56 protein-coding genes and 1 pseudogene (1 of these 57 only partly in view) are annotated in these 56,328 nt (G+C 58.9%); 20 read left to right on the top strand and 37 right to left on the bottom strand.

Annotated features, from left to right (window positions below; translation table 11 throughout):
- The 5 genes from FHT76_RS35925 to FHT76_RS35905 all read right to left on the bottom strand — a co-directional run.
- Positions 1 to 799 carry the 5' portion of a zinc-binding dehydrogenase gene (locus FHT76_RS35925; protein WP_259131994.1) on the bottom strand. The gene continues 224 nt to the left of window position 1, outside the view, so the window shows 799 of its 1,023 coding nt (coding positions 1–799); it begins with the start codon at positions 797 to 799; its stop codon lies off the left edge, out of view.
- 19 nt (positions 800 to 818) lie between these two features.
- Positions 819 to 1,754: an ABC transporter permease gene (locus FHT76_RS35920; RefSeq protein WP_246712807.1), complete on the bottom strand. Its 936-nt coding sequence runs from the start codon at positions 1,752 to 1,754 to the stop codon at positions 819 to 821.
- Between the two features lie 15 nt (positions 1,755 to 1,769).
- Positions 1,770 to 3,275 carry a sugar ABC transporter ATP-binding protein gene (locus tag FHT76_RS35915; RefSeq protein ID WP_183864801.1) on the bottom strand — a complete coding sequence of 502 codons (1,506 nt, stop codon included), beginning with the start codon at positions 3,273 to 3,275 and terminating at the stop codon, positions 1,770 to 1,772.
- Positions 3,276 to 3,282: 7 nt separating this feature from the next.
- Complete coding sequence (locus FHT76_RS35910) at positions 3,283 to 4,245, bottom strand: ABC transporter permease (RefSeq protein WP_259186432.1); 963 nt, start codon at positions 4,243 to 4,245, stop codon at positions 3,283 to 3,285.
- 71 nt (positions 4,246 to 4,316) lie between these two features.
- Complete coding sequence (locus FHT76_RS35905; protein ID WP_183864799.1) at positions 4,317 to 5,426, bottom strand: sugar ABC transporter substrate-binding protein; 1,110 nt, start codon at positions 5,424 to 5,426, stop codon at positions 4,317 to 4,319.
- 233 nt (positions 5,427 to 5,659) lie between these two features.
- Here FHT76_RS35905 and FHT76_RS35900 point away from each other — a divergent pair, with 233 nt between their 5' ends.
- The gene (locus FHT76_RS35900) at positions 5,660 to 6,298 is read left to right on the top strand and encodes a TetR/AcrR family transcriptional regulator (RefSeq protein ID WP_259131987.1); all 639 of its coding nucleotides are present in this window, start codon (positions 5,660 to 5,662) and stop codon (positions 6,296 to 6,298) included.
- A 286-nt stretch (positions 6,299 to 6,584) separates the two neighbouring features.
- Here the strand turns inward: FHT76_RS35900 and FHT76_RS35895 are convergent, their stop codons facing one another.
- The 7 genes from FHT76_RS35895 to FHT76_RS35865 form a co-directional block, all read right to left on the bottom strand.
- Positions 6,585 to 7,085: a helix-turn-helix domain-containing protein gene (locus tag FHT76_RS35895; protein WP_183758941.1), complete on the bottom strand. Its 501-nt coding sequence runs from the start codon at positions 7,083 to 7,085 to the stop codon at positions 6,585 to 6,587.
- A 380-nt stretch (positions 7,086 to 7,465) separates the two neighbouring features.
- Positions 7,466 to 9,400: a beta-galactosidase gene (locus FHT76_RS35890; RefSeq protein ID WP_259186428.1), complete on the bottom strand. Its 1,935-nt coding sequence runs from the start codon at positions 9,398 to 9,400 to the stop codon at positions 7,466 to 7,468.
- On the bottom strand, positions 9,400 to 10,494 hold the full coding sequence (locus tag FHT76_RS35885) for an ABC transporter ATP-binding protein (protein WP_259186426.1): 1,095 nt from the start codon (positions 10,492 to 10,494) through the stop codon (positions 9,400 to 9,402). The genes FHT76_RS35890 and FHT76_RS35885 overlap by 1 nt, the downstream gene beginning before the upstream one ends.
- 3 nt (positions 10,495 to 10,497) lie before the next feature.
- Positions 10,498 to 12,588, bottom strand: coding sequence for an alpha-galactosidase (locus tag FHT76_RS35880; RefSeq protein WP_259186424.1), 2,091 nt, complete (start codon positions 12,586 to 12,588; stop codon positions 10,498 to 10,500).
- Entirely contained in the window at positions 12,585 to 13,436 is an 852-nt protein-coding gene (locus FHT76_RS35875; protein ID WP_259186423.1) for a carbohydrate ABC transporter permease, read from the bottom strand. Before FHT76_RS35875 ends, FHT76_RS35880 begins: the two co-directional genes overlap by 4 nt.
- The gene (locus FHT76_RS35870) at positions 13,436 to 14,344 is read right to left on the bottom strand and encodes a carbohydrate ABC transporter permease (protein ID WP_259186422.1); all 909 of its coding nucleotides are present in this window, start codon (positions 14,342 to 14,344) and stop codon (positions 13,436 to 13,438) included. Before FHT76_RS35870 ends, FHT76_RS35875 begins: the two co-directional genes overlap by 1 nt.
- A gap of 59 nt (positions 14,345 to 14,403) precedes the next feature.
- Positions 14,404 to 15,636, bottom strand: coding sequence for an ABC transporter substrate-binding protein (locus FHT76_RS35865; protein WP_183758929.1), 1,233 nt, complete (start codon positions 15,634 to 15,636; stop codon positions 14,404 to 14,406).
- 131 nt (positions 15,637 to 15,767) lie between these two features.
- Here FHT76_RS35865 and FHT76_RS35860 point away from each other — a divergent pair, with 131 nt between their 5' ends.
- On the top strand, positions 15,768 to 16,685 hold the full coding sequence (locus FHT76_RS35860) for a helix-turn-helix domain-containing protein (protein WP_183758927.1): 918 nt from the start codon (positions 15,768 to 15,770) through the stop codon (positions 16,683 to 16,685).
- A gap of 55 nt (positions 16,686 to 16,740) precedes the next feature.
- On the opposite strand, the gene FHT76_RS35855 is transcribed toward FHT76_RS35860, so the two are convergent.
- Positions 16,741 to 17,730, bottom strand: a complete 990-nt coding sequence (locus FHT76_RS35855; protein WP_259186421.1) for an alpha/beta fold hydrolase — start codon at positions 17,728 to 17,730, stop codon at positions 16,741 to 16,743.
- A 357-nt stretch (positions 17,731 to 18,087) separates the two neighbouring features.
- Positions 18,088 to 18,777 (bottom strand): helix-turn-helix transcriptional regulator, encoded by a 690-nt coding sequence (locus FHT76_RS41325; RefSeq protein WP_310503303.1) that lies wholly within the window; start codon positions 18,775 to 18,777, stop codon positions 18,088 to 18,090.
- 401 nt (positions 18,778 to 19,178) lie between these two features.
- On the opposite strand from FHT76_RS41325, the gene FHT76_RS35845 reads away from it, so the two are divergent.
- Both FHT76_RS35845 and FHT76_RS35840 read left to right on the top strand, forming a co-directional pair.
- Positions 19,179 to 19,934, top strand: a complete 756-nt coding sequence (locus FHT76_RS35845) for an SDR family NAD(P)-dependent oxidoreductase (protein ID WP_183758921.1) — start codon at positions 19,179 to 19,181, stop codon at positions 19,932 to 19,934.
- 121 nt (positions 19,935 to 20,055) lie between these two features.
- Entirely contained in the window at positions 20,056 to 21,567 is a 1,512-nt protein-coding gene (locus tag FHT76_RS35840) for a cyclic nucleotide-binding domain-containing protein (protein ID WP_259186420.1), read from the top strand.
- A 22-nt stretch (positions 21,568 to 21,589) separates the two neighbouring features.
- Here the strand turns inward: FHT76_RS35840 and tehA are convergent, their stop codons facing one another.
- Complete coding sequence (tehA, locus tag FHT76_RS35835) at positions 21,590 to 22,573, bottom strand: dicarboxylate transporter/tellurite-resistance protein TehA (protein WP_259186419.1); 984 nt, start codon at positions 22,571 to 22,573, stop codon at positions 21,590 to 21,592.
- 5 nt (positions 22,574 to 22,578) lie between these two features.
- Positions 22,579 to 23,457 (bottom strand): MBL fold metallo-hydrolase, encoded by an 879-nt coding sequence (locus FHT76_RS35830; RefSeq protein WP_259186418.1) that lies wholly within the window; start codon positions 23,455 to 23,457, stop codon positions 22,579 to 22,581.
- Positions 23,458 to 23,848: 391 nt separating this feature from the next.
- Here FHT76_RS35830 and FHT76_RS35825 point away from each other — a divergent pair, with 391 nt between their 5' ends.
- On the top strand, positions 23,849 to 24,232 hold the full coding sequence (locus tag FHT76_RS35825) for a PAS domain-containing protein (protein WP_183758915.1): 384 nt from the start codon (positions 23,849 to 23,851) through the stop codon (positions 24,230 to 24,232).
- A 3-nt stretch (positions 24,233 to 24,235) separates the two neighbouring features.
- Here FHT76_RS35825 and FHT76_RS35820 read toward each other — a convergent pair whose 3' ends face one another.
- The 8 genes from FHT76_RS35820 to FHT76_RS35785 all read right to left on the bottom strand — a co-directional run bounded on the left by FHT76_RS35820 (position 24,236) and on the right by FHT76_RS35785 (position 34,520).
- Positions 24,236 to 29,701 (bottom strand): AAA family ATPase, encoded by a 5,466-nt coding sequence (locus tag FHT76_RS35820; RefSeq protein ID WP_259186412.1) that lies wholly within the window; start codon positions 29,699 to 29,701, stop codon positions 24,236 to 24,238.
- A 131-nt stretch (positions 29,702 to 29,832) separates the two neighbouring features.
- A complete protein-coding gene (locus FHT76_RS35815; RefSeq protein ID WP_183758951.1) occupies positions 29,833 to 30,663 on the bottom strand; it encodes an alpha/beta fold hydrolase in 831 nt (276 codons plus the stop codon).
- A 178-nt stretch (positions 30,664 to 30,841) separates the two neighbouring features.
- Positions 30,842 to 31,459 (bottom strand): glutathione S-transferase family protein, encoded by a 618-nt coding sequence (locus tag FHT76_RS35810; protein ID WP_259131124.1) that lies wholly within the window; start codon positions 31,457 to 31,459, stop codon positions 30,842 to 30,844.
- Positions 31,460 to 31,551: 92 nt separating this feature from the next.
- Complete coding sequence (locus FHT76_RS35805; RefSeq protein WP_183758909.1) at positions 31,552 to 31,944, bottom strand: DUF302 domain-containing protein; 393 nt, start codon at positions 31,942 to 31,944, stop codon at positions 31,552 to 31,554.
- A 12-nt stretch (positions 31,945 to 31,956) separates the two neighbouring features.
- On the bottom strand, positions 31,957 to 32,379 hold the full coding sequence (locus tag FHT76_RS35800) for a DUF983 domain-containing protein (protein ID WP_183758907.1): 423 nt from the start codon (positions 32,377 to 32,379) through the stop codon (positions 31,957 to 31,959).
- 30 nt (positions 32,380 to 32,409) lie between these two features.
- Positions 32,410 to 32,874 (bottom strand): nuclear transport factor 2 family protein, encoded by a 465-nt coding sequence (locus tag FHT76_RS35795; protein ID WP_183758905.1) that lies wholly within the window; start codon positions 32,872 to 32,874, stop codon positions 32,410 to 32,412.
- A 9-nt stretch (positions 32,875 to 32,883) separates the two neighbouring features.
- Positions 32,884 to 33,513 carry a pyridoxamine 5'-phosphate oxidase family protein gene (locus tag FHT76_RS35790; protein WP_183758903.1) on the bottom strand — a complete coding sequence of 210 codons (630 nt, stop codon included), beginning with the start codon at positions 33,511 to 33,513 and terminating at the stop codon, positions 32,884 to 32,886.
- A 38-nt stretch (positions 33,514 to 33,551) separates the two neighbouring features.
- Entirely contained in the window at positions 33,552 to 34,520 is a 969-nt protein-coding gene (locus FHT76_RS35785; RefSeq protein WP_183864788.1) for an MBL fold metallo-hydrolase, read from the bottom strand.
- 465 nt (positions 34,521 to 34,985) lie between these two features.
- Here FHT76_RS35785 and FHT76_RS35780 point away from each other — a divergent pair, with 465 nt between their 5' ends.
- The 6 genes and pseudogenes from FHT76_RS35780 to FHT76_RS35755 form a co-directional block, all read left to right on the top strand.
- The gene (locus tag FHT76_RS35780; RefSeq protein WP_183864787.1) at positions 34,986 to 35,807 is read left to right on the top strand and encodes a response regulator; all 822 of its coding nucleotides are present in this window, start codon (positions 34,986 to 34,988) and stop codon (positions 35,805 to 35,807) included.
- A 28-nt stretch (positions 35,808 to 35,835) separates the two neighbouring features.
- On the top strand, positions 35,836 to 36,417 hold the full coding sequence (locus FHT76_RS35775) for a chlorite dismutase family protein (protein WP_183758897.1): 582 nt from the start codon (positions 35,836 to 35,838) through the stop codon (positions 36,415 to 36,417).
- Between the two features lie 276 nt (positions 36,418 to 36,693).
- The gene (locus tag FHT76_RS35770; protein ID WP_183758894.1) at positions 36,694 to 37,464 is read left to right on the top strand and encodes an alpha/beta fold hydrolase; all 771 of its coding nucleotides are present in this window, start codon (positions 36,694 to 36,696) and stop codon (positions 37,462 to 37,464) included.
- 41 nt (positions 37,465 to 37,505) lie between these two features.
- Positions 37,506 to 38,453 carry a helix-turn-helix domain-containing protein gene (locus FHT76_RS35765; protein WP_183758892.1) on the top strand — a complete coding sequence of 316 codons (948 nt, stop codon included), beginning with the start codon at positions 37,506 to 37,508 and terminating at the stop codon, positions 38,451 to 38,453.
- 32 nt (positions 38,454 to 38,485) lie between these two features.
- Positions 38,486 to 39,034 (top strand): carboxymuconolactone decarboxylase family protein, encoded by a 549-nt coding sequence (locus FHT76_RS35760; protein ID WP_183758890.1) that lies wholly within the window; start codon positions 38,486 to 38,488, stop codon positions 39,032 to 39,034.
- A 262-nt stretch (positions 39,035 to 39,296) separates the two neighbouring features.
- Positions 39,297 to 39,912, top strand: a pseudogene (locus tag FHT76_RS35755) (efflux RND transporter permease subunit); the annotation flags it as partial.
- 55 nt (positions 39,913 to 39,967) lie between these two features.
- Here the strand turns inward: FHT76_RS35755 and FHT76_RS35750 are convergent.
- From FHT76_RS35750 to FHT76_RS35710, 9 genes are all read right to left on the bottom strand, one after another.
- Positions 39,968 to 40,225, bottom strand: a complete 258-nt coding sequence (locus FHT76_RS35750) for a hypothetical protein (protein WP_183758888.1) — start codon at positions 40,223 to 40,225, stop codon at positions 39,968 to 39,970.
- A 19-nt stretch (positions 40,226 to 40,244) separates the two neighbouring features.
- Positions 40,245 to 40,565 (bottom strand): hypothetical protein, encoded by a 321-nt coding sequence (locus FHT76_RS35745; RefSeq protein WP_259186397.1) that lies wholly within the window; start codon positions 40,563 to 40,565, stop codon positions 40,245 to 40,247.
- A gap of 52 nt (positions 40,566 to 40,617) precedes the next feature.
- Entirely contained in the window at positions 40,618 to 40,920 is a 303-nt protein-coding gene (locus FHT76_RS35740) for a hypothetical protein (protein WP_259186396.1), read from the bottom strand.
- 174 nt (positions 40,921 to 41,094) lie between these two features.
- A complete protein-coding gene (locus tag FHT76_RS35735; protein WP_259186393.1) occupies positions 41,095 to 41,583 on the bottom strand; it encodes a DUF6130 family protein in 489 nt (162 codons plus the stop codon).
- A 17-nt stretch (positions 41,584 to 41,600) separates the two neighbouring features.
- Complete coding sequence (locus tag FHT76_RS35730; protein WP_113163030.1) at positions 41,601 to 41,984, bottom strand: response regulator transcription factor; 384 nt, start codon at positions 41,982 to 41,984, stop codon at positions 41,601 to 41,603.
- 3 nt (positions 41,985 to 41,987) lie between these two features.
- On the bottom strand, positions 41,988 to 42,641 hold the full coding sequence (locus tag FHT76_RS35725) for a response regulator transcription factor (protein WP_183758884.1): 654 nt from the start codon (positions 42,639 to 42,641) through the stop codon (positions 41,988 to 41,990).
- Positions 42,638 to 44,944 (bottom strand): PAS domain-containing protein, encoded by a 2,307-nt coding sequence (locus FHT76_RS35720; RefSeq protein WP_259131099.1) that lies wholly within the window; start codon positions 44,942 to 44,944, stop codon positions 42,638 to 42,640. Before FHT76_RS35720 ends, FHT76_RS35725 begins: the two co-directional genes overlap by 4 nt.
- A 69-nt stretch (positions 44,945 to 45,013) precedes the next feature.
- Complete coding sequence (locus FHT76_RS35715; RefSeq protein ID WP_259186389.1) at positions 45,014 to 45,757, bottom strand: CbtA family protein; 744 nt, start codon at positions 45,755 to 45,757, stop codon at positions 45,014 to 45,016.
- Between the two features lie 9 nt (positions 45,758 to 45,766).
- On the bottom strand, positions 45,767 to 45,973 hold the full coding sequence (locus FHT76_RS35710; RefSeq protein ID WP_183758879.1) for a CbtB domain-containing protein: 207 nt from the start codon (positions 45,971 to 45,973) through the stop codon (positions 45,767 to 45,769).
- A 168-nt stretch (positions 45,974 to 46,141) separates the two neighbouring features.
- Here FHT76_RS35710 and FHT76_RS35705 point away from each other — a divergent pair, with 168 nt between their 5' ends.
- The 8 genes from FHT76_RS35705 (at position 46,142) to FHT76_RS35670 (ending at position 51,189) form a co-directional block, all read left to right on the top strand.
- Positions 46,142 to 46,498 carry a nitrile hydratase subunit beta gene (locus FHT76_RS35705; protein WP_259131094.1) on the top strand — a complete coding sequence of 119 codons (357 nt, stop codon included), beginning with the start codon at positions 46,142 to 46,144 and terminating at the stop codon, positions 46,496 to 46,498.
- Positions 46,485 to 47,153 carry a nitrile hydratase subunit alpha gene (gene nthA, locus FHT76_RS35700; protein ID WP_183864782.1) on the top strand — a complete coding sequence of 223 codons (669 nt, stop codon included), beginning with the start codon at positions 46,485 to 46,487 and terminating at the stop codon, positions 47,151 to 47,153. The genes FHT76_RS35705 and nthA overlap by 14 nt, the downstream gene beginning before the upstream one ends.
- The gene (locus FHT76_RS35695) at positions 47,150 to 47,482 is read left to right on the top strand and encodes an SH3-like domain-containing protein (RefSeq protein WP_112643342.1); all 333 of its coding nucleotides are present in this window, start codon (positions 47,150 to 47,152) and stop codon (positions 47,480 to 47,482) included. The genes nthA and FHT76_RS35695 overlap by 4 nt, the downstream gene beginning before the upstream one ends.
- Positions 47,464 to 48,165 carry an aquaporin gene (locus tag FHT76_RS35690; RefSeq protein WP_183758873.1) on the top strand — a complete coding sequence of 234 codons (702 nt, stop codon included), beginning with the start codon at positions 47,464 to 47,466 and terminating at the stop codon, positions 48,163 to 48,165. Before FHT76_RS35695 ends, FHT76_RS35690 begins: the two co-directional genes overlap by 19 nt.
- Positions 48,166 to 48,198: 33 nt before the next feature.
- Entirely contained in the window at positions 48,199 to 48,714 is a 516-nt protein-coding gene (locus FHT76_RS35685) for a cytochrome P460 family protein (RefSeq protein ID WP_259186383.1), read from the top strand.
- Between the two features lie 29 nt (positions 48,715 to 48,743).
- A complete protein-coding gene (locus FHT76_RS35680; RefSeq protein WP_259186381.1) occupies positions 48,744 to 49,118 on the top strand; it encodes a nuclear transport factor 2 family protein in 375 nt (124 codons plus the stop codon).
- A 16-nt stretch (positions 49,119 to 49,134) separates the two neighbouring features.
- Positions 49,135 to 49,368 carry a DUF6894 family protein gene (locus tag FHT76_RS35675; RefSeq protein WP_183864779.1) on the top strand — a complete coding sequence of 78 codons (234 nt, stop codon included), beginning with the start codon at positions 49,135 to 49,137 and terminating at the stop codon, positions 49,366 to 49,368.
- Between the two features lie 285 nt (positions 49,369 to 49,653).
- Positions 49,654 to 51,189, top strand: a complete 1,536-nt coding sequence (locus FHT76_RS35670; RefSeq protein ID WP_259186379.1) for an aldehyde dehydrogenase (NADP(+)) — start codon at positions 49,654 to 49,656, stop codon at positions 51,187 to 51,189.
- Positions 51,190 to 51,489: 300 nt separating this feature from the next.
- Here FHT76_RS35670 and FHT76_RS35665 read toward each other — a convergent pair whose 3' ends face one another.
- The 4 genes from FHT76_RS35665 to FHT76_RS35650 form a co-directional block, all read right to left on the bottom strand.
- A complete protein-coding gene (locus FHT76_RS35665; RefSeq protein WP_183758863.1) occupies positions 51,490 to 52,182 on the bottom strand; it encodes a DUF599 domain-containing protein in 693 nt (230 codons plus the stop codon).
- An 84-nt stretch (positions 52,183 to 52,266) separates the two neighbouring features.
- Positions 52,267 to 52,614, bottom strand: coding sequence for a DUF2934 domain-containing protein (locus FHT76_RS35660; RefSeq protein WP_405049527.1), 348 nt, complete (start codon positions 52,612 to 52,614; stop codon positions 52,267 to 52,269).
- 943 nt (positions 52,615 to 53,557) lie between these two features.
- Entirely contained in the window at positions 53,558 to 53,857 is a 300-nt protein-coding gene (locus FHT76_RS35655; RefSeq protein ID WP_259186371.1) for a hypothetical protein, read from the bottom strand.
- A gap of 281 nt (positions 53,858 to 54,138) precedes the next feature.
- A complete protein-coding gene (locus FHT76_RS35650; RefSeq protein WP_259186368.1) occupies positions 54,139 to 55,182 on the bottom strand; it encodes an isopenicillin N synthase family oxygenase in 1,044 nt (347 codons plus the stop codon).
- Between the two features lie 398 nt (positions 55,183 to 55,580).
- On the opposite strand from FHT76_RS35650, the gene FHT76_RS35645 reads away from it, so the two are divergent.
- Positions 55,581 to 56,021 (top strand): hypothetical protein, encoded by a 441-nt coding sequence (locus FHT76_RS35645; RefSeq protein WP_259186366.1) that lies wholly within the window; start codon positions 55,581 to 55,583, stop codon positions 56,019 to 56,021.
- Positions 56,022 to 56,328 lie beyond the last annotated feature (307 nt).

Below are 56,328 nucleotides of genomic sequence, written 5' to 3'. Positions count from 1 at the left end.
CTTTGTCCTGAGGCCCGGTGATGCCAAAGAAGGCCACGTGACCGCCCTTTCGAATGAGGTCGAAAGCGAGCTCGTAGAGCTTGGGCAAGCCGACACTCTCGATGACGAAGTCGGCTCCGATGCCGCGGGTCGCCCGAAAGACTTCGCCCTTCAGGAGTGCCGGGTCTGAGATCGCGACGTCGGCGCCGGCCTCAAGCGCGGCCGCGCAACGTTCGGACGAGAGATCGAAGACAACGATGGGTGCGGCCCCAACCAGCCGCATCATCTGGACATGAAGATTCCCAACAGGACCCGCGCCGAGCACTACGACGGAGTCGCCGATGCCGACGCCAGCTTTCTTGGCTGCTCTGACGACGCACCCGACGGGCTCGGTGAGAGCAAGGGCTTCCGGCGGTACGTCTTCAGGTGCTGGGATTACCAGCCTGGCCGGAACTGCCACGTATTCTGCAAAGGCGCCATCTCGGCTTATCCCGATCTGCTCGACTTCGGCACAGTTGAGGATTTCGTTGCGACGGCACCAGTAGCATGCCCCGCAGCCGATGTTGATGTCCGCAACCACTGACTGGCCGATTTCCAAGTTCCGGACGCCCTCACCTTTCTCCGCTACGAACCCGCAGAACTCATGTCCGGGGATCATCGGAAGGGCTTCGGCCGCGTAACGCCCGTGGAACATGTGAATGTCGGTCCCGCATATCCCTACCTGGGCGACCTTGACGAGAACGTCCTCGCGGCCGATTGGCGGAACCGGCACGTCGCGCAGTTCGAAGCGCCCAGGCTCGACCAGAACCGCGGCTCTCATGGTTTCACCCGCATCCATCTCACTTCACCGTCTTCAGCTTGGACCGGTCGATCGTCAGGGCAATCGCTATGATCAGAACGAGGCCAAAGACCATCTGCTGCTGCGTGGCTTCGATGCCGAAGTAGAGCATCGAGGAGCGAATTACGGCAACGATCATCGCGCCGATCGCCGTGTTGAGAACGCCTCCGACTCCGCCTGTGAGTGGTGTGCCGCCCACCAGAACCGCTACGATCGCGGGGAGAAGGAAGCCGTTGGCAATAGTAGGCGCGCCTCCCGACAGCTTCACCGCAAAGAGCAGACCTGCGATGGCTGCAAATCCCCCTGATATCGCAAAAGCGAGGATCTTGTAGAAACCAACGTCGACGCCCGATGCCGCAGCAGCAGGTTCACCCGCCCCTACTGCCTTGAACACCCGGCCAAGCCGCGTGCGGCGCTCGATGAACAGGCAGGTCAGAAGGAGACCAGCAGCTATGAAAAGCTCGTTTGGAACAATTCCGACATGACCGATCATCCAGCCGAAAGTCTCGTCTCGCTGCGTCGCATCCATGTTAAGCGCTCGTTGACCCGACAGCCACTGGGCTACCGAGAACGCGAGACCACCAACTGCAAGGGTGCTGATGAACGATGGCACGAAGAGGCGCGTTGTCGCATACCCGGAAATCATGCCAAGCACGAACCCACAGGCTATGCAGAGGACGCCAACCCATGCACCAAGGCTTGCCAGGTAGACGGAGGCGATGACGGTTACCATGTTCGCCATCGATTGCGCCGACAGGTCAATCCCGCCGATGTAGATCGCGAAGGTCAGTCCAAGCGCCATTATAAACAGGGGCACGATGTCGCCCGCGAGTTCCAGCAGGTTCGTGAGTCTCAGGAAGTCCGGGTTTGGTATCCCGACGATCGCAAGAAGCGCCACGAGCGTAATCCAAGGGAGATGAGGTTTTAGCCGGTTCATGTTCATTTCGAGACCTCAGATCATGTAATGCAGAAGGTCGAAGAGCGAGGGCTTCGAATCTGTCTGATACGGGAACGACTTCGTCACGCGCCCGTCCTTGATGACGACGATCGTGTGGGCAAGACCGATTGCTTCCTCCAAAGTGTCTGCAACGAGCACGATACCGACGCCTTGGGATGACATATCCCGGACCATCTCGTACACGTCCTCCTTTGCGCCAATGTCGAGCCCGCGCGTGGGGTGATCGAGCAGCATGATATCCGATCCGCCTGACCTCCACTTTGCCAGCACCACCTTCTGCTGGTTCCCGCCCGATAGATTGCCGCAGTCGGCATATTCGGAATGCGCCTTGATCGACAGCTTCCGGATCCAGTCGCGCGCAAGCGATCGCTCCTCCCCAACCCTCATGACGCCCGCGTTGGACCTGCGTCCGAGTTGCGAGAGAGTCATGTTCTCGTACACGTTCATCCCGGCGACGATGCCCTCGACCTTGCGCTCCCTCGGAACGTAACCGAGGCCCATGGCGACCGCGCGCATTGGGTTGAATCGGGATGGCGACTTTCCTTTGATTCTCAACCGCCCCTTGGTCGGAGACAGCATCCCGTAGATCGCCCTCATGATGCCTTCGCGTCCCGAACCCTCCGTACCGACCAGGCAGACGACTTCGCCGGCGTGTACCTTGAGCGATACGTCACGGACTTTTCCGGGCAGCGAAACGTTGTCAAGTTCAACGAGGACCTTTGACGCGTCGTACGGCACCTGCTTTGTCTCGCGATAGTATTCGCGATCGATATTGCGTCCGACCATCTTGTGCTGGATGGCGTCTACGTCCGCGTCGCCGCTCTTGACCACGTCCACAACGTGGCCGTCCTTCATGACGTAGACGCGGTTACTCAACTCCATGACTTCGTCCATACGATGGGAGACGAAAATGAAGGAGGCGCGTGTGGTCAGCTCGCGTACGAGCTTGAAGAGCAGCTTCACCTCTTCCTGGCTCAGTACGGAAGTCGGCTCGTCGAGCAGGATGATGAGGTCGCCCTTTACGCGCTCCTCGAGCGTCAGTACCTTTGCAAGTTCGACCAGCTGTCGCTGCGCGAACGAAAGCTTAGACGTCGTGGTCGCTGGATCGATATCTAGTTTTACTTTCGCCAGCTGAAACCGCGCCGCTTCCGCCATCGCCCGCCAGTTGACCACGCCCGCCCTTGTGAACTGCGCCTCGTAGCCAAGGAAGATGTTCTCCATCACGCTCAGATTGGAGATGAGAGACTGTTCCTGGAAGACCATGCCGATGCCGTGTTCCATGGCCTGGCGCGGGTTGGCGAACCGCACCGCCTTGCCGTTGATGGTCACGTGGCCGGAGTCGGGTTGGTAGGCGCCGTAGATCACCTTCATCAGGCTCGATTTGCCTGCGCCGTTCTCGCCGACGAGGCCGACAATCTCGCCGCGCCCGATCTCGAAGTTGACGGCCTTGAGCGCATGTACGCCGGGAAACCGCTTGTCGACTGCTTTCAACTGAAACATGACAGCCTCACTTCACGAAGGAGATCGAGTAGCGGTCGGTGGAAAGCACGACCGATAGGATGACGAGAGCCCCCAGCACGCCCTGCTGCATGAAATCGGGCAACCCGATAACGACCATGCCGTTGTTGATCACCCCGACGATTAGAACGCCAACCAGCGCGTTCCAGACGCCGCCTATTCCGCCCCACAGCGCGACGCCGCCTACCACTACCGAAGTGATTGATACGAACATGAAGTTAGCGCCCGTGATCGACTCCGCCTGACCGATGCGGCCAACGACCAAGATCGCTGCCAACGCGTAAAAGAGCCCAGCCAAGCCAAAGCCCAGGATGCGTACCCTTCCCACGTTGACGCCTGAAGCATGAGCAAGGTCCTCGCCGCCGCCCACCGCATAGAAGTTTCGGCCGAGGATCGTGTAGCGCTCGATGAACCAGGCTACCAGAAGACCGAGCAACGCAACGTATACCATGATCGGAAAGCCGAGGAAGCGAACGGTCAGCATACCGCGGAAGATGGGATCGGACACCTTCACTATATCGCCCCCGGTCAGAAGGATGCCGGCACCGGTCCCTATAAAGCCCATGGCAAGACTTGCCATGAAAGACGGTATTCGAAGGCGTACATGCACGAGGCCGTTCACGATTCCAATCAGCCCGCCGATCAGCAGCGCCAATGGGATGGCAATCCAGCCAAGTCCGGCGAGCGATCCACCCAAGGCCGCGAAAATGTAGGCGAACAGCACGGCGGTGAGTGTCACCGCTCCTTCCATGGACAGGTCTATCGACCCCATAACGATGATGAACGTAACGCCGACGGCGACCATCAACGCGGGGGCCGCCGCAACGGCAATACGTGAAAAGTTCCGGACGGAAAAGAACGTTGGATTGATGGCTGTGAACAGGATCACAAGGGCTACGAGCACCAGCAGGGGCGCCCACTTAATAAAGTTCTCTCGCGATACCGATACCATCGACCGCTCCTCCACCTCTATCCAAGAACTAAGGCTGCGCACCCACTCCCAGCGCGCGCAGCCAACCCTTATCAGCCGCTGTACTTGATCTGCCCCTTGGTCGGGGTCCAGAAGTCTTTCCAGTCGTATTTCGGCGTCTGGTCCATGTACTTTGTCTTGAAGTCGGCAGCGTCCTTCTGGGTGATCAGGATCGTCGGGCCGTAGAACTCGCGATGTTCCTTAGGCTCTTCCGACGGCTTGAACGCGCCGGTGGCAGCGTAGTATGCGAGCGCGGCGGAAATGCCACCACCCCAATGAGGATTGGTGAACACCGTCGCGAGCAGTTTCCCTTCCATGACGAGCTTCACGGCGTCCGGATTGCCATCGTAGGAAACGATCGGCATGTCGTCGATACCCTCGGCACGCAGCGCCTCGATGACGCCGTAGGCGATGTTGTCATTCGCGCAATGCACGCCCTTGATCTTGTCGCCGTAGCGGGTCAGGAAGGACGACATGAGTGCGGCCGCCTTCTGGGTGTCCCAGTCGGCCGGCTGCGCGTCGAGGATCTCGATCTTCGGGTATTCCGCAGCCGCTTTCTTGAGGCCAGCCAAACGCTCGATGGCAGGATTGTTCGCCGCGATGCCGCCGAGGTGGACGACGCCACCTTCGCCTCCAATCGCTTCAAAGAGGATCTTCGCCGTCTGGGACGCCGGCTCGATGTCGGACCATGTCATGTGGCTCACGTAGTTGTCGCCGAAATCCCAAGGATGCAGGTCGTCTGTCTTATTCCAGATCGTCGAAATGTAACCACCGGCCGCCTTGACGGCCTCGACGACGGGACGTGCATTGGGGCTGTCGTTGGCGTCGCAAGCGATAGCGCATTTGCCGTTGTTCTTGGCGAGGAACGCCTTGATATCCGCGAGTGACTTTTCTGACGAACCTTCGTTGATCAGGCTCACAAGATCGCCCTTCTGCTTTCCGATGGATTCGACGAACGCTTCGCCGCCGGAGACGATAGCGTTCCAATAAGCGTTCGCGCGGTCACGGTAGCTCCAGCCGATCGCCGGGTCGCTGATTGCGGCGCGGGCGGCACCACCAAGACCGGGCACCATAAGTGCCCCGGCCCCAACTGCGGAAGCGAGCATGAAATTGCGGCGCGAGACCATCTCGCGTTCGATGAAGTCCTTGATAAAGGTCGACATGACTTTCCTCCCGTTACGGTCAAAAATACGTCGTTGAGAAGCCGCCGGCGCGCCGTTCTCGAGACGCTGGCCATCGAAGCTTTTCCTCGAAACGCACTAACCAGTTACTTGGTAGTGGGGGTGTTCGTCAAGTCCAAACTGTTGACGCCCGTCTACTTTTATGCACCAACTGGTTCGTGTATATTGACGTCTGGTTGCATCATTCTCTCGGAGACGAAGCATTGGATACGAAAATGAAAACAGCAAAGACGGTCAAACCCCCGCGGGACGCGGAAGCGACAAAAGCGCGCATTCTGGAGGCCGCCAAAAAGGAATTCGCCCGCAACGGCCTCGCCGGAGCACGAGTTGATGTGATCGCGGAGCGATCGCTCAACAACAAGCGCATGTTGTACCATTACTTCGAGAGCAAGGATAAGCTCTTTCAGATGGTTCTGGAGCAGGCTTATGTCGATATCCGAACCGCGGAGCAGAAACTCAACCTCGAGGCTCTGGATCCCAAGGAAGCCCTCGAAACTTTCGTCAGGTTCACCTGGGGCTACTACCTTAAGCACCCGGAGTTTATCACCCTAGTCAACAGCGCCAACCTCCATCGCGCAAAGCACCTGAAAGGCTCGCAAGTCATCAAGGCTACCAACCGCAAGCTCGTCAGCCTCGTAACCGGAATCCTCGATCGCGGCGTCGAAGCCGGAGTATTCCGCAAGGGCATCGATCCAGTGCAGCTCAACATAACCATCGCTGCGATCGGATACTACTACCTCACCAACCGCTTCACCGGGTCCATCATCTACGAACGGGACCTGATGGACAAGGACGCGCTCGATCAACGAGTCGCTTTCAACGTCGAAACGATTATGAGGATGGTCTGCGCATAGCAGGCCTCACCTACTCCTTGTTCAACGCCGCTTGAGCACACGCCACGTCCTCGAAGTCCTGTGCCCCTACGGTCCGATGCCTCCGGCGACGACACCCTCACGTTTGATTGGCAAGCCGCCGCCCAAACAAGACGCCGCTCAAGGTTAGGGGTACACTCCCGGCCCTAAAGGACCGGGCTTCCCGTCCACCGGTGGCCACGGCCTCCGGCAAGGGGAAACGTTTGTCACCAAGCCGCCCGTGCCCCGCCGAGGGTTTCCGACTTGGGTCTGAGAAACCGACATCATCTCATTGCCGTTGCGCACCAGCGTTTTGTTCACCGGGTTCAACCCCGTCGGGAACGTTGACGGTTGCACGGGGCACATTCGCGTTGACGCGATCGGACATGTGCCTTGCAACTGGACGAGGCGTCGAACGCACGATGTATGCTCGCAAAAGCTCGATAATTGCGGACCTCGTCTTTTGGCTTGGGATTTTCGAAAAAGCGATATTGAGTTCCATCCCCTCTTTCGAATTGATACCACTAACAAACTCAATACCGTTGAAATCTCTGCGTGTGCTAGGTTCCGGAAAGAAATACGAAATCGGTACATTGAGGGCAGCAGCAATCTCAGACAGTCGACCGCTCCCTATTTGGCTGACCCCCTGTTCGTATTTCTGAATCTGTTTGGAAGCTATTCCCACTATCTCCGCCAGAGAAAACTGAGACATTCCCAGAGCCCTACGACGCTCTCGAATTTTTCCTCCGACCTCTAGGTCGACGGCTTGTGCTGACTTAGGTCTGGGCATTGACCGCTCCTAATTGCGCGACTGGCGAATTGCTACGTGCGCACAGCTGGCTCGGATCACTCACGTATTCGTGCTGTTAAGGCTGCGGACGGAGGGCAGCGCAACACCGACAGATAAGCGATTTATTTGGTCGACACATTCCACGTTAACCCGCAAAGCCCATACCAAAACTTGCTCTTTTCTGGAGCCGCAGGAAAAGCTCGGCTCGGTGCTAGCGCCGTTTCCACCGATAGCGTCGGGAAACGTCGCCGACCGTGAGAAACCTTTACCTCTCCATAATTGACATGGCATTGGCCGATCGTGGAGTTAGTGAGTAGTCCCGCTACCGTTGAACGACATACGAGCCGCACAATCCGCCATCGATTGCGCAGCTCTAAGACTCAGCGATACGCCGCCAGCGATTGAGGCAGCACGGCCTTTCCTCCAAGGATGAACTCACCTTCGAAGGGAAGATTCCACGTCTCCGAGCCATAGTTAAAAGCGAACGTCACCTCTCCCCGACGCCTCATCCTGATAGACTCTGGTAGTTCAAACGTTTGCACGTTTGCTTTTCCTGCCAAGAGAAGCACGACCTCAGACAAGAGTTGTTCGTCAGGCCAGCAGGAAAGATAGTGGTAATTTCCATTCCTTGTAAGCGCAGCGTCACCGTCAGAAAACCTGGAAAGGACTTCAGTGTCAGGAGAGCATGCGAGTTGCTCTTTCCACCGCTGGGCGGAGCCGCTCGCCGACCCTTCGACGTTGTAAGTCAGACCAGGCCGCAGGGACGAGACTTGCAACACTGCTGCCCCGACTAGACTTGCGAGTGGACCAGGGGGCAGATTCGCAGGAATCTTGAATTCTCGTGTACGAGATCCGGACCTCGGCCCAAAGAGAACTTGCCCATCAGCATTGTCGAATGCGGACTCCGCCGCGTCTGAGACATGCATGAGGCAAGGGACCAGGACAATCTTGTAACCTACTAGACTTTCACCCGGCCGCACAAAGTCAACGTCCAGCCCAAGCCGGCGCACCGCCTCGTACCACCTAAAAGCCAGTTCCTCAAAGCGGAAATCTTTCCCCTGCGGTTGTATGACGCTTCCAAAATAGGTTTCGTAGTCATAAACGATTGCAACGGGAGCCTTGGCCACCTGTCCCAAGGGCCCAACCACCGCTATTTCCTGTGCTGCCTTCTCTGCTTCAGTGCCGCCCGCTGACAAATCGTGCAGTCCTGGTAAATTCAGCCCCGCATGCATCTGCTCCTGAGCAAAAGGGGCTTGCCGCCAGCGGAAATAGCTTACGACTTCCGCTCCGTGAGCAAGCCCTTCCCAAGTCCACAGTCGCACCATGCCGGGCTTAGGAATGGGGTTCCAGGGAGCCCAATTCACCGGACCGGGTTGTTGCTCCATGATCCAAAACCTGCCTCTTCCGACCCCACGGTACAGGTCATGGTGGAACGCGGCAATATCGGGGTGAGATGTCTCAGCCCAGCGTGTCCGCTCCGCGTCACTGAACGGGAACTTTTCAACGAAACCGATTGGATAAGAATCCCATGACGCGAGATCGAGATTGTCCCCGACTTTCCAATGATCGAAGTCGTTTACGAACCCCATGAAATTGTGCGTAATCCAACGTCCTGGAGAATTCTTGCGGATGATTTCGCATTGCATACTGTCGTATGCCGCGACTTGATCAGAGTGGAAGCGCCAAAAGTCCATTCTGGCTGCGGGATTAGCCTCCGTCACAGTCAGGTTTGGCAGTGAAACATCTTCGAAGTTCTGGATTTCCATCGACCAGAACACCGAGCCCCAGGCTTCGTTCAGTTGTTCAGTAGACTGGTAGCGCAAACGGAGCCACTTGCGAAACGCCTTTAGATCCTCAGCTCCCCAGGAAAGTATCGTGTCGTGACAGCCGTACTCGTTATCAGTTTGCCAGCCGACCACAGCGGGGTGAGATCCAAAACGGGAAGTGACCGCTTCGACGATGCGCCTGGATTCCTCCCACCAACGCTGCGACGAGAAAGTGTAGTGACGTCGAGATCCGAAACCTCGAACCTTGCCCTGTTCATCGATGGGCGAGATTTCCGGGCATTCGTCCATAAGCCATTTCGGCGGCGTGGCCGTCGGAGTTCCAAGCACCACTTTGAGACCGTGCGAAGCAAGCGTATCGATCGCGCGCTCCATCCAGTCGAATTTGAACTCGCCGCGACGAGGCTCCAGCCGCGACCATGCGAATTCTCCGATACGGACGAAGGAGATGCCCAAGGCCTTCATCCTGCAAGCGTCGGTGTTCCACCAGCTTTCGGGCCAGTGCTCCGGATAATAGCATACGCCAAGCATTATTTCCTCAGGTCTCCATTCAGAATGGCCACGCCTTCGTCATCGAAAAGATGACAAGCTGAAGCCGTCAATTTGAGATCGATATTGTCCCCAGCCTTTGCATCGTTCAGACCATCGGACTTGACCGCGACTGACGAGCCGTTCGCAAGTTCAGCATAGAGCATCGTTTCCGAACCAAGGTGCTCGGCTAAAACGATGCGGCCCTTCAACAATGCCGCTGGTTCGCCCTGCTGATTGAGGTGCTCCGGTCGAATCCCCAAAGTTACCGGTGCTCTGCCGGTTGGGCGTTCCGTCGCAGGGAGCGCAACCTGCGCCCCTCCTGGAAGCGAAACAATGGTTGCGTCCGGGGAGAATGTGGCATCTGCACGAATGAAGTTCATCTTCGGTGAACCGATGAAACCAGCGACAAATACGTTTCTCGGCCGGTGGTAGAGGTCCAAGGGCGAACCTACCTGCTCGATTAACCCGTTTTGCAAAACCACGATTTTATCCGCCATTGTCATGGCTTCCACCTGGTCATGTGTGACGTAGATCATAGTGCTTCTCAAGTCTTGGTGGAGCCGGCTGATCTCAGTTCTCATCTGTACACGAAGCGATGCGTCCAAATTTGAAAGTGGTTCGTCAAAAAGGAAGACTCGCGGGTTTCGCACTATCGCTCTCCCGATCGCCACTCTCTGCCGCTGGCCACCAGAGAGTTGCGAAGGCTTGCGGTCAAGCAAACTCGAGAGTTGGAGCATATCCGCCGCAGCTTGTGTTCGAGTGCTGATTTCGGGCTTGGAGTGGCCCGTCATTCTCAAACCAAATCCAATGTTCTCAGCTACGGTCATATGGGGGTACAACGCATATGACTGAAAGACCATTGCGACTCCGCGTTGCGCCGATCCGACCCGCGTCATGTCCGACCCGTCAATCTTGAGTTCGCCGGAGGATATGTCCTCGAGCCCGGCAATCATCCTTAGGAGAGTTGACTTCCCGCAGCCTGAGGGTCCTACAAAGACGCAAAACTCTCCATCCTCGATGGTGAGGTTCACACCTTTGATCACTTGCGCAGCACCGAAAGCCTTTGTTACGCCCTGAAGGGTCACGTTGCCCATATTTTAATCCTCTAAAGCTTCAAATTCCAAAAGCATTGCGCTTTCGGGTCTTAGCATCGGTAAATGGAGGCCGACGGAAGCTATCGTTGCAGCAGTGAACGCAACTTTTCCTCCGAGCATATCGTCCTGACTTTGAGAAGTGCGCACAAACTCCGGCGTTAGAGGATGGACCCGCGCAATGCGCCACAGACGCCCGGCAGGACCTTGCAAGGCCAACTTGACCGGTGGTGGTTGTTCGCTAATCATCTGCGGGCCTTGGGCTACAAATGCGACTGCCAAATCCGGTCGGGTAGCGCCCCAAACGTAACGCCCATCGAGCGGCTCCTGCCTGAAATTGCTAGCCCCATCTGATCCGTGGAGTAGCGGCCTTAAGCGCTTATGTAGGGATATCCAAGACTTGAGTTCATTCTTCTCTTCCGCGGTCAATTCAAGTGGGTTCAATTCGACACCAAGATGGTAGCCGAGCGCCACAAGAGCTCGGAACGAAAGACTAAGGATTCTGCCTGTCTGATGATTTGGCGACGCTGAAATGTGCGCGCCAAGAACTTCGGGCGGTAAAAGTAAAGATGCGCCGCGCTGTATTTCGAGACGGTCAACGGCGTCCGTGCAGTCGGAAGTCCAGACGCGCTGCGCCCTGCCCAGTACGCCGAAGTCGATCCTGCCGCCACCAGATGCGCAGCTCTCGATCTCTACGCGGGGGAAAGAAGATCGGATGCGATCCATCAGACGATAGACAGCGTGGGTTTGCGCAGACGTCCGAGGTCGGCCATCGGTGCCGCCGACATGCGTCAAGTCGCGGTTCATATCCCATTTAATGTAGGATATTGGCTGTTCTGCAAGGAGACGCGACATCGTCAGGAACAGGTATTCGCTCACCTCGGACCGTGTCAAATCCAGGACGAGCTGATTTCTAGACAACAGGAGCGGACGTCCTTCAACGTGAAGTACCCAATCTGGATGTTCGCGGTAGAGTGTCGAAACGGGGTTGACCATCTCCGGTTCGAACCAAATTCCAAATTGCATTCCGAGATTGGTTACGTGATTAGCCAATTCCCGTAGGCCTGACGGGTATTTGCGCCGATCGACGATCCAGTCGCCCAAGCTCGTCGTGTCGTCGTCTCGTTGACCAAACCAACCGTCATCGAGAACGAACCGTTCAATTCCTAGCTCCGCCGCGGCATCCGCCTGCGATCTGAGAGAGGCAATCTTGTGATCGAAGTAGTTTCCTTCCCACGTGTTGAGGGTCACTGGTCTCTCGGACATTGCCCCGCCCGGCCAGGTTATGAGCTCCGTTCTGACGAACGAATGCAAATCCTCGGATCTCTTGGCGGCGTAGGCAGTCGGACTGACGTAGCTCTCACCGGGCCCCAATTGAATCTCGCCAGGCTCAAAGAGTTCGCCGAGATGGACCAGCCGTCGTCCATCATCCAAAGTGTCCACCGCGATCACGTGGTTTCCACTCCAGCCAAGGTGAAACACGAATTCCTCGCTTCCAACCCTTGTCGCGATGGTAGGGTATCGATCATGGGACGTCCGCCCCCGTCGGTTTTCCTGCAGCCAAATACCTGGATTGAGGTGAGCTTGTCGCTTCTGAAATTCCCTTCCCCACATTCCTGTGAGACTGGTGATCGTCCCTGGTCCCTCTGAAACCAGAAAACTGCCGGCCATGCATCGATCAAGCGTGTAGGAAGAGTTGCCTCTGTTGGTTAACTCGGTAGATGTCGTTAGTACGCTACATTGTGAAGCGGTTACGAGAATTGAGATCTCTATGCCTGCGACAGCATCGATGGCGTTTAGCCTGTGGGCGTTCCCGTCGCGCGCAATTCGCCAATTTTGGAATTGCAGGGTAAAATCTTTGCCGCCTCTATGTCCCGATATCGCCGGCCATCCGAAGAATCCCATCCCGGTTACTGGCAGAAGGACAGCAGATGGCACGGAAATATCCATGCCATTAACCCGGCTCGCGCGATGAACGGTGACTGCCGAGATTTCTTCGGCTACCGGGCCAAGATGGATAATCTCGGGCATACCAAATTCGGGTAGTCGGATAACGAGTGAAACCTGCCCGCATTCGATCGTATGGACATTCGTCATCCCTTTGTCGCTCCGAGTGTTAGACCAGCGATGAAATGGCGCTGCATAAAGAAGAACATAAGAACAGGCGGCAGTGCGGCTACGATCGATCCAGCAGATACCAAATGCCACGCGGCAACCCACTGGCCGTTAAGGCTGCTAAGCCCGGCGGTGACTGGCATTGCGCCGTCACCCTGTATAAGCACGGTAGCCCAAAAATAGTCGTTCCAAACAAATGTGAAGATCAAAACGGAGAGAGCTGCGATGGCCGGCCGCATCAAGGGAAGGACGATATGTATGAATATCCTGAACTCCGAAACCCCATCCACCCTGGCAGATTCGATTAGAGCAAAGGGCAGTCCCTTGATAAAGTTACGCATGAAAAGCGTACAGAAGCCGGTTTGAAACGCCACATGAAACAACACCAATCCGGTGATAGTGTCATACAATCCCAGTCTCAAAGTCAGGTCACGCACAGGGACCATCAAGATTTGGAACGGTATGAAGTTGCCGGCCACAAAAACAAAGAAAAGTAAAAGGCCTCCTTTGAATTTGTAGATCGCGAGAGCAAATCCACACAGACAAGACAGCCCAACTGCCGCGATAACCGTTGGAATTGTCATCTTGAACGAGTTGAGGATGTAGTGCCCTATTGGCGAATTGATGAAAACAGCTGAGTAATTTTCAAGCCCGGCAAATCCTGATGGCAGACCGAAGTAGTTGCCCGCAGCAAGATCTCCCGAAGGCCGTATGGACGTCAGGGCGACCCCAATCAGAGGTAAAAGCCACACCAACAGTGCAATTGGAAGAACTACTTGGTAAGCGATGGACGCCCCTCGCCCGGCCTTTTGTACAGGTGTCGGAAACATCAGGCGTTCCTCTCTTGGCGCAGCATTCGAATGATAAAGAACGTGATGAACACCATCATTATAAGGAAAAGAACGACTGCAATTGCCGCGCCGTATCCCATCCGGAACCCGTACTCGGAAAGCGCTTGTTCATACATGTAAAACGAGAGAACGCGGCTGGAACCATAGGGCCCGCCCGCCGTCATGACGGAGACGAGATCGAAGGAGCGCAGAGCACCGATTACTGTCACAACTATTGCGATGAAGGTTGCAGGTCGCAGCTGAGGCAAGACGATAAACCAGAACAGGCTCCACCCGGAGGCGTTGTCCATACGGCCAGCTTCGATTTGATCGGGGTTAATGTTGTTCAAGCCAGTGAGATAAAGGATCATACAATAGGCGATCTGTGGCCAAAGCCCGGCTGCGATGATGCCGTAAGTTACGAACCTCTCATCCGCCAGGATTGCAACCTCGGTGCCCGTGAGCGCCTTGATAAGCGCCGACAGCAGTCCGAAGTCGGGAGCGTAAAACCACGTGAAGATTAGGCCGACGACAACCTGACTAATAACAAAAGGAAAGAAAAATAGAGACTTGTAGATCCTAATTCCAGCTACGGTTTGATTAAGGAACATTGCCGCGGCTAACCCTGCTGGCACGGCAAGAAGATATAGGACGAGCCAAATGAGGTTGTTCGTTAGCGAGGTATAAAAAGCCTCGTCTGAGGCAAGCTCCACATAGTTTGCAATACCGATCCAAGTCTTCTGACCGAGACCGTCCCAATCATAGAAGCTGATCCAGACTGACTGAAAGATGGGAATGATTACATAAATGGCGAACATCAACAGACCGGGAGCAAGAAACAGCCATGGAGCCATTACGCGCTGATTTCGCTGCCAAAACGTCTGCTGATTGATAGACGATCTACCCATCTCGATACAGTCCTTATTGAGAAGTGCGGCTGCCGGACCCCAACCCGGCAGCCTTCCTATTACTTGTAGGCGCGAGCCCGGACTTTCTCCAGGCGTGCAAGGATAGCGTCGAGCTTCTCTGGCTTAACCATAAACTGCTGGAAACCTTCCATTCCCGCTTTTGCCATCTCTGCTGGCGCGTCACGATCGTAGAACTGCGCAAGTCCCTGTGCTGCGGATAGCATTTGGAAGCCTGCCTTGAGGAACTTGTCTTCGGGCTGAGGTGACTTGTTGTTCACGGGAAGTTGGCCAAGTGTAACGTTCATTTTAGCCTGGGCCTCCGGCGTAGCGAGATACGCAAGGAAGGTTTTCGCGTCCTCTTTGTTTTTCGCAGCCGCCGGAATATGGAAGGTGTCCGTAGGCGCTTCTTCGGCCGCCGGGAGACCTTCCGTGATGGTCGGGAACTGAAGGAAGCCAATTTGATCCTCCTTAAGGCCACCGTCCTTCATTGGAGCCACTGCGAAGTTACCCATCAGGTACATTGCAGCCTTGCCCTGCACGAACTGCGGGATCGCGTCCTGCCAGTCGAGAGCAGCGTGATTTTCGAGGAAATAACCGGGCTTCACCAGCTCTGACCACTTTTCAAAGACGGCTTTTACCTTGGGATCCGTGTAGGGCACCTGCCCGGAGGTCAACTTCATATGGAAGTCGTAACCGTTCACACGCAGATCGAGATAGTCAAACCAACCGCCGGCCGGCCATAGGGCTTTTGTGCCTATGGCAAAGGGCGTCACGCCGGCGGCTTTGAGTTTCTCGCTAGCGGCAAGAAGTTCGCTCCAGTCCTTCGGGGGCTCAATACCCTTGTCCTTGAAGATGTCTGCGCGGTAATAAATACCCCATTGATAATAGGTATATGGGACGCCCCACTTTTTTCCATCGATCGTCATTGCCGATGCGGCTGACTTCAGTTGGTCATCAAGCCCGTTGGCTTGCCAAACATCCGAAACGTCGGTGAAGAGACCGGCCTTTACAAACGGTTCCATACGATTTCCTGCGTACCACGCGACAACATCCGGGGCATCAGCCGTCAGGAAATTGCGGATCGCAGACTTATATCCTTCGTGGTCGAAGTTGTTCCATTTGACCTTGATGTCTGGATGTTTGGACTGAAAGTCGGCGATAAGCTCTTCCATTGCTTTCTTGGGCGCGGGATCGGAGTGGTCCGAGTTGAGCACGATTTCACCCGACAATGCCGCGGAAACGCCCATCGCATAGCTGAGCGCGACCGCGCCCAGACCAAAGAACTTCTTCATGGTTTACCTCCCGGTGTTGAACTGCAAGCCGCTCGCGCTTCTCTCCCACGCGAGTTCATTGCAAATGAGCAAGCAAACCTGTAAGTTTCTACCGACTTTTCGAAGATCACTTCCGGAATCCTAAGGTCCCCATGGTTTCATCATCATTCACTCGAAAAGAGGACGAGTCGGTACCTGTTCATGATGGATTGTCACGACATCCACTCGTTGTTTTCGGGGATCACAGATTTTGTGCGGGCGAGCGCTTGGACGTGCGGACCATGAGCGGCCCCCACATGCACAGCCAAGTTGAGCTGAACTTCGTGTTGGACGGTACGATAACTTATTGGTTCGACGGTAGGCTGCTGCAAATAAAAGCCGGCCAGCTTTGCCTGTTTTGGGGAATGGTTCCGCATCAAGTGATCGACATCAAGGAGCCGACGAGTTTTGTCTGCCTTTATGTACCGATGTCCGCGCTCATCCATCTCGGCAATAGGCAAGAGTTCCGCGATGCGATTTTTGCCGGCGGACTTATCGAAGCGCAAGTCGTCACGGCATATGACCGCCCGGTCCTGCTTCGGTGGCGCGACGAGCTACTCAGCGGCAATCTTGAACTAGAACAGATTGTTCGAGACGAACTCGTAGCTCGCATCAAGCGGATCGCTGTCGAGGGCTGGCATGATCTACGCCATCTGGGTTCCGCACTCGCCCTGCCATATCATCATGATGCTGACCGCCTCCCCAAGGTGGAGCAAATGCTACGTTACATCGCCGAAAACTGTCATAAAAAAATAAGTGTGAATGACGTGGGCGACGCAGCGGCGCTTCATCCAAACTACGCAATGTCGATTTTCAAAAAATCGGTAGGCATGACAATAAATCAAGCTATTACACGCCATAGACTGGACACAGCGCAGTCTTTGCTTATCGCGACTGAGTCGCCAGTTTCAAATATCGCCTTCGATGCTGGATTCGCTTCATTATCAACCTTTTATGAAGCGTTCGAAAAGAGATTTGGAGTGAAACCCAGAGATTACAGAAGCCGGTTCAAATCGGCGTCATCGCCATAGAAGGTCCGATTTCTCGAAAACGCTGCTCCACTTAAGAAGACGCCCTACATTTTAGCTAGTGTCGGCTGAGCTTCCGATCGAGAAAATTGTGGATCAGAGGCGCAATCTCGGGCAGCTTGTCTTCCAGCGCGAAATGACCGGTGTCGAGGAGGTGCATCTCGGCATGGGGCAAGTCGCGTAGATACGGCGAGGCTCCGTCGGCCGGGAAGATCTTGTCGTTCTTGCCCCAGACGATAAGGGTCGGCGGCTTCTTCTCGCGAAAGAACTCCTGGAATTTCGGGTACAGGGGGACATTGGTCCCGTAGTCGTGGAACAGGTCCAACTGGATGTCGTTGTTTCCGGGACGATCAAGAAGCGCCTGGTCGTGCACCCAGTTATCGGGGTCGATGTGCGCTATATCGCTCATCCCATCGGTGTACTGGAATTTTGTGGTTTCAGGCGTGAATAGCACCATCAGAGCTTTGCGGTTTTCGGGCGTGTCGTTCTTCCAGTATGCCTTGATCGGGTCCCAGAATTCCTTGAGGCCTTCCTCGTAGGCATTGCCGTTCTGGACAATCAACGCAGACACGCGATCGGGTTGCTTCAACGCGAGCCGATAGCCGACGGGGGCGCCGTAATCCATGAGGTACATCGCGTATTGCTTGACATCCAGCTTGCCCATCAGGCTGTCGATAATGTCCGCATAATGCTGAAACGTATAGTCGAACTTGGTGTGGTCGGGCGCGTCGCTCTGACCGAAGCCCGGATAGTCGGGTGCTATTACATGGTACTTGTCAGCAAGTATCGGAATCAAATTCCTGAACATGTGCGACGACGTCGGGAAGCCGTGCAGGAGGAGCACGACCGGAGCGTCGACTGGCCCAGCCTCGCGATAGAACACGTTAGTGCCGTCAATCTCGACGGTATGATACGTGACCTGCGGCACGACGAGTTCGTGCTCGGCTGCGGACTTCTTGGCGGCAAAGGATGTCGTTGGAATGGCGCTGGACGCGGAGAGCGCGAACACCAAGACAAGGGTCGCCCTGCTCAACATCAATCTGTTCATTTGAACCTCCAAGCTGACGGCGAAGCTGATTGATCTTGGGCATGGTCGGCCGTCGAATGCCAAGATTGCTACGCCCGACGAGCTTCAAGGGCGAGTTAATTGTAGTGAGGCACAGTGAAATCCCGCGAGCAGGCATGAAAGTCCAGTTTATCGATACGCACGAGCATGCTAGCCAAAGCCGTCGGCTTTCCCGACGACACGATGCCGCGGAGATCGAATGGCGGGATCGTTAGCAAGGAACACCCTGAGCGAGGTGTGGCCGTCGATGGTGTTCGAGGAATGCAATGTCCGTTTCCGGATTTAGCCCACGAGGAAGACACAGAAAGCATGAGGGCTGCACACTGCCGAGCATGCTGCTCAGAGCAGCTTCAGCCGATAGGCCGCGACGACAGCTTGAATGCGGGTGGTCACGCCTAGCTTCTTGATGGCAGTTTTTAAGTATGCCGTCACCGTGTGGCTGCTCAGACCGAGGATAATAGCGATCTCGTCGCTGCTCTTGCCTGCCGCTGACCACCGGAGGAACTCGATTTCCCTTCGCGAGAGAAGCTTGATCGCGCCGCTGCCGCGCGTGAGATCGTCCAAGGCGGTCATCAAATCGTATACCAGATCGGCGAGCTCTGCATTCGAGCAGTTCGATCCCGAAAGCATGAAGAGATATTGCCGCGCCTTGGCGTCATGCAGGGAGATTCCCACATTGCACGCGAAGCCGTCGTCATAAAACACCCCGCCAATCTGGCTTGCCACGCCTTCCCTTTCCGCCCGGGCAAAGAGCAATTGCTCCGACGAGACCGGGAGCACGCTTTCCTTCAGCTTTGCGACGATGTTGCTCTGGGTGAACATGTCGGTCGACCGATAGCTTTGCAGGAGATCGCCCGGCCAATTGGTCGTGATCAGGTTATCGAGAAGGCCGCCACGAGCCGCCTCTGGAAAGACGGAAACCAGGAAGAAGTTCAGCCCGAACTTCCCCACGACGTCGCGTATCGCGACCTCGAAGGCCGCCAGCCGACGGGGCTCCCTGTCCCATATGTGACGATCGTGATGGCTCATGACCTACCCTTTGCCACCACTACCATGATTTGGACCGTCTCGGTGTGAGATTGCGTTAGACGACCGCGCATCGCTCAGCTGCATACACCAAATTTGGGGCATTGGGCCCGTTCGGCCGAGCACCTATCTCGGAACACGGCGGACCTGGGCGACCACCCCCGCCTGAGTTCGACGTGGGCTTCCGTCACGAGGCGGAAGCCCGTTTGTTTGTGCCGCAAGTGAATAGATCAATCCGACTTAATCGAAAGCCCAACAGCCCCGAGCGAGCTACATTCCCATCCAGCGAACATATTCCACAGGGTTGAGAGCACCCAGATAGCTCCTCCCCACTACACCATACCTCAACAGCCCGAGCGTGTTCTGGCTGAACGCCTTCGCACGTCCCCAATAAGGAGAAACGCATGACCAAGAGACTTGAGAACAAGGTCGCCATCGTGACAGGCGCCAACAGCGGCATTGGCCTCGCCACCGCAAAGCTGTTCGCCGCCGAGGGCGCCCACGTTTACATCACTGGACGCCGCAAGGAACAGCTCGACGCCGCAGTCGCTGACATCGGTGGCAGCGTTACCGCCGTCAATGCCGACTCCACCAAGATGGAAGACCTCGACCGCCTGTTTGCCCAGGTGAAGGCCGACCACGGACGTCTCGACGCCATCGTCGTCAACGCGGGCGGCGGGAGCGTGCTTCCTCTCGGTCAGATCACCGAAGAGCAGGTCGACGACACTTTCGGGCGCAACGTGAAGGCCGTGATCTTCACAGTACAGAAGGCGCTTCCTCTTCTCAACAAAGGCTCCTCGGTCGTCCTGATCGGCTCCACGACCAGTATTGAAGGAACGGAAGCGTTCTCCGTCTACTCCGCCTCGAAGGCAGCAGTACGCAACCTTGCCCGTTCGTGGGCGCTCGACCTCAAGGGCAAGGGCGTTCGCGTGAATGTGCTGTCGCCTGGACCGACCCGCACTCCCGGCCTTGTGGAACTCGTGGGCGACGACAAGAACGCGCAACAGGGCTTCCTCGATGCTCTCGCGTCCACGATCCCGCTGGGCCGCGTCGGCGAGCCTGAAGAGATCGCAAAAGCAGCGCTTTTTCTGGCTTCCGACGATTCCAGCTTCGTGAACGGCGTCGAACTCTTCGCCGACGGCGGCAAGGCTCAGGTCTGAGCTTCCACGGGGCAGTCCTCTTTCGGCCGCCCCTCCCTCTCTCGTCATGTCTCCTTCTTGACGAGGGCAGCGCTTGCACTGTCAATTGCGCGGATCGAAACCAACCACATGAAGTGACCCTATGAACCTGGACGACGTGCTTCGCCTTCTGCTCGATCCGATCACGCAGTTCGCGGCGCTGGTCGTTGCACTCGTCGTAGCGAGAACGCTTGTCCGGGGCCGCCCGACGCACCGCTTCATCGTCCACATCGCTTTCTTCGCCATCCTCACCATCCTGCTCGTGGGTCACGACGTCGCTCCATGGACAACGGTCACTGGCGACGAGGACCTCACCCACAAGATGTTCATCGGCGTCGCCAAAGCCACCTGGTGGGCAGGCGGAGCGATGGTGCTCGCGAGTTCGGTGCGCGTCTTCCTGATCTTCGAGCGAAAACCTCGGGAGGGCCGCCTGATCCAGGATTTGCTCGTGGCCTTCATATACCTCGGCGCGGCTCTTTCGATCATTGCGTTCGTATTCGATCTTCCGGTACGTACCCTGGTAGCGACGTCTGGCGTCTTCGCCATCGTCCTGGGTCTCGCGCTCCAGAGCACGCTCAATGACGTCTTTTCAGGGATCGCGCTGAACCTTGGTCGGCCATATACCGTCGGGGATTGGATCGAGGTCGAGGGAGGCGCCCGTGGACAGGTGGTCGAGACGAACTGGAGGTCGACGCACCTGCTCAACGATACCAACGACCTCGTGATCGTGCCCAACAGCACCCTGGCCAAAGCCACGTTGACGAACCTTACTGGCACCGACTCCGTTCATGGCTCGAAGGTCGTCATCAGAGCATTGCCGACACGGTCGCCGGCGGTCATCGAGGAGACGATGAAGACGGTCCTCCTCAGCGCGAACACGATCCTCAAATACCCGGCGCCGTCGGTCTCAGTCACGGGCCTCGATGGTTCCGCGGTCGAGGTCGAGCTCTCCTTCAAAGTCGCTAACCTCGGCCGGACTGGGATCGCCAAGAATGAGATCTTCGACCTCGTCTTTAGGCACGCTAAGGCGGCAGGAATTCAGCTGTCGACCGCGGCGAACGCACTGACAGAGGCGTCGCCTGCTGAAAGCTCAAAGCATCCCGGCACGCCATGGCGCCTGCTGACATCGATCCCGCTGTTCTCGGCTCTCACCGAAGACGAGATGGAGACGGTGGCGAACACCATGAAGCGTTGCACCTTCAAGAAGGGCCTTGTCATAGCTCCGCAGAACGCTTCGATGACATCTCTGATGATCGTCCGGAGCGGTGTCGTATCGGTCGAGCGGGACGAGGAAGATGGAAGGAGCGAGGAACTGACGCGCCTGGCGCCCGGCGACCTGTTCGGTGAGCGGGGTGTTCTCATGGGCGCGCCGGAGCCAGCCACCATGCGCGCACTCACCTTCGTGGTGGTCTACGAGATTTCGAAGGACCATCTAGCGAGTGTCATGCATGAGCGCCCTGCCCTTGTCGAGGAACTCAGCCAGCTCCTGGCGAAGCGTGTCGAGACCGAGGAGCACCTGAGGGCCAACGGGAACGCTGGTGCGGAGGCCCATCCGGTTTCATTGGCAGCCAAGATAAGACATCTTTTCAGACTTCCGCACGGCAGCATCAACTGACATTTGGACGGCTTGGTCGTCTTCACTCCGCCGCCCGTGGGTGCGAGACGGTCAAAAGCCTGCCCTGGATCAGCAGGGCCATCGTTCCTATTGCGATTGCCCCGACAACGACGTTTGCAAACAAGAAAAGGTAAGGCGCCAGCTGGCCTCCGATGCCGTCTCCGCCGCGGGATGCCATTCTCATGGACGCAGATGCCAACGCAGTAGTGCCGAGCGTTGCCGCCCAATATGAAGGGGCGAACGGCTGCTTCATGATCCAAGGCACGACGCGAACGAGAAGCGCCGCTTGCAGAAGGCAGTAGCCCAGCAGCCCGTTTGCGAAGAGGTCAGGCGGGCCGGACGTCATGCTCAAGTAGGCGGCACACGCGACCGCAGGCGGAGCCAGAACGATGCCGAGCGTCGGCCGAAGTGCTGGAGCCATTTCCGGCGCAGTCAGCAGACGCTGCAGCAGGACGGACTCGGTAGCTGCCCAGGTGAACATCCCAGCGCCGAAAATCAACTGCGCGAGTCCCGTGTATCCGAACGAACCAAGGACAAGTGCCGACACGAGAGATCCCGCCACGGTCGGAAGATAGAGGATGGCCGTCGTCGCCTCGTGGTCGCGGCCGCCGCGCCACATGATCCCGGTTCGCCATGTGGCGAAGAGAATCGAGAATGCCATACCGAGGAACAGGAGGACGAGAGCCACTGGATGCGAATACGGCAGGACAGCTCGGGCCACGAGCATCGTCGCAACGCCTGCAAGGCCGATGAAACAGCAGTGGATCGGGTGCTCGGCCTCTTCCAGGGCCTCTTCCCTAGCAAAGATCCATTTGGCAGCGTAGAAGACGCTGATCGTCACCCAGACGGCGATGGCGACCACGTTGATCGCCTCGCCGACTATCGCGGGAAAACCCCAGAGTTCGTGCGCCAGCCGCCAGTCTCCGCCAAGTCCGGCGAGGCCGAGCACTATGCCGTACATGCCCGCAGGCACTCTGGGGAAGCTTCGGTGATTGCGTGCACTCATTGGCGTCAGCCCTCCACGAACCTGAATGCAGTCCCCGCCCGCTCCACGTAGCCAACGCCCGGATAGGTCCAGTGGTAGCCGAGCATGCGAAGCTTTTCGTTTGCCGCCTTGTCGAGCAGCGAAGCCCTATTCTTTAGGGCGATGTCCGGCTCAGTATCGAAGCCGAAGTGCCATCTCGGGTTCTCGAAGGAAACGACGTTGTTCGGAATGACATCGCCAGAGATGAGGAGATTTCCATCGCCTGCGAGTTCCAGCGAAATGTGTCCGGGCGTATGTCCCCGAGTGCTCACCACACTCATGCCCGGTACGATCTCGTCTCCCGGCTTGACCAGAGTAAGCCTGTCCTTAACGGCGACCAGATCCCGCTGCGCCCCTCGGGCGAACTCATGCAGGGGCTTTGGCATCGCCGTCTCGTAGTCGGGATCGGTCCAAAACGACCATTCGGCCTCACTGACGTAGTAGTGGGCGTTGGGAAACATCAGCGAGCCATCGGATCTCGTCGTCCCGCCCGAATGATCGGGATGAGCGTGGGTAAAGATCACCTTGGTGACGGATTCGAAGTCAACGCCAATAAACGCCAGGTTTTCCGCAAGGCGTCCATCGCTAGGCTGAAAGTTCGATCCCGCGCCCGTGTCCACGAGCATGATATCGACGCCGTGGCGGATCAGCGGGACGTTGGTCTGAAGGGGCGCGCTGTCCGCATCGCCTCCGAGCCGCCCGAGGATCGTTCCACGCTCGTCGGATGACGCTTCCGGCATCAGGATGTCCCACGGAAGCGTGATGTAGCCGTCGCTCAGCACGGTGATGTCGAACTGGCCATGACGGAGATTGTGAAAGCCCCGCGAGAAGACTTCCGACGGAAGGTGTGCACGGTCCGGATTCATTAAAGCCTCCTCAACGCCGTCGGACGACTGGCCGCGGCGATGACAGGGTGTTCCCGCACCGTCGCATTGGCGAGTATGTTCCTGTGAGTTGAGGGGCGTTTTCGCCAGACACTCTCTGTAATATTCAACCATGCATCGCGCATTGGGAAGGCAAGCCTGTGGGGCCGACCTTAGGTGACAACGCAGGAAAATCGCGCGTCAAACGCTCGTCAGACGCCAAATTTGGATGCGATCCCTCCCGAGCTTTCGCTCTGTCCAAATATTCCCTTAGAGGGGAGCGTTGTTGCATTTGTGAGTTCTTGTGAGAAATAGAGCGATAGACCGCCTTCAGGTTGCAGAAACCGTGGCGCGGCGGTACCAATTCGGCAAACTCCAAGGATCGGAACCGTACATGATTTTTGATCTGCAGTCCTTCGGCCCGCTCGAAGTCGAGGAGGCAGGAATTTTCACTTGGAACGTCAGCGCGGATGTGATGTTCGCCGACAGCGCGGTCGCACTTCTCTACGGCTTGCCTGCCGAAAGCGCGATCAGCGGGCAGAAGATGTGCGCCTATCTCGAGCGCATCCATCCCGACGACCTGGCAAATGTCGCGCTCGCAATACACACCGCCATCACCTCATGCGGCCGCTACCACGCCACCTATCGGGTCAGGGGAGCGCTCGACATCTATCGTCCTGTAGAGTCCTGGGGCCGCTGCTTCCGTGGCAGCGAACGAGAACAGGTCCAGTTCGCCGGAATTATACATCCCGCAGAACCGACACCGCCTGGTCAATAGACCCTACGGAGCCGTCCGGACGACAGCGCCTCCTTTCAAGGTGAAGGAGAAGACGCTTCCTGTCGGCTCGTTCGCCCTCACCCACAGCGTGCCGCCATGGGCCTCGACGATCGAGCGGCAGATCGACAGACCCATTCCGAGGCCCGCTGTCTTCGTCGTGAAGAAGGCGTCGAAAATCTCGTCTCGACGTGACGGCTCGACACCCGGACCGCTGTCCGTCACCGATACCATGATCTTGCCGTCCTCCAGCCGTTCGCTTCGAAGATGCAGGCTGCGCGGCCCATCCGTTGCCGATCCCATCGCCTCGGCTGCGTTAAGGATAAGGTTGAGAACGACCTGCTGCAGCTGGATGCGGTCTCCCACCACAGACACCACATCGGGATCAAGATCCGTCGCCAGCGATATGCCGTGCCGCTGCAATTCGCCACGCGTCAGCACGATCACGCCGTCGATCATGCCGTTGATGTCGACAGCCTCCATCGAGAGCGGCGCCTTTCGCGCGAGTGCCCTGATGCTGGCGATGACGTCTCCGGCGCGGTGGCTGTCACGAATGATGCGCTCGGCCGCCTGACGGGCCTCCTCGATTTCCAGCTGGCCTTCGCTCAGCCATTTCAGGCAGGTCGCCGCGTTCATCACGATGGCCATTAGCGGCTGGTTGACTTCATGCGCGATGGAAGCCGTCAACTCGCCGAGCGCGGTCAGCCTTGCGGCACGCGAGAGATGCTGCTGTGCTTCCTCCATCCGTTTCAGGTCGTCGATATCGATGTTGGTGCCGTACCATTTGATGATCGCTCCTTGCTGGTCACGCATTGGTGTCGCGCGTATCAGGAACGAACGGGCGACGCCATCCATGCGGATCATCCGCGCCTCAACCTCACCCGCCTCGCCCACACCGAGCACCTCGATCCATTTCGCAACGACCTTGTCGAGGTCGTCTGGATGAATGGCACGCATCCATCCGTTACCGAGGGATTCTTCAAGCGTAAGCCCGGTGAAGTCGTGCCAACGTTTGTTGAAGCTCAAAAGCGTGCCGTCGATATCGCTGTTCCAGGCCAGCGCCGGGATCATGTCGTAGGCGAGCCGAAGCTCCTCGGCGGCTTGCCGGGCCTTCTCCTGGGTGTCCTTGGAGGCCTGGTAGAGGGCAGCGTTCTCCAGGGAGATCGCCGCCTGTGAGGCCAGCAACTGGAGGACCGCAACCTGAGCCTGCTTGAACAGGTTGGTGGACAAGCCGTTCTCGAGATAGAGGACGCCGACGAGTTGCTGCTGCTTGACGATCGGAAGACAGAGGATGGATGTCGATGGTACCTCACGCACGTAAGGGTCTTCGGCGAACGGATGCTCGTTGCCGACGCCATCCAGGATCACGACATCCTGCGTCCTGGTCACGTAGGCCAGAACCGTCTCCGGCAGCCTTCGCTCGAACGTGTTGAGCTTTACCGATATGCCGTCGTCATAGGTCACGGCCTCGGAGACGATCTGCATTTCGCCGTCCTTCGGCAGCAGCAGCAATCCCCTGACTGCGCCGGAATGCTCCACGACGGTCACCATCAGGCGTTCTATCAAGCGATCCAAAACGATCTCTCCGGACACCGCCTGAGACATCGCAACGACCGCCGCCATTTCCAGAGGGTGATCTTCGGACTTCGCTATCCCGTTGGACTCGCTCCCTATCCCTGGGTTCTCTTCGTCCAGCCTCCTGACGATCGCAGTCGCACCCCATGCCGAGAAGCACGCTCTGGCGTTCTTCAGGAAGCTTTCGGCGGTCGATTTCAACCCGAGCGAGCCTGAGAAGCGCCCTGCGAGTTCGCTTGCGATCCCCTCGTTCTGGACGAAGCCGTGCTGCCGGGCCGAAGCGATCGCCTTCTCATAGAGTTCGAGGGCGTCGATCGACCTGTTTTCCAGCCGTGCCATCTCCGCCGAAAGCAGGAAGGCCCGATTGCCGAAGTTCTCGGGACTGCTCTTGGCCCAGATGTCGACATGGAGCTGGTGAAGCCGCAATGCCTCGACGTGCGCGCCGCGACCCATGTCGTCGGATCGAGAAGCGGCCGCCGCGTGTGCGAGAGCGCTGTAGAAGTGGAACTCTGCGATTTCGACGAACGACTTCGCACTTCTGTTGGAAGCTGCCTCCCGCGATGCCGCCAGTGCGCCGATGTAGTCTCCCGCCAGATAGCGCGCCACGATCCTCTGGATCCAGTACCATGCTAGGACGAGCTTCAGGCGCTCCCCTGCTTCGACCAGATAGGTTTCAAATGCCTCGCGGACCGGGAGGGCGGGATCAGGCTCTTCAATGTCACGCAGTTCCCGGATATGGAGGAGCTGCCCTGCAGCCGCGTCGGCCGCCAGCGAAAATCCGGTTTTACTGGCAGCTTCCAAGAACTGTTGCGCGTCCCGTTGAGCCGCTTCCAGATCGACACCGCGGATAAGAAGATGCGCAACCAGCGCCTCCCCAGGCGCAACGCTGAAGACCAGGTCTGCCCCGGCAACCGCTGTCGCTATTGCCTGGCGGGAGTACTTCTCCGAGATCGATAGATGCTGGGTCCAGGGCACGCAAAAGCAGCCGTAGCAGGCGTAGACGCGGGCCTTGAAGCGATCCATTCCATGACGCTCGACAAGCTCCAGCCCCAGCCTGCCGAACTGTCCGCCGGACGCGTAGTCGCCCGATCGCAGACCAAGCGGAATGATGACCGAGACGTAGGCATAGCAGGAAGCGTCGCAGTTGCCGTGGCGGAGGCTGAGCGACACCATCTGCAGGTAGATCAGTTCCTCGAGATTTCCGTCCGTGACGATGGCGGGGAGGATCGTGTACGCGAGTACCTCCATCGCGGCGAGCCAGTCGCGGTCCTCCATCCGCGGAAGGTGAACGAGCTGATCGATGGATCGTCCCGCTAGCCGCTCGTACAGATCGTCGATGCCCGCGCGAACCTCGGCGTCGCTCGGATTAGCGGACCACTCGATCCCGAAGTCGCGCAGGTACTCGAGCGCCACCTCCACCGCCTTGTCCTGGTCTCCGAGCGTCAGATAGAGGGATGACCGTAGGCCGACCACGGCGCCGCGATCAACCGCGTCCTCCGCCTTTGCCGCGAGATGAACGAGATGGGCTTCCGCGACCTCGTTCTCGCCTGACAGATACTCGCACTCGGCACTCTCGAGTTCGAGTGGAAATCTAATTGAGTACCGCTCCCATCCAGCCTTCTCGATCAGGCTCAGGCCCGTCTTGAGATATTTGAGGGCGGAACGGTATGCGACAGATGCCTTGGCGCGCCTGCCAGCTTCGAGGAAAAGTTCGGCGATCCTCTCGAGTCTGTGGGGATCGACCGCCTGGTCGAGGCCGCGCCCGAGTTGGTCAGCCACCTCGAAGATATGCTTCTTCAGCGCGCCCGGCGGCAGCTTTTCCATCAGCGCGGAGCCGATCCGAAAATGAATCTCCGGCCTCTCAGCCTCCGACACCATGCGGTATGCGGCTTCCTGGACCCTGTCGTGCACAAGCACGAAGTCGTCGTCGGAGCGCAGCAGCAGTCCCCCTTCGACGGCCTCCCACAGAATGCCGACGACCTCCTGCCTCGGCTTGGCTGTGATCAGCGAAAGGATAGTCGCGGACGTGCCGTTCCCGAGACATGCCATCAGCTTGACCATCTCGAGAGCGCGGAGCGGAAGCCTGCCCAGCTTCGAGACCACGAGATCTGCGACGTTGTCGGTGATCTTCGTCGCGCGGATCCTGTTCTCGTCCCATCTCCATTTCGTGGTCTCGTGGTCGTAGGAGAGCGCTCCTTCGAGATCGAGGGCTTCTATGAAATGAAGAACAAAGAACGGGTTTCCGCCCGTCTTCTGTTGCACGAGCTTCGCCAGCCGCGCGACCGACGGGACATCGTTCCCAAGCATGTCGGCCAGAAGGTGTCTGATTTCGCCCTCGTCCAGCGGGCCAAGACGCAGTTCGTCATAACGGCAGCTTCCGGCCCTGAAGGCATCGCGCGCATCGTTCAGCGGATGCCCGCGAGGCACCTCGTCGTCGCGGTAGGCGCAAATGAGCATGAGATTTGCGACGTCCTCGTCCACGGTGATCCTTGCGAGCAGATCAAGCGTGGGGATGTCCAGCCATTGCAGATCGTCTATGAACAGGACGAGCGGATTGTCCGGCCGCGCAAACACCTGAATAAAACGGCTGAAGACGAGATTGAAGCGCGACTTCGCTTCGTGGGGCGCCATGTCGGGAGCCGGAGGCTGCTCGCCGATCACCAGCGCAAGTTCCGGAATGAGGTTGATCATCAATTGCGCGTTCGGACCGAGGGCCTCGCTCAGCGCCAACCGCCAGCGCCCCAGCTCCGCCTCGCCCGCGCCGAGGATCTGACGTACAAGTCCGCGGAAGGCCTGCGCTATCGTGGCGTAGGGGATGTCGCGCGTGTACTGGTCGAACTTCCCGGCTGCAAACAAACATCCGCTGAACGGGATCGACTTGCGCAGTTCTCGAATAAGCGACGACTTCCCGACGCCTGCGGGACCGGAGACGAGAGCTACAGCCTTTCCGCCCGGCGATCTGGCGACCTCGAACGACTCGCAAAGAGTGCGTATTTCCACAGAGCGGCCATAGAGCTTGTCCGGAACCTGGAGATGCCGCAGGGCGTCTGCTGTTGCCACGTCGAACTCCTCGACGCGTCCCGTCGAAGCAAAACTGCCGAGACACCGCCTGAGATCGCTTTCGAGGCCCGCAGCCGTCTGATAGCGGTCGCCGGGGTTCTTGCTGAGGAGCTTAAGTACGATCGACTGGACGACAGGCGGAATGGCATCGTGCCGCTCCCTCGGAGGTATTGGTCGGCGGGCGACGTGGGAATGGATCCATTCCATTGCGTCCACCGCCATGAACGGAAGTTCGCCCGTGAGCATCTGATAGAAGACGATGCCAAGAGAATAGAGATCGCTCCGCTCGTCAACGGGCTCCTTCATTCGCCCCGTCTGTTCGGGGGACACATATGGAAGCGAGTCCGCCATGCCACGCGCTGTGGCGGGCAGCTCGGGCACACTCGTCTGGGAGCCCGCCTTTCCAAAGCCGAGCAGCCGAACCGCTCCCAAATCATCTGCAAGAAAGCGGTCTGGGCGAAGATCCTTGTGGATCAGGCCCCGTTCGTGAACCTGTCTCACCGCTGCTGCTGCGTTCGTGGCCACGGCAAGAAATCGGCCCAGCTCGAATGGACGGCCTAATTCAGCAGTCAGCGGCAGCCCGCCCTGGTCCTGCAGCACCAGGAACTCCCGGCCATCGTAACGTTCCAGTGACAGAGGAGTTGCCGCCCACTTTTCATCGAGGCGGTCGGCGAGAGACAGCACGTATTCGAAGCGTGGATGGCATTCGCTGACGGTGTCCGGAGAAGCGGCCGTGACCAGTAGGAGCGGAGCGCCGCCGTCGCTGGCCGTGCCTCGATAGAGAGCGCTGACAGCGTCCTCGCGAAGCAAATGCATCTGGTAACGGGACAGGTCCATCACGAAGCTCCGTATGCCAACGGCTGAGGCCGCTCGTGATCCTAAACTAATTTTACAGGGGCGCCATCGTGGGCGGTTCGAAGGTCGTCGAGAAGGCCGGCCTGACATCCAGCCTCCCAACTTGCTTCCGGCTACGCCTTGATGAAGGCAAGGATGTCGGGGTTCAGGACGTCCGGGTTCGTCGAAAGCATCCCGTGCGGATAGCCCTCGTACGTCTTCAGCGTCGCGTTTTTCAGAAGCTTGGCCGACAGCGGCCCGGCGTCGGCGTAGGGTACGACCTGGTCATCGGTGCCGTGCATAACGAGAACGGGAATCTCGATCTTCTTCAGGTCTTCGGTGAAGTCAGTCTCCGACCAGGCCTTGATACACTCGTAGTGCGCGTTTGCGGCGCCCATCATGCCCTGGTGCCACCAGTTGTTGATCAAACCTTGCGAGACTTTCGCATTGGGCCTGTTGAAGCCGTAGAACGGCCCGGTCGGCACGTCGATGTAGAACTGCGCCCTGTTGTCGGCGAGCGCCTTCCGGAGGCCGTCGAAGACTTCGATCGGCAGACCGCCGGGGTTCTTCTCCGATTTCACCATGACCGGAGGCACGGCAGCGACGATCACCGCCTTCTTGACGCGGCCGGGCTTGGCGCGGGCGACATAGTGGACAACCTCCCCGCCCCCGGTCGAATGACCGACGTGGACCGCGTTCTTGAGATCGAGCGCCTCGACCACCTCGGCGACGTCCGCTGCGTACGTATCCATCTCGTGCCCCGTGCGGCTGTGGGAAGAGCGGCCATGCCCGCGTCGGTCGTGTGCGATGACCCGGTAGCCCTGGGCGATGAAAAACAACATTTGATTGTCCCAGTCGTCGCTGCTGAGTGGCCAGCCATGGTGAAACATGATGACCTGCGCATCCTTCGGACCCCAGTCCTTGTAGAAGATCTCGGTTCCGTCCTTCACTTTCACAGTACCCATGAACTTGTGCTCCGTTGCGGGTGATGGTTTCTGTTTCGTGGCGGCTTCGGCAGCCGTCGCGGGCAGTGCAAGAGCGAGCGCGACTGCCGATCCGGCGATCACCGCTTCCCGTCTGGTGATTGAAACATCCGGCTTGAATGTCATGCGCTGAACCTCCGAATTGCGGGTGTCTATTTCCTCAAGCGGGCGCAGCTACGCCGACTGCGGTCTTGGCGAAAGGCACGAAGCCAGGGAGAGACTCGACCCGGCACAGCCATGACTGGACATTGGGATAGATGGTCAGATCGATCCCTCCCTCGGGCGCCCGCGCCACGTAGCCGTACACGGCCAGATCAGCGAGCGTCGGCGAGGACGCCGCGAGCCAATTCCTTGTCTCAAGCTCGTCGTCCAAAACCTTCAGGAGCGCATAGGATCTCGACAGCACTTCGTCCGGGACAGGTTTCGGACCGGATATCCGTATTCTTCGTGCCGTAGCGACGCCGTATGCCACCTCGCCTGCTGCGACCGAGAGCCAGCGCTGAACGGCCGCCGCACCCATCGGATCCTCGGGCAGCCAGTCGTGCCGTCCGAGCTTCTTGGCCAGATAGATCAGGATTGCATTCGAGTCCGCGATAACGGCGTCGCCATCCTTGAGAACTGGCACTTGACCGAACCTGTTCATCTTCAGGAATTCGTTCGTCTTCTGCTCACCCCGGCGGATGTCCACCTCGACGAGTTCGAACGGCTCGTTCACGAGCGTAAGGAAGAGCCTGACCCGATGCGAGTGGCCGGATAGCGGATGGTAGTAGAGCTGCATTCCGGTCTCCAATATCGTTAGGCGCCGTTGTCGCCTCTTGATCTGGAGTATTCCGCTTTGGTGGGCCGCGGTCTTTCCTATTCGTCAGATGATTAGCGACAGCTCGAAATGCAGCCCGCCTCGGCTATCGTCCGTTGGGCGCTGTCGAAACGAGCCGCGTCCTGGCCTTTCACGCCGAGGGCTTCGAACATCTCCGCAAGGGGATGATAGGCAATCGCGGCCCTGTCTCCGGGAAGCTCCCTGATGAGCAGGCGCAGTGGTAGGTCGAGAGCCGTCAAGGGCGCGTCCGTCATCAAAGGGGTCCCGACTTTCGGGTTGCCGTAGATGAGAACGCGTGTCTCCGGCATCGACAGCCCGTTTTCGCGAGCGGCTTGCGCGTGATCGATTTCAGCGAAAATGGTCAACCCTGCTTTGCCGATGGCGATCTTTATCGCCTCCAACGCTTCATCGAAGTTATGCGTCGAACGATGTTCAATCGGCTTCATGAACGACCTCCTCTAGTCGGCATCGATCTCGTCGCCCTTGGATAGTCTGCCTTCCTGGGCCTTGTAGAAATACTGGGAGGCTACCAGCCAGCCTTTGAGCGGCCGAAGTGGTGGAATACAGGTCGCGAGCAGGAACGGTCCGGTGACGAAGATCTGCGTCCAGATCGACGCATTGTGCGCGACCTCGAGCCATACCGAGAGCAGCACCGTCGGAATGCAGGCAAAACAGATGACAAAGAAGGCCGGACCATCGGCGGGATCGGCGAAGGAGTAGTCGAGCCCACAGACCTCGCAGTTTGGACGAAGCGTCAGAAAGCCCTTGAACAGATGGCCTTTGCCGCATCGTGGACAAAGGCCACGAATGCCCGTCTGTATGGGCGGGAGCGGGGGATAGTTGTCGTTCGTGTTCGTATCGACCTGAGTGCGCTTGGACATCTGCCCTCCTAAATCAGGTTTCCTGCGGCGCTAGAAACCGTAATGGCTCAATCCCCAATGCCCGTCCGGGCGGCGGCCGAGCGGCCACTTGAAGGCGCGGTCCGTTTCCTTAATCGGATGCTCGTTGATGCTCGCATGACGGTACTTCATTAAACCGTCGGCGTCGAATTCCCAATTCTCGTTGCCATAGGCTCTGAACCAGGTGCCACTGTCATCGTGGTGTTCGTAGGCAAAGCGGACCGCGACGCGATTTCCTGAGAAGGCCCAGAGTTCCTTGATCAGTCGATAATCAAGCTCCTTCGCCCACTTCCGAGCAAGGAATGCTTCTATCGCCGGACGACCGACCACGAACTCTGCGCGGTTCCGCCAGCGACTGTCGACCGTGTAGGCGAGCGCGACTTTCGCAGGATCCCGAGTGTTCCAGGCGTCCTCGGCAAGCCGGACCTTCTCGGTCGCGGACTGAAGGGTGAAGGGTGGCAGTGGTGGGCGGGTCATTTGTCGTCCCTATCCATGATTGGTGGCAGCCGCTTTCAATGCTGCGACTTGCGCTTCCAGTTCCCTGATGCGCGTATCCCTTGTCTCGATTGCCTTAAGCACCTCGTCTGCCTCAAACCGCAGCGGGATATGCTGCGGGCAATTCGCATCCCAGGCCGTCACCTTGAAGAGAATCACCTGTTCCGGCCTCGCTGCGTATCCTTCGGGCATCAACTTCTTGACCGTTTCCTCGTCGCCTTCGACGACCTTGGCAGTACCCCAGATCTTCACCCGGGATCGACTGCCGTAGTCGATGAGAAAAAGATGTGCCTTGTCGTTCTCGACCAGGTTTCCCTGCGAGATGAACTGCCGATTTCCAACGAAGTCGACGAAGCCGATCGTCGTTTCGTCAATCACCCGAAGAAACCCCGGAGGGCCGCCACGATGCTGGATGTATGGCTGACCCTCGGAATTTACCGTGGCGAGAAACACGCTGATCTGCTTCTCGATGTAGTCTTTTAGGTCGGGTGTGATCGTGGTCGCCCACCCACCACGCTCTTCCATCCGCAAATACGAACGTCGAGACCCCTTGCGTTCCTGGATCGCCTTCACGCTTGTCGTGAAGGCTACGTCGCTCGAGACCTGATGCGCGATGTCCATAGTCACCCTCCTCCGGCAGCCCTCGGGCCAGAATGCCTTCAGACGCCTTCGTAGACAACACGCGTGAAGAGCGCCGGAGGTATCACCCACTGGCCGAACTTGGCGTCCCATTGCTTGGTCGGGTTGGCAGCGATGGTTTCCTCGACGGAGCGGCCAGCCTTTTTCATTTTGGCCACCTCCTCTCTGGCACCGACGAGCATGTCGAGCCAGACCTTGATGTCTTCGCGGTTCGCGATGTCGCCGTGACCAGGGATAACGACGGTCTCCTTGTCGACCATCTTTATGTTCGCTTCTGCCGCGGCGATCTGGCCGTCGATACTGCCGCCCGTCGAAGAGTCGATGAACGGGTATAGCCCGGTCCAAAGCGTGTCACCGACATGGATCACGTTGTCCTCCTCGAAGAACACCGAAATGTCGCTGTCGGTGTGAGCAGGGCCGTAGTACCTGAGTTTGATCGTCTTGTTGTCGAGCTTCAGCGTTTCCTCGTTGCCCTTCATCAGGCGGGTCGGCAGCGCGCCCTTCGGGGACGGTGGGAAGTCGAAGTTCCAGTCATCGACGCGGGTGGCGGCTTCGAGATGCTTCAGGGTGTTCGGATGCGCCATAATGGCGGCACCTTCGGAGTTCAGCCATTCATTGCCGTCGGTATGGTCGAAGTGCCAGTGAGTGTCGATGAGATGAGTGATCGGCTCCGGACCGATATCCGCCAGAGCCTTTTCCAGACGCGGACGCGTGGCGGTTATTCCGGCGTCGACCAGCAGCTTGCCGTCCTTGCCAGTGACGGCGGCGACGTTGCCGCCCGAACCGACGAGTACGTTCACGCCGCCGCGAAGTTTTGTGGTCGCGATGTCGGCTTTGGCGGCGGCCTCGCGGATGATCAGGACCTGGCTCTTGGCGGCCGCGAAGGCCGCGCGGGGCGTCAGCCACGCGCCCGTGGCGGCAACCGTCGCGCCGCCAAGGCAGCAAAGGCAGAAACCGCGTCTTGATAAGGCATAGTCGTGTTTGGTCATTACCCGCTCCATTGGTTGACAGCGTGCCTGAAGAAGTGCCACCACGCTGGGAGGAAGCGTGGTGGCGGCCTCGATCCAAATTCGGCCGAGCTTCGATCGAGGAAAGCCGATCTGCACAATGCGGAGCTATTTTAGCTCGGTGCCAGATCCGCTTGAACCATTATGCTCAAGTCGATTGAGCAATACTCTTCCCCGGCAACGATCACGAGGTAGTTGTCGTGAAGCCGGGTGAGATCCCGTGAGATGTCCAGATCCGCTCGGAAAACCTAGACTAAGGTCGAGTCCGCATCGACCTTGGCCGTGTTCTAGCGACAAGAGTCGGATTGTTCACCATTGCCTGCGGGGCTAGGTTGCTCTCGCGATCACACATTGATGTCGATGCCTCCGCGGGCCGGGGAAGAGAACGAAGCCAACTTCGCGATCCCACACATGCGGCGACATCCGCAGCCGACTGGGGAGTCAGCCATGCAAGTTCCGTTCGCAAATTCGACAGACCGTCCGAAGTCTCGGGACGCACAGCCACCGCACCATGGGCCGCGCGAAACAGGCGACGACGCCATAAGCTTCGGCCGCTTCTGCGCCGTCCCCCACTCGAGACAGCTCCTCATGGACGGCCGACCCCGAGAGATCGGTGGACGCGCGTTCGATCTACTCATGGTCCTCCTGCGGCACAACGGTGGCATCGTGAGCAAGGAAGAGATCTTCGACGAGGTCTGGCCGTCGATGGTCGTCGAGGAGTGCAACCTCCGTTTCCAGATCGGCTCGCTTCGTAGGGCGCTGGGCGACCACGGGGATATGATCAAGACTATCGTTCGCCGCGGATACATGCTCGTTCGGGACGATACAGCGCCGCAAGGTGGCCTGGCCCCTTCCCTTGGCATCGCACCGCAGCCGACAATCGACATCGTAGAGAAGGTTGACAAGGACAAGCCGTACATAGTCCTGATCGACGACGACGATGGCGTCCGACGCGCGATAACCGGGCTCCTCCGGTCGGTCGGTCACTGCGTGGGATCATTTCCCTCGGTGAAGGCCTATGAGGAAAGCGACAGTGTACATCGCGCGGATTGTCTGATACTCGACGTCGGCCTCCCCGGACAGAGCGGCTTGGACTTCCAGGCCGAACTCATGAAGTCGGGTCTCCGTCAGCGGATCGTCTTCATCAGCGGCAACGCGGACATTCCGATGTCGGTTCGCGCCATGAAGGCCGGCGCTGTCGAGTTCCTGACGAAACCAGTGCGGCATCAGGATCTGCTGTCTGCGGTGGATATGGCCATCAACGCCTGATCGCCGACCAGATTCCCTGGAGCTTCTCATGACCGATTTCGGCGCACCGAACCCGAGAGCAACGACGTTTGTTGGCGGCAACCAGGGCGGATGGATCGTCGTTTCGCAGCGCGCCCTCTTGGGACCACCATTAGCTGCGGTATCCCGAGTGGCCATGCTTTCAGGGAACGGCCCGGCGGAAGCATCCGACGCCGCCTGGATCCTTCGCGGGGTCGCCACCAACGACCGATACACTACACGTGACGAAAAGCGTTCGCTCGTGGAAAGGCAGGAGCCGATCGGCCGCCCGGAAGCGACAAGAGCCGCTCTCATCCTACTGCAAAAGTCCGCCGACTGGTGGGCAATGACACAGGACGAACGCCGCGCCGTTCTCGAGGAGCAGTCGCATCATATTGCGATAGGACTGCGCTTTCTGCCCGCGATCGCCCGGCGGCTGCTCCACTGCCGGGATCTGGAAATGGATGCACCCTTCGATTTTCTAGGCTTCCTCGACTTCGCTCCTGCCGACGAGCCCGCATTCGAAGACGTGCTGAGCGAACTTAGGGCGACGAAGGAATGGAGCTTTATGGAGCGCGAGATAGACATCCGCCTGGCCAAGGACACCGAGTGAGGTCCAACTCAGGCTCGCCTTCTCGTAGGCGCAGACCGCGCGTGACCGCGTTGGCCAAGCTGTTCATGCTATTGGACAAAGCCCCGATATCGAGGGCACCGCAGGGGATGACCTGCGGTGCGCTTTTTGCGCCGGACAGCCTCCTGCCCGCCCAACATCGTCTCACACCCCTTCCCGACATCTCACACTATCTCCGCGCCGCAAGATGTAGCGTCACCTCAATGAAACCAGTGCCATAGGGACATTCGGATCCCGGCGCTCATAGAGGTGACATCCATGAAGAAGTTCCTTTCAAGCACCGCAATGTTGGCAGCACTCCTGCTGAGCGGATCAGCGCTCGCCGCCTCCAAACCGACCGTCGTTCTCGTGCACGGCGCCTTCGCAGAGTCCGCGAGCTGGGACGGCGTGGCGACAAAACTCCTGAAGGACGGCTATCCAGTCGTCGCTATCGCCAACCCTCTGCGGGGTCTGAAATACGACTCCGATTACGTCAGCCAGGTGCTGAAGTCGATCAAAGGCCCAATCGTGCTCGTCGGTCACTCCTATGGTGGGTCGGTCATCAGCGACGTCTCGATCAAGGATACTGGGGTCAAGTCACTCGTCTTCGTGTCCGGCCTTGCTCCGGAGAACGGTGAGAGCGTCAGCGAGCTGGGCAAGAAGTTCTCCGGTAGCACGCTGGGCGGCACGCTTGCACCGCCTGTCCTTCAGCCGGATGGCAAGCACGACCTCTACATCGAGCAGAGCAAGTTCTGGAAACAGTTCGCGGCTGACGTGCCGAAGGACAAGGCAGCGCTGATGGGAGCCGAGCAGCGCCCGATCGCGGCAGAAGCCTTCGAAGAGCCATCGACCGAACCCGCGTGGAAGTCTCTGCCCTCGCACTTCATCTTCGGCTCCGAGGACAAAAACCTTCCTCCCGCACTGCATGCCTACATGGCCAAGCGCGCTAACGCGAAGGAAGCGGTGGAGGTCAAGGGGTCGTCCCACGTCGTGATGATCTCGCACCCCGACAAGGTCGCAGCGATGATCGAGCGCGCCGCCGAGGATTAGGCCTGGCGTCCCCGCAACACCGTTAACAACAGGAGCATGACATGCACCCCGATATCGCCATCAAGGTGAGCCTGGGCATGACAGGCGACGTCTTCGAAACCTTCGATGACTGCCTGCATGTGGAGCACTATCAAGTTGCTGACCCCAACATCTTCCTTGCGAAGCTCACCCGCGAGAATGGAAGCCGCGCGATCACCACTTCGCTCAGCGCTGGAGCTGGCACCTTCATCCTTGCAGACCGCGATTCCGAGCTTCGCCTCGAGCAGAAAGGATGCGTCCTCTATCAGGGCGTCTTGGTGGAAGACAGCATCGCATTCATTGAAGGCTCTGATCCGATTTCCGTGGAGCTGCAGTCGGATGCCTGCCTGTACGTCCTGACGTTCCTGCGCGAACGGCACTCCTGGCCTTGCCAGGTCATCGGCGGCCGCTTTAACATTCGTGACGAGCGTCTCTCAGAACTGATCGATGACGTGTCGGAAAGCTCGGCGGCGCGAAGAAGCGACCTTGCGCGCGAATTCTCGGCACGGGCATTCGAGCGCTATCAGTCCCTGCCCCGCGTGCATCCCCTGTCCACCTGGCGGCTGAACCGAGTGCGGCGCCATGCAGAAGCGAGGCTCGACCAGCGCCTGACCCTTGAAGAGCTGGCGGACGTCGCGGGCTTCTCGCGCGCCCACTTCGCCGCTACCTTCAAGGCGGCCACCTCGATGAGCGCACATGAATTCCTTCTGCGTCTTCGCATTCAGGAAGCCGCGAAGCTGCTGCTGGGAACTGATCTCCCACTTGTGGACATCGCCCTTCAATGCGGGTTCCAGAACCAGCCTCATTTTACGACGGTCTTCAAGAAGATGACCTCCGTCACCCCACGCAGATGGCGCAACGCTCGCCGCAGCCGTCCCACGTCGTCCGTCCGGGGGCTTCGTCGACGCAATGCCACGACCATCGATCTCCCGGTCATCGACCCCGATCGTCCATCCCACGAGCTGCACTAGCGGCACCCAGCCCTTTCTTGAGGAGTCCTGAGATGACACGCGTAACTCTGCATCCTTCCATCGAAGCGGCGCCCGAGGCTGCTCGCCCGAGACTCGAGGCGATCAAGAAGCAAATGGGCGGCGTCCCGAACGTCTTCCGCATGATGTCCAACAGTCCAGCGGTACTAGAGGCCTATGCGGGGCTCAACGGCGCGCTCGGCAAGGGCAAGCTGGACAAGAAGATCCGCGAGAGAATCGCGCTTGCTATCGCCCAGAAGAACGGGTGCGGCTATTGCCTCGCCGCTCACACCTACACCGGAACCCACGTGACCAAGCTCAGTATCGACGAGATCGCGGCAGCTCGGCGCGGCGGATCCTCGGATGCGCGAGCCGATGCTGCCGTGAAGTTCGCGGTCAAGGTCGCCGAGGAGCGTGGATCCGTGAGCGAAGACGAGCTGCATGCAATGAGAGCCGCTGGGTTCGATGACGAGGAGCTTCTCGAAATCGTTGCCCACGTCGCCGCAAACACCTTCACCAACTACATGAACGAGGTCTTCAAGACCGAGGTCGATTTCCCAAAGGTCGAGCACCACGCGGCCTGACAGAACCAGTCGGCAGGTGTCCGCCTCCCTGCCGACCGAGTGCCGTCGACGTCAATGGGGACCCGGTCGTCTCTCCTTCGGCACCTCCACGCGTCGGCTGCACCCATCCTATTGCGAACACTCTGACACTCGTTGCGGGAGCTGCCGCCGGGCCGCGCCGCCGATGAAGGACTGACAGGCGTCTTCACCACCTCTCGGAATCGAGCCCCGAATACTATTTGGAGATCGACCGCGACAAGGCGCGCTAGCTCGACGTCCCGACCTCCGGGCTCAGGCAGATCGCCAATTCCGGATGGACAGGGACGACATCCTCGCACTCAAGGTGAGGTCGGCAAAGGGTGCCCTCGTCCGGCTCGGAACCGTCATGGACATCCAGGATACGAGCGGGCCGACGCTCGTCCAGCGCTATAACATTTATGTCTCGGTACCGCTGCAGGGGAACCCGACGCCGGGCACCTCCACCGGAGCAGCGATCAAGAAGATGGAGGAGATCGTGGCCAAGGTGCTTCCTCCGGGCTGCACCTGAATGGACCGAACTTGCCTACCAGGAGACACACACGGGCAGCTCCGGGACCTTCATCTTCGCTTTGTCGGTGATCTTCGTATTCCTTGCGCTGTCCGCCCAATACGAGAGCTGGGTCCTTCCCCTCGCGATCATTCTGATCGTCCCTCTCGCCGTCCTGGCGGCCCTGATTGGTGTATTCCTTCGTGACATGGACAACAACGTCCTGACCCAGATCGGCCTCATCGGCCTTGCGGCAAAAAACGCAATCCTGTTCGTCGAGTTCGCCCGCCAGGCCGAAGAAGACTGGAAGTCCATCGTCGACGCGGCGGTCGAGGCCAGCCATCTCCGGCTGCTCCGGAGGCGTCCGTTGGTGCGCCCATCGCCAAAACTTGAAATCGTGAAACAAAGTGAGGGCTGACGCGCAGCCTTCACTTCTCCAGCGGATTGCCGAACAGGTCGGCCGGGACAGCCGCCGTGTCCGCATCCGAACTCTGTCGCTCTGATATGCGTCCGCCGAAGGTACGGACGCTTCCAGGCCTGCCCGTCCACAGGACGATCGGAATTTTTTCACCCGCTTTAATGTCGCGATGTGCCACGAAGTAGCCGCGGTGATCCGGTGCGTTCTCGTGTCCAGCCTTCTCGTTGTCGAAGATGCAGATCTCGCCGGGCTTTGGTTCGTAGGCCAATTTGTTTCCTTAGGCTGCCTCAATGAAGGATACGAGACTGGTGCTCTGAAGACACCTCAGGTTCGTCGGATTCGTCCGAGACGCCCTCGAAGCGTTCGGAAAGGCTTACGACGTAACTGATGCCCTGCTCTAGCAGAATCTCCGCGGCCCGAAGCATATCCGTAGAAGCTTCGATGCCGCACCCTCGAATCGAGCATGCGAGATAGGTCGCATTTCGGGCGGATTTCAGGTCACCTCGCTCGCCGGCATCCTCGGCGACGCTTTCCAGGGCGTTCACCACGAGCATCAGCATGTCTGCTCTCTCACTGGGCGACATCTCGATCAATGTTCTTCCTGTCATGATAGCCATCCATTCGTGCGCGAGCAGGCGCGCGCGGACGCTGCTGACGATCTTATTGGTTCTTTGGGAACAGTCTTGGACGTGTTCGTCCGTCGTCGTGACAGTTGGCGATCGAGGAAGAGACCTGCAAGGCCGCGATCCATGCCAAGATGACAACGGAGACCTGCGTGACTTGATCGTCTCGGGGAAATGCTAGCCGTCTGCGAAGCCGCGCGGCGGCCTGGCGCCTCAGCGCAGCCTCGATGTCCAGGGCGAGATTGGCTCGCCACATGTGGAGTTCATCTGGGGTCGGCTCGGGCGACAGAAGCGCGCCGTCCGGCAACTGAAGGACCTCGACGGCGATGGGGTTGCGCACAACTGAACGTCCTGCTGCGACATGGCGATCTCTCGACGGTTCGACGTGCGGAAAGAGGCCCCCGCCGGGGAAAGAGCGGGGGTCTCTCATGAGGTGATCGCGGCCTAAGCGAGGGGACGGCCTTGCAGTAGGGGAGCTGAACCGCTGCGATCGCCTTGGGAGCTATGAAGTTATTCAGTCTGCGTTAGGGACGACGAACTCGATCGTCTCCGAGGTAATGACCCAATGCGTTGGATCCGCAAGCTCGATGAGGATCCTATGTCGGCCGGGCTTCAGCCCGACCACGATGAGCGTCTGGCCGTTCGCGTCGACGAAGTGCCATGGCAGGTCGTCGACCGTGATGTGCAGGGGCTTCCTTGGCGAGACGTCGAGGGCACCCACTCCAAATACCGGAACGATGGGAATGTTTTCTGTCCGGTACTGGATGAACACGCGCCCGTGTGACAGCGGCTCTGGCAGGGGGGCGTCGACGACAAGCCGCGGTTCCGCTTCATTCTCGCGAGCAACCGCGACGGGCCCTTGACCTCTCGGGCACTCAAAAGCGTCAGACTGGCGTCGGCCATGGTGGTCTCCGAAATCTCCGGACCTGTGATCGCGACTTGTCAGTCCTGCGGCCCTTAAGTGGCTAGGAGATTGCGCCTGTGATTGCCCAGAGTCGAGCAAGATGCGGTGAGGCGCCGTTAGGAGGCGTTTGCCAGCGCCGTCCGAATCGCCTGCAGCAGTTCGCTCGGGCTGACAGGCTTCAGGAAGACCTTCATGGCACCCGAGCTTCGTGCGCGGTCGCCCGCCGCAACGTCGGTATGCGCGGTTATGAGGATGGAGGGAATGACCACGGACATCCCGGCAAGCCGATCCAGGAGATCGAGGCCCGAAATGCCTCCAAGCTGTATATCCGTCACCAGACAAGTCGCCGTCTGCAATTCGTCGGAGTCGAGAAATTCCTCGGCAGAAGCAAACGACGCCGCGTTTATGCCCGATGCCCGCAGCAGTCCTCTCAAGGCATCTCGCACGGGTTCGTCGTCCTCGACACACACCACCAGCGAAGGCTTTGTCATTGCGATCATGGCTCAATCCTTGGCGTGGCCGAAAGGCTCGTTCAATTCCAGCAAGTCGTAGTGGCGCACCAGCTCCGGCAGCGTCAGCACATGCATCTTCTGCATCACGTTACCCCGATGGAGCTTCACTGTAGCCTCGGTAATGCCCAGGGCGGCCGAAATCTGCTTGTTCTTTTGACCTTCGACAACGCGGGCCAGCACTTCCTGTTCCCGCTTCGTCAGGGATTGGAAGTCGGCTCGTGCATTGCTAGCGGCCTGCTGCTTCAATGTGGTGCGGTTGTCCAGCTTCACCGCCTTGTTCACGGCGTCGAGAAGGTCCTGCTCGCGGACGGGCTTCGTCAGGAACTCAGCCGCTCCTGCCTTCATCGCCCGCACCGCGATCGGAACGTCGGCATGGCCGCTCATGAAGATAACGGGCCTTTGGAAGCCGCCTGCCCTGACCTCCTCGAAGAACTCGATACCGCTCTGGCCGGGAAGCCGGACGTCGAGGATCATGCATCCCACGCTCGTCAGCTTTCCCTTGGCCATGAAGTCGGCGGCCGAGGAGAAGGCCGTCACGTTGAACTTCATAGAGCGCAGCAGGCCGACCAGCGACTCCCGTACACCAATGTCGTCCTCGATCACCACGATATGGCAGGCGCCGTCGTCGCGTGGCTTCTGGTTCATCTGCTTTCCCCTGCGAACGGTATCGAGAATTCGAACACGGCGCCGCCGCCTGCTCTAGGCCGGGCAGACAGCGTGCCGCTGTGGGCACTGATGATCGACTTGGAAATGGCCAGGCCCATCCCAGTGCCCTGTTGCTTGGTGGAGAAGAATGCTTCGAAGATCCGTTCCGACGCAATGGGGTCGATCCCCTCTCCCGTGTCCTCGACCCTCACCACGACAGATCGCGAACCGTCCTCTTCGGCGGTGAGGTCGATCCTTCGCGCGCCGTCGTTGGCTCCGATGGCCTCGGCAGCATTCAGCATGAGGTTGAGAAGCACCTGCTGGAGCTGAACCTTGTCGCCGCGTATCGCCGGAATACCAGTAGAAACGGAGACGAAAACATCGATCTGGCGGATCCTGAATTCGGTGCGGAGCATCGTCAGCACATGGGAGATCACTTCCCCGATATCGACCACGCCCATGGATGGCCGTGAGTTCCGGGCCATGCTCCTGACGTTCAGCAGCACGTCGCCCGCTCTCTTTCCTTCCTCGACAAGCCGCTTGGCCGCAAGCTTGGCTTCCGCAACGTCGGGAACATCGCGGTCGAGCCAACTCAGACAAGTCGCGGCGTTCGTGACGATTGCCATCAGTGGCTGGTTCATTTCGTGAGCGATCGAGACGGTCACCGCCCCCATCGCCGTTAGCCTGTTCATCCGGACAATGTCTGCCTGCGCCTTCTGGAGCGCCTCCTCGCTCCTTACCCGTTCCGTGATGTCGATGATGGCACCGAACACTTCCGGTTCCTCCTCCGGGTTCGTCTCTACGCGTGTAACGCAGTGGACGTACCGGATCGATCCATCGGGCAACTGGAGCCGATGCTCGATCTCCCATGGCTGGCGGTCGCGCAGGCCCTTGTCAAAGACAGCGGCGACCATTTCGCGGTCACTCGGATGCACTCGCTCTCTGATCACCTTCGAACTCAGCGCCATCGACGTATCGAAACCGTAGATGTTGTAGGTCTCCTCAGACCAGACGACCTCTCCCTTAGACGGCTTGATCCGGTAGCTGCCGACGTGGCTGAGCTTCTGGGCTTCTGCGAGCGATGCCTGCGCGCGCTGCGCGTCCTCCAAGGAACTTCGTATCCTCTCCTCAGCAAGGCGGGTCTCGGTCACGTCCACGATCGTGCCGATGTATGCGCGAGGAGACTGAACCTCGTCGAGGATGAGCCGCCCACGAGCATGTATGTATTTGACGGTACCATCCGGAAGCAGGAACCGATGTTCGACGTTCAGCTCCTCGCCCTGCAAGGCCCGTTGATGGGCTTCAGCGACCATCTGCCTATCGTCCGGATGGACGCGGGAACTTAGTGTTTCGAAGGTAATTTCGTTGGCATCGAGACCTACGATGCTGGCGCACTCGGGCGAACATGTGAACACGTCCGTCGCCATGTCCCAGGACCAGGTGCCCGTCTCGATGATACGCTGGGCGACTGCCATCACCAGCTGGCTCTGTGCCAGCTCGAACTCTATGCGCTTGAGCTCGTCAATATCGGTATTGACCCCGTACCATCTAATGACGTTGCCATCGTCATCCAGCAGAGGAACAGCACGCAGAACGAACCAGCGTGCCTCGCCGTCATGCCGGAGCATTCGAGCCTCGACGCCTCCTGGCTTGCCCGAGGTGCACAGATCCGTCCAGACCTTGATGACCTTGTCGACATCGTCAGGGTGAAATGCGGAGACGAAGCCGAAGCCGACTGCAGTCTCGCGGGTGAGCCCCGTGTATTCGAACCACTGCTTGTTGCCGTCCTCAAATCCTCCGTCCGCCGCCCCGATCCAGGCAAGGGCTGGTATCATGTCCCACCCTAGTCTGGGGTCGTCTGCCGCCCTGACCGCTGTAGGGGCGGTGTCAATCTGACCATGGAAATTGTTGGCGATTGCCGCGGCCGAGAATGCCGTCGCAAGCCACTCGAGATCTTCGACCCGTACAGGGGCCGCGCCGTCGGGCATTTCGAGATAGATCGCACCGTCATTCGGTTTCGGCAGAGCGACCGGAAGGCAGACGATCGAGTGCCTGTTCCTGCCCCGCCCCGTCGAGACAACCTCGCGCACCGTCGCTTCGTCGATGTCGAACGTTCCAAGCCTCCCGGATGACAACGCTACCGAAGAAGTGTCTGCCATTGCAGCCACCGTGAGCTCATTGCCCCGCCCTACGATGAGGAACCCGCGCCTTGCGCCGGACATCGCGACGGCAGCGCGCATGAATGGGCCGACGTCATGGGCGTCCGACCTGCGTGCCTCCACCGCTCCCGAGCCCTCGTCCATCAGCGACAAAGCTCCTTGTCTCTTCCGACGAGCCACTCCGCCAAATTGCTGTAACGTGGGGTACCTGGATCAGGCATTCGGAATCCCGGCGTTTGCAGAGATCCTCGGTACCCGAGGGTCGAGGATACGTTTTGCGAACTGTCCGAAGACTGCGCCAAGGCCTCCCCAGACGATAAGCTGGAGAATTGCCGACTGCGCCCGGAATGTAAATAGAAGGCTTTCCGGGAAGTCGCGCGGCACTTCCGAAGTATCCGGAAGGGCAGACACGAGGATCATCGCCATCGACGCGAAGGCCACCGCTGCGACTGGCACCGAGAACATCCCGCCGTGACTGCGCCGGATGCGGACGCCGATCCAGAAGGAAAGGGCCATCGAAACAAGGGATAGCAGGATTAGCAGGAAGTAGAGTTCTGTGCGACTGCCGATCGTCTCTGCGCTACCGATGCCAGGAGGATTGGCGGGATATTTCAACTGCGGGACGAGAACAAGCGAGACATATCCCAATGATGTCAGCGTCCACACAGTTGAGCGTGGCCCGAGGCCGAGCCGGCCGTGCAGGCATCCGAGGCCGATTGCCAGAATGCCGCCGAGCGCGACGCTGTAGCTTGCGATCCCCGTCAGGAGACCGAGATTGCGCTGAGTGGCCCGGCTGACGGTTTCCTCTTCCGCATGGCTATGATCGGCAGTGCTCCGTTCTTCGAGAACGATGGCCCGTTCGACGGTCGGTTCGGAAAACGCCCGCGCGAAGGCGAAGGACAGGAGCGCCACGATCAGGCCGGACAGCATTCCTGCGAGGAGAAGTCGCTGAAGCATCGCCGCACCTCAGTGACAGGGGAAGCCGAGGAGGTGACGGCCGTCGTGCACGAACTCGTGGACGGCGTTCCCCTGGACGAGTGATGTTGCGCCCTGCTCGGCCCCGACGAAATAAAGGGTCATGAGCGAGAGAAGCCCGACGAAGAGGACCCATGGAAGCAATTCGCCTGCGGTTAGCGGCACGGCAGGCGCCGGGTAAGTGACGATGTGCGTCATGGCAAGTCTCCTGAAGGATTTTGACGCTCACATCATGAGCAGGATCCCGAACGCGATCTTTCGTATTCGTTCGATGCCCGCCGCAAGTTCGAAAATCCGCCATCGCACGAATACGAAAGATCGATGCCTGTCTCCTTCGTACCCTCTTCGGTAATGCAGGAGGTAGCGATGAACCCCGTTCCCGGACAAAGGAAGATAGAAGGCGTTGTCCCCGCCCCCGCCGACTTGCCCCGGCTCCGCGTTGGACAGCGCGTCCGCGTCGGTAACCTGACTCCAGTCGGTCACTACCGCGTCCCCACGTACCTTCGTGGCAAGGAAGCCGTGATCGAGGCGATCATGTCTCCGAGGGCCGTCAACAACGAGGAGGAAGGGTTCGGACGGAACGCCGGATCGCTTGGCGTGTACTACAGGATCGCCGTTCCCATGACCGAAATCTGGAAGGACTACGCCGGATCGCCCGGCGACAATCTCCGCATCGAAGTCTTCGAAACCTGGCTGGAGGAACTCGACGATGACCGTCCATGAAGAACATGACCACGATCATGGCACCGAGCACGGGCACCCGCACGCGCCGATCGAAACAACCGAGAAGCCGGGCTACTACGATATCATGGAGCAAGCATTCCAAGAACTGATGATCGAGAAGGGCTACATCGGCGCCGACGAGATTAGACACCAGATCGAGGTTCTGGACTCCCGGAACCCTGCTTTGGGCGCCAAGGTCGTCGCTCGCGCGTGGACGGACCAGGACTTCAAATCACGCCTGCTCGAGAACGGCCGCACCGCTTGCGAGGAACTCGGCATCACCTTCTATGATCTGACGGAACTCATCGTTCTCGAGAACACACCGAAGGTCCACAATCTCATCGTCTGCACCCTCTGTTCCTGCTACCCGCGCCCAGTCCTCGGGCTGCCACCCGACTGGTACAAAGCGAAGCCCTACCGTGCCCGCGCGGTCTACGAGCCGAGAAAGGTACTGGCGGAGTTTGGGACGATCATCCCCGACGACGTGGAGGTCAGAGTGAGCGACTCTACGGCGATCCAACGCTACCTCGTGCTTCCGATGCGCCCTCCTGGAACTGAGGGATACAGCGAAGAGCAACTCGCCGCGCTCGTCACCCGGGATGCGATGATCGGCGTGATACCCGTCAATTCTCCGACCGAAGGAATAGCGGCATGACCGGAAGCGAACAACTTCTCAAGCGACTGCCGAACGACATCGGCGGGCTGGAAGCACCTAAGATCGAGCAGACCGATCACGAACTCCTCCCCTGGGAGAAACGGTGCCACGCGCTCGCCGACGTGCTCGATTTCCACAAGATCATCAACACCGAGGAGAAGCGCCGCGGCGTCGAAGCCCTAGGGTCGGAGATGGTCGGCAAGCTCACTTACTATGAGCGCTGGATCGCGGCCTTCGCCAACATCGCGTTTCAGAAGCGTCTGATAACGCCCGAGGAACTGGCCAGGCAGATGTCGGCCGTGGAGGATCGATGGAGGGCTCACTCCTGAAGCTCGTGCCCCCGCGCGCATCCCGCTGCTTCGTCGAGGACGACGCCAGCGCGCCGCTGGTCAGACGGTCGCTCGCCGAAGCCGTTGGCACGATGTTGCTGATGGTCGCCCTGCTGGGCGCCGGGATCGGCGGAAAAGCTGCGCCGATTTCGTCGGCCATGGCTATATCCGGCACGTTGATCGGACTGATCCTGGCTCTTGGCTCGGTGTCGGGCGGCCACTTCAACCCGGTCATAACCGTTCTTCAGTGGCGCGCGGGACAGCGCGGTCTCGAGTGCACGACCTGGTACGTGGCCGCACAGATCCTTGGAGGAACAGCAGGCGCCGTCTTGGTCGATCTCATGTTCGCGGTCCCACCAAGCCCACCGACTGGGGAGCTTCCGAATGCCGCCGCTGTCGTAAGCGAGGCACTGTCGACATTCGGGCTGATGATGGTCGTGTTCTGCAGCAGCCGTAGCACCAACAAGATGACCGGGCCTTTCGCAGTCGGCCTCTGGCTACTGGGCGCGATCATCGCCACACCGACCGGATCCATCGCCAACCCCGCCGTCGCCATCAGCCTGCTCTTGTCGCCGTCGAGCGCTTCGGTGACGGCAGTAGCCCTCTTCATTGCGGTGCAGTTTGCTGGCGGCGCATTGGCGTTGCGATGTGTCGACTTGCTCTATCCGTCCGCCGGACACTGATCGGCGCCCAGCAAGATCCCGAAGGAGAATGTGATGTCGAAAACGAAGCTAGCGGTCTCAGCACTTGTCATCCTCGGCACCTCTGCTGCCGCGACCAGCGGCCTGACAGGCGACGCCTCGCCGATCTACGGAGTGAAGATTCCCAAAGAATATAGGGAATGGCGGCTGATCACAGTCGCGCACGAAGCTGGCAAGAACAACGACATCCGAGCGGTCCTCGGCAACGACATCGCGATCAAGGCATTTCGAGAAGGAACGAGGCCGTTTCCGGATGGCGCCATCATCGCGAGGCTCGCCTACGTCTACCAGTCGTCTCCGGAGAACGACAAGGTCTTCCCGGCGCCGCAATCCTTCGTCGCCGGCGACCCGACCAATGTGCAGTTCTCGGTGAAGGATTCGAAGACATACGCCGACACGGGTGGCTGGGGCTACGGTCAGTTCGAGAATGGCCTCGCTAACCCAAGCGAGCCGCTGATCAAGAGCTGCTTTGCCTGCCACGTGAAGCTCGACGCATCGAAAGACTTCGTGTTCAGCCACTATTCGCCGTGAGGCCATCATGCCGAGCTAAGGAGGTTACCGTGAGAACGAAGTGCGTGATGACCCCTGCGGAGACGATGTCGGCGATCCGCGACATGTGGCAGTGCGGTCGCGTCGACGAGGCTGCCGCTCACTTCGCAGAGAACGGCGTGCTGCTGGTCGAGCCAGACAGGCAGGCAGTCGGTCGGGCCGCAATAGGTGACGGCTTCGTTGGACTCGCGCGGCGCCTTCGCTTCCTGGTGGTCGACGACCGCGTCGTGATCCAGCGGGGCAATATCGCCCTTCACCATGCGCGATGGACTGCCCGCTACATCATAGATGGCGCGCCCTCCACGGAAGAAGTCAGTGGAACGACCGCGGACGTGCTCACTCTTCAGGCCGATGGTCGGTGGGTCGCCGTCGTCAACAATCCATGAGGAGGCGACGTCCTCGATGAGTAGGTTTCATTTCCACATTCGCGTCGCAGAAGTGATCGACCCAGATTACGAGGGCATCGAGATCCAGGCGAAGGATTGCGTAGCGGAAGCGATTGCGGTTGCCCGCCGTATTGTCGCCGAAGCAATCACCCTGGACGAGTCCGTTGGCGACATGACGTTTGAGATTACGGACTGCAACGGCAAGCTGGTAGCGGAGCTGCCGTTCCGTTGCTGCGCGCGGCTGCAGTGAGGCGGGCCGATACCCCAACTTTGGCGTATTGTCCGGACTGAGAGTGAAACGTAGGCGGTCGGTCTCACATTGCGGAGACACCGATGATCGACAGTCGTACTGCGGCCCTCCAGGCCATTCTGTTCAATGCTCTGAGTAACTAGAGCAGGCTTCAAATCTCGTCCGCACTAGGAGCTAGCCGTGAGGGGCATCTGTTGCCGAAAGGAAAGGCTGCCTAGCTAGGCTGAAAACAGCCAACTGGATCCCTATATGGGCGATTCAACAATTTCTGAAAGGACATCGGTCATGACACTGAACGGAAGCCTGCTGGTAGCGGGGAAGGAAGAGCGCGGCTCGAACAGCCAGTTCCACGCAACTGAGGCAGCGACCGGGCAGGCACTTCCTGTGTCCTTCGGCGGCGCGTCACCCAATCAGGTTGACGCGGCCGCGATGCAAGCGTGGGAAGCCTTTGCATCGTACCGTGAGACCGATCTCGAAAGCAGAGCTGCTTTCCTTGAGAAGATTGCTGCCGAGATCGAGGCAATCGGCGACGAACTGATCGTCCGCGCCATGTCAGAAACCGGACTACCCCGCGGGAGGCTTGAGGGCGAGAGGAACCGCACTACTGGGCAGCTTCGATTGTTCGCACGGGAAGTCCGTGCCGGGCGCTTCCAGGAACTCCGCTTCGACGCTGCGGATCCTTCTCGAACGCCCGTTCCTAAGCCCGACCTGCGGCTTCGCAACATTCCGGTCGGACCTGTGGCAGTCTTCGGCGCGTCCAATTTCCCACTCGCTTTTTCCGTTGCTGGTGGGGACACTGCGTCGGCGCTCGCCGCTGGCTGCCCTGTCGTCGTCAAGGCGCACTCGGCCCATCCGGGCACATCGGAACTGGTGGGGCGCGCCGCCCAGCGGGCTGTCGCCGCCAGCGGTCTTCATCCCGGCACCTTCTCGCTGCTCTTCGACACAGGCTTCGAGGTCGGTCAGAGGCTCGTCGCCGATCACAGAATTCGCGCCGTGGGCTTTACCGGATCACGTCGCGGCGGCACGGCGTTGATGGACATCGCGTCGAAGCGGCGGCAGCCCATCCCGGTCTACGCCGAGATGAGTAGCATCAACCCTGTCATTCTGTTTCCGAACGCGCTCGCGAGGAACGTCGAGGGCGTCGCGAAAGCCTTCGTTTCCTCGTTGATCCTAGGCGCTGGACAGTTCTGCACCAACCCCGGTCTGCTCCTTGCTGTAGATGGAGAAGCTCTCGATGCCTTCATCGCGAAGACCACAGAACTTCTCCCGGCAGTCGCGCCGCAGGCGATGCTTACCCCATCGATCGCACGGACGTTCTGCGAAGGAGTAGCAAGGCTTCGGGCCCATCCGGAAGTGCGAGCCGTCGCGTCGGGAAAGCCCGGCAGCGAGTTCGAGGGTGCGGCAGCACTGTTTGAGACGACATCGACAGCTTTTCTTGCTCACGAAGAGCTTCAGGACGAGGTATTCGGCGCCGCAGGCCTTATAGTTCGCTGCCCGGACCTTGCGGAGCTCGAGGTCGTCATCGATGCACTCGAAGGACAGCTGACGGTCGCGCTTTTCATCGACAACGACGACGAGGCCGACGCTGGTCGTCTCGTTCCAAAGCTTGAGATGCTCGCAGGCCGCCTGCTGGTCAACGGTTTCGGGACTGGAGTGGAGGTGTCTCCGGCGATGGTCCACGGCGGCCCCTACCCGGCCACCGCAGATGGCAGATCCACTTCCGTGGGCACGCTTGCTATCTACCGCTTCCTAAGGCCTGTCTGCTATCAAGATTTCCCGACCGGGATCCTGCCTGGTGCGCTCAGGGATCAAAAAATCTGAGGTAATCGAGCGATGCCGATCCGAACCTTCGAACCTCCTGCACGTTGAGGCGCAGGAGGAAATCCCTATGGGTTCTGAAAAGGAAGGTTCGAAGTCCGACGGTCGGGAAGTGGCACCCATCGGAGCGGCCCTGACGCCCGGTCTGATTCCGTTCTGGTCGCCGAAGTTGAAGGGGTTTGCGACAAGTCGCCAGTCTGTCTGTGGGTCATGTCCCGCCCCGCCCCCGGCTCCAAAATCTTGAAGTGATTAACCGGATCATGGTCAGTAACCGCGCGCTATTTGCCAGGCGCTGTACGGAGCTCAGTCTAATAGCTTGCGAATGGCCATAATCCCCTTCGCGGTATCTGACCAAGATTGGCGCCATATTAGCAGGCAAACACCGAGCACAGTGGCCATCGCGAATGGAATTGGTCCAAGAAACCAGAACGCCGCCGCCACAGTGAAGTAATAGGAGCGAACGCCGACGCTGAACGATCGGAGTGCCGGGTTGAGGACCATCGTCAGCGCTTCCGTCCATGCCGCGATATCGCGCTCCTCCTGTCGCGATGGACTGGCGCCGATTGCGGCAAGACAGTAGTTGAGCTGCCGCACCGCCCAGATGAAATCGGACAGCCCACGCAGAAGCGTCGCGATGATCAGCAGGACTTTCGTCTGGAACAGCCATGCGGGATCCTTGGCCGCGAACATTGCGATGAGACCGTTTCCGTTGCCGTAGTTCGGCTCCATGAAGAGCGCGCCGCTGAGGCCGACGATGATGATCAGGTTCGCGGATCCGAAGAAGGACGCCGAGTTGATCGTGTGCCCCAGGATGGCGGCGTCGCCGATGAAGTTGTTGTCGCGGGTCAAGGTCTCCCGCATCCACGCAGATCGCACGCGGACCATGTCGACTGAAAGGCTGTCGTTGGGCCGCGGCCAGCCCAATGCCATCAACGGCTCGATTGCAATCCAGACCAATATGAAAAAGGCGATCGCAGCTATATTGAGCGCGTCCATGAGGATCCCCGGCCGAGTTTGTCGGCACCCTATCGCGGGTGTCGGTTTTCTCCAAGAGACGCCCCCTGGCCGAAGCACTCGCCGCTATGGTTGCTCGCGCATACCTGACGCCGCCTCGCGCTGATCGGCGTCGATGAGGTCGGCCGGAACGAGGAAGGTGTCGGTGTGCTCGCGAGCAGCTTCCCGAAGGGCTGCAAGGCTGGGCACGTCGTCGCCCTCGAGGATATCGAACTCATGGAGGATCTCGTGTTCGGCCTGAAGCCAATGGTCTTCGTGCCGATTTTCCGGGCTGCCCTCGGCTTCCCAGATTGAGTAGGCGCGAAGCCGGATCCGTTCGGTAACACAGATACCACTCCGACCATTCGGGCGGATCCTTGTTGGGATGGATTTGATGCGTCGACCGCTTCTCGCGGCGCGGTTGCTTTGGCTCACTGTCGTTAGCTCGCTCATAGGTCTTAAAATACCGAGAACTTAATATCACTTGCCACGGCAGTATTTCGAAAGTGAGCGATCGCTAGCAGTTCAGGCACAGGTGAAGCGTGCTGACAAGTACGGCGACAAGCATGGATACTCTTCATGGCATCCCTCGAAATCGAAACGGAGAAATTGGCGAGAGGGACGAACATGTTGCGCGGAGACCTTTCTGCGCAGTGCGCCCCCTGAACTCGTAGGTATACTGGCCATAGACACAAAGGATCATTCCACTGGAGGTCTGTGACCTCAGTATCGCTGGAATCGGACATCGGAAAGCCACATCGGAGCCGGAAATGATGCCCGCTTTGCCTGAAGCAGTCAGCCGCTGGAATGCCAACGTCTAGCGTGATTCATGGGCACCGTGCACGCTACCAGGATGCCCATCATCGCCTGAGATTTCAGCAAGAAACTTATTTTGAGAAGACATCGCCAGCGAACCCGATAGGCTCATACCTGTGTACGGGAGTATCTGAAATGAACTTGAAATACCGCGCTGTCGAATATCCTTCCGATTGGCAAAGCATTGCCATGGCGCTAACAATGCCACTGGCAATCGCCGCGGTTTCGTTCGGATGTCAGTTCTTCCTATAGAAGCGTTACTGGCGTCCACTCGTGCAGTGCACGTGAGTCCGGTCGGCCATAGTATCCGCTGGTGCCCATCCTCCTGCGTCAGCCCGATGACACCCGCCATATCCGGTTCCCGACGCGCAGGGATAAACGGCAGTTCCCTCCGTCTTCGCCAGTCGCCATTCGGCGATGCTGACGAGCGCGCCCCGCTTCATGTCATGTCGCATGGCAGCTGTGATAAACCGAACCTCGACGCGACTTGCTCGGCGTCAACGACAAAAGTCGCCGCCCATATCCCGAATGATCTTCACGTTGCCTTCCCGCCGTTGGGGTCTCAGATGCGGTCCTGAAACGGGATTTCCGCTGTATGCTTCCAGTTTATGACATCACTGCCACGGATCCGAATACGCTCATAGGGTCCGATCGTGCGCTGTCTCAATTTCGCAGCCGCTATTTCACAGATCGGTCCAATGCTCTGCTGCAACCGGCACTCGTCTGCCCTGCGGGGCGACGCAAATTCCAGCAATGCTTCGCGTTCGACGATGACGGTTCGCTGCTCGCCTTCATTCTCGAGAAGAACGACACCACCGTCTCCAGAGGATTTCAGAAATGCTGTGAGAAACCTGACAGACATGTTCGCGCTCCTTGAACAAGTCTTGACCCGTCATACTTCAGAAACGGGCCAAGCTCTCGGGGCTCGGGAACGGGTCGTAACCGAGCGGTTTAGAGAGTAGCTCACATCACGCAGAAGTCTTTGAGCGAGATCAAATACGGACCGAAAGGCGCTAAGAACGGTTGCGTGGCGCAGAGCGCGCCGAGTAAGCAATTGAAGTTGGCGACCGACCTCCGCGAGCCGTGCCCCCAATTTGCCGGCAGGTCCAGAGGCTTGCCAAATGGTTATCGCGATCAGGCTCGTCACTGCTCCAGGATCATTCGGACCAGTTCGGCATGATGCGCCGCTGCGACGTCTGGATGTGATCGAAGCCTGCTTTTAAGTTGATTGATCCCAACCTCGCGGAAGATCGGATTCAACGGATCGACTGAAACTCCGCGCTCGGACCGTTTCAGCTCATCAGGTAGCTCGATGACCGGTATCGTTGCATCCGGTCGGGATCCCAGGAAGAACGCCACCGAAAAGCGCTCGACACCAGGCGGCGGGGCGACCACCTCATGAACATCCGCGCGCACGAACCCGTTCGTCGCGAGTTCCAGGAGTTCGCCAGTGTTGATCACAAATGTATCGGCCACCGGCGGCACACTGACCCACTCCCCGTCCTCGGCACGAACACGCAAACCCGGCGTCGTGTCCTGCAGCAGCACCGTAACGAAGCCGCCGTCCTTGTGCGCGCCGACGCCCTGATCGGTCTCCGCGACATCCCGTCCCGGGTAGCGAATGATCTTGAGGAGCTGAGACGGCTGAGGTTCATAGATCTGCGCGAAGACGCCCTCGGGCTGGTCCAGTGCCGCGGCGATAGCCCTGAGAATGTCGATGCCGATGCGCGTTACTTCCGCTTGGTACGCCAGAAGAAGCGGCCGTAACTCGGGTAGCGTTTCCGGCCACTGGTTCGGCCCCTGGAGCCACTTCCATGGCGGCGAGTCCGGCCCAATGTCAGCTGCGACGGCTTCGGTGTTGATGTCGAGTTGTTCGCGCCAGTCCTGCGCACCACGCGTGCGTTCCTGCCCGGCTCTATTGTAGCCCCGGAAGTGCGGCGACTTCAGCATTTCGATCTTGAGCTTCTCCTCCATTGGGAGCGCGAAGAAACGTTTCGCAGTCGCTAACACATCCCCAATAAGCTCTGGATCAACGCCATGCCCTTTGAGGTAGAAGAAGCCATGGGCATGCAGAATGTGGCGGAGATCTGCGATGAAGGCCAGGCGCTCGCCGGGACCGGCGTGGAATTTCGAAAGGTCCAATGTTGGCAACATGGCCGAGGGCGCGACTGGAGAAGCGGTCGTCATTGCGGTTCCTGAAGATGGCTTCAGGGGATCATAGGCATAATGCGCACCGCGGGAACGGTGTAACCTCCGCCAGGCACAACGATTACGGGAAAACCATTTCGCAAGCGTAGCTTGAAGCGAAACAAATACGCGAGCAGGGGATCGGAGACCTAAATTAGATGCCGGCTTCGACAAGCTGCTCGGCTCGACGAGCAACGCCGCTCAAGCCGCCTCGGTCCCAGGTGTTCACAGGTGGCGCTATCACGACCGACCGAGCATTCACCGAAAAGCAAGCGCCTTTTAGCGACGGCCTCCCCTGAGCGCCAACCGGCGGCTTCGACTCGAGTGAGGATGTTTTGCCAGCAGCGCCCGACGAACCAAAATCATACATCAGCGTTTCCCCCCTAAAGGAGACACAGATGCGCCTGTACCGCCATGATCAGACTACTCAGAGCTTTCACCAGGACATGGTCGATGACCGGGTGGCGGAAGCTAATCAATTCATTGATCAGTTCCTGCTTTTCATAAGGGATAACGAGATCGGAAATGATCTCATCGATGAGATCGAGTTGCCCGTTGCGAAAAGCATGCTCATCTCGGCATTTAGAATTTCCATTGCCGCCGAGCGCAGACCTGATATTCGCGCACTGCTCATCAAGGCGGGTCTGACCCTTGCTCAATATCGTTCCGGCCTTGGAAATCGCATTACAATGAAAAGCGTAACCCCGCATGGTCGCTTACGGCAGCCGCAATCCCACGTCTTCGAACAGCGTTTGCGTCGGGCACTCGTGGCTATCGCCGCCGAACGAATTCAGCTTGGCGACCATTTTCAGCGCGCGTTTGTCGAATCCTTCCACTGACAGCGGTCGGCGCGTTAAACCGATCAGTCGCATCATCATAAGACAACCATGACAAGAAGAAATATGGGCTCTTCAGAACATCTATAAAATCTTCGCCGTTGCTCAAAGCGAAAGCAGGAGCCTGTGAAAGAACCCGAACCAATAGTGTTTCAGTGGTGGTGCTAAAGGTCTGATGAATGCGCTGCGCAAATGCTGAGCCGATATTTGCGGTGGAGACCGGTAACTTCTCCGGGGTTGAGCACGGATTGTTAGGCCTGAATGGTACATGACCATCGCTTTGCTCAAGGAGGCGACGGTGGCGGTGGAG

This window comes from Rhizobium sp. BK176, assembly GCF_024808055.1.
Note: the sequence above shows the minus strand (reverse complement) of the source record. Positions and strands in the feature narration are given on the sequence as shown.

Bases quoted from the DNA above. Each gene is read 5' to 3' on its own strand.
- nthA (WP_183864782.1), top strand. From the start codon at position 46,485: ATGACCGTCCATGAAGAACATGACCACGATCATGGCACCGAGCACGGG.
- FHT76_RS41325 (WP_310503303.1), bottom strand. From the start codon at position 18,777: ATGAGCCATCACGATCGTCACATATGGGACAGGGAGCCCCGTCGGCTG.
- FHT76_RS35710 (WP_183758879.1), bottom strand. From the start codon at position 45,973: ATGACGCACATCGTCACTTACCCGGCGCCTGCCGTGCCGCTAACCGCA.
- FHT76_RS35810 (WP_259131124.1), bottom strand. From the start codon at position 31,459: ATGCAGCTCTACTACCATCCGCTATCCGGCCACTCGCATCGGGTCAGG.
- FHT76_RS35645 (WP_259186366.1), top strand. From the start codon at position 55,581: ATGCGCCTGTACCGCCATGATCAGACTACTCAGAGCTTTCACCAGGAC.
- FHT76_RS35910 (WP_259186432.1), bottom strand. From the start codon at position 4,245: ATGGTATCGGTATCGCGAGAGAACTTTATTAAGTGGGCGCCCCTGCTG.
- FHT76_RS35820 (WP_259186412.1), bottom strand. From the start codon at position 29,701: ATGGACCTGTCCCGTTACCAGATGCATTTGCTTCGCGAGGACGCTGTC.
- FHT76_RS35745 (WP_259186397.1), bottom strand. From the start codon at position 40,565: ATGACAGGAAGAACATTGATCGAGATGTCGCCCAGTGAGAGAGCAGAC.
- FHT76_RS35765 (WP_183758892.1), top strand. From the start codon at position 37,506: ATGCACCCCGATATCGCCATCAAGGTGAGCCTGGGCATGACAGGCGAC.
- FHT76_RS35725 (WP_183758884.1), bottom strand. From the start codon at position 42,641: ATGAACCAGAAGCCACGCGACGACGGCGCCTGCCATATCGTGGTGATC.
- FHT76_RS35875 (WP_259186423.1), bottom strand. From the start codon at position 13,436: ATGTTTCCGACACCTGTACAAAAGGCCGGGCGAGGGGCGTCCATCGCT.
- FHT76_RS35865 (WP_183758929.1), bottom strand. From the start codon at position 15,636: ATGAAGAAGTTCTTTGGTCTGGGCGCGGTCGCGCTCAGCTATGCGATG.
- FHT76_RS35895 (WP_183758941.1), bottom strand. From the start codon at position 7,085: ATGCCCAGACCTAAGTCAGCACAAGCCGTCGACCTAGAGGTCGGAGGA.
- tehA (WP_259186419.1), bottom strand. From the start codon at position 22,573: ATGAGTGCACGCAATCACCGAAGCTTCCCCAGAGTGCCTGCGGGCATG.
- FHT76_RS35695 (WP_112643342.1), top strand. From the start codon at position 47,150: ATGACCGGAAGCGAACAACTTCTCAAGCGACTGCCGAACGACATCGGC.
- FHT76_RS35885 (WP_259186426.1), bottom strand. From the start codon at position 10,494: ATGGGCAACGTGACCCTTCAGGGCGTAACAAAGGCTTTCGGTGCTGCG.
- FHT76_RS35815 (WP_183758951.1), bottom strand. From the start codon at position 30,663: ATGGGTACTGTGAAAGTGAAGGACGGAACCGAGATCTTCTACAAGGAC.
- FHT76_RS35795 (WP_183758905.1), bottom strand. From the start codon at position 32,874: ATGACCCGCCCACCACTGCCACCCTTCACCCTTCAGTCCGCGACCGAG.
- FHT76_RS35905 (WP_183864799.1), bottom strand. From the start codon at position 5,426: ATGTCGACCTTTATCAAGGACTTCATCGAACGCGAGATGGTCTCGCGC.
- FHT76_RS35770 (WP_183758894.1), top strand. From the start codon at position 36,694: ATGAAGAAGTTCCTTTCAAGCACCGCAATGTTGGCAGCACTCCTGCTG.
- FHT76_RS35655 (WP_259186371.1), bottom strand. From the start codon at position 53,857: ATGTCTGTCAGGTTTCTCACAGCATTTCTGAAATCCTCTGGAGACGGT.
- FHT76_RS35860 (WP_183758927.1), top strand. From the start codon at position 15,768: ATGGTTTCATCATCATTCACTCGAAAAGAGGACGAGTCGGTACCTGTT.
- FHT76_RS35730 (WP_113163030.1), bottom strand. From the start codon at position 41,984: ATGATCGCAATGACAAAGCCTTCGCTGGTGGTGTGTGTCGAGGACGAC.
- FHT76_RS35845 (WP_183758921.1), top strand. From the start codon at position 19,179: ATGACCAAGAGACTTGAGAACAAGGTCGCCATCGTGACAGGCGCCAAC.
- FHT76_RS35855 (WP_259186421.1), bottom strand. From the start codon at position 17,730: ATGAACAGATTGATGTTGAGCAGGGCGACCCTTGTCTTGGTGTTCGCG.
- FHT76_RS35650 (WP_259186368.1), bottom strand. From the start codon at position 55,182: ATGACGACCGCTTCTCCAGTCGCGCCCTCGGCCATGTTGCCAACATTG.
- FHT76_RS35665 (WP_183758863.1), bottom strand. From the start codon at position 52,182: ATGGACGCGCTCAATATAGCTGCGATCGCCTTTTTCATATTGGTCTGG.
- FHT76_RS35920 (WP_246712807.1), bottom strand. From the start codon at position 1,754: ATGAACCGGCTAAAACCTCATCTCCCTTGGATTACGCTCGTGGCGCTT.
- FHT76_RS35690 (WP_183758873.1), top strand. From the start codon at position 47,464: ATGGAGGGCTCACTCCTGAAGCTCGTGCCCCCGCGCGCATCCCGCTGC.
- FHT76_RS35685 (WP_259186383.1), top strand. From the start codon at position 48,199: ATGTCGAAAACGAAGCTAGCGGTCTCAGCACTTGTCATCCTCGGCACC.
- FHT76_RS35830 (WP_259186418.1), bottom strand. From the start codon at position 23,457: ATGAATCCGGACCGTGCACACCTTCCGTCGGAAGTCTTCTCGCGGGGC.
- FHT76_RS35775 (WP_183758897.1), top strand. From the start codon at position 35,836: ATGACCGATTTCGGCGCACCGAACCCGAGAGCAACGACGTTTGTTGGC.
- FHT76_RS35705 (WP_259131094.1), top strand. From the start codon at position 46,142: ATGAACCCCGTTCCCGGACAAAGGAAGATAGAAGGCGTTGTCCCCGCC.
- FHT76_RS35900 (WP_259131987.1), top strand. From the start codon at position 5,660: ATGAAAACAGCAAAGACGGTCAAACCCCCGCGGGACGCGGAAGCGACA.
- FHT76_RS35790 (WP_183758903.1), bottom strand. From the start codon at position 33,513: ATGGACATCGCGCATCAGGTCTCGAGCGACGTAGCCTTCACGACAAGC.
- FHT76_RS35915 (WP_183864801.1), bottom strand. From the start codon at position 3,275: ATGTTTCAGTTGAAAGCAGTCGACAAGCGGTTTCCCGGCGTACATGCG.
- FHT76_RS35840 (WP_259186420.1), top strand. From the start codon at position 20,056: ATGAACCTGGACGACGTGCTTCGCCTTCTGCTCGATCCGATCACGCAG.
- FHT76_RS35785 (WP_183864788.1), bottom strand. From the start codon at position 34,520: ATGACCAAACACGACTATGCCTTATCAAGACGCGGTTTCTGCCTTTGC.
- FHT76_RS35880 (WP_259186424.1), bottom strand. From the start codon at position 12,588: ATGACGAATGTCCATACGATCGAATGCGGGCAGGTTTCACTCGTTATC.
- FHT76_RS35890 (WP_259186428.1), bottom strand. From the start codon at position 9,400: ATGCTTGGCGTATGCTATTATCCGGAGCACTGGCCCGAAAGCTGGTGG.
- FHT76_RS35800 (WP_183758907.1), bottom strand. From the start codon at position 32,379: ATGTCCAAGCGCACTCAGGTCGATACGAACACGAACGACAACTATCCC.
- FHT76_RS35675 (WP_183864779.1), top strand. From the start codon at position 49,135: ATGAGTAGGTTTCATTTCCACATTCGCGTCGCAGAAGTGATCGACCCA.
- FHT76_RS35715 (WP_259186389.1), bottom strand. From the start codon at position 45,757: ATGCTTCAGCGACTTCTCCTCGCAGGAATGCTGTCCGGCCTGATCGTG.
- FHT76_RS35805 (WP_183758909.1), bottom strand. From the start codon at position 31,944: ATGAAGCCGATTGAACATCGTTCGACGCATAACTTCGATGAAGCGTTG.
- FHT76_RS35780 (WP_183864787.1), top strand. From the start codon at position 34,986: ATGCAAGTTCCGTTCGCAAATTCGACAGACCGTCCGAAGTCTCGGGAC.
- FHT76_RS35670 (WP_259186379.1), top strand. From the start codon at position 49,654: ATGACACTGAACGGAAGCCTGCTGGTAGCGGGGAAGGAAGAGCGCGGC.
- FHT76_RS35760 (WP_183758890.1), top strand. From the start codon at position 38,486: ATGACACGCGTAACTCTGCATCCTTCCATCGAAGCGGCGCCCGAGGCT.
- FHT76_RS35825 (WP_183758915.1), top strand. From the start codon at position 23,849: ATGATTTTTGATCTGCAGTCCTTCGGCCCGCTCGAAGTCGAGGAGGCA.
- FHT76_RS35870 (WP_259186422.1), bottom strand. From the start codon at position 14,344: ATGGGTAGATCGTCTATCAATCAGCAGACGTTTTGGCAGCGAAATCAG.
- FHT76_RS35720 (WP_259131099.1), bottom strand. From the start codon at position 44,944: ATGGACGAGGGCTCGGGAGCGGTGGAGGCACGCAGGTCGGACGCCCAT.